The organism is Mesorhizobium sp. M0227, assembly GCF_040321855.1.
Classification (GTDB): Bacteria; Pseudomonadota; Alphaproteobacteria; order Rhizobiales; family Rhizobiaceae; genus Mesorhizobium.
On record NZ_JAMYSJ010000028.1, the window covers coordinates 1 to 55,127 of the forward strand.

The 55,127-nt window shown below is 62.9% G+C and carries 53 protein-coding genes, 2 pseudogenes and 1 riboswitch (1 of these 56 running past the window's edge); of the genes and pseudogenes, 25 read left to right on the plus strand and 30 right to left on the minus strand.

The window, feature by feature from the left end; genetic code table 11:
• Positions 1 to 51: 51 nt before the first annotated feature.
• From NKJ00_RS32255 to NKJ00_RS26595, 4 genes and pseudogenes are all read right to left on the minus strand, one after another.
• A pseudogene (locus NKJ00_RS32255) lies at positions 52 to 177 on the minus strand (hypothetical protein); the annotation flags it as partial.
• A gap of 149 nt (positions 178 to 326) precedes the next feature.
• Positions 327 to 1,868 (minus strand): SpoVR family protein, encoded by a 1,542-nt coding sequence (locus NKJ00_RS26585; protein WP_352631924.1) that lies wholly within the window; start codon positions 1,866 to 1,868, stop codon positions 327 to 329.
• A 9-nt stretch (positions 1,869 to 1,877) separates the two neighbouring features.
• Positions 1,878 to 3,188: a YeaH/YhbH family protein gene (locus NKJ00_RS26590; protein WP_352631926.1), complete on the minus strand. Its 1,311-nt coding sequence runs from the start codon at positions 3,186 to 3,188 to the stop codon at positions 1,878 to 1,880.
• Between the two features lie 17 nt (positions 3,189 to 3,205).
• Positions 3,206 to 5,155 (minus strand): PrkA family serine protein kinase, encoded by a 1,950-nt coding sequence (locus tag NKJ00_RS26595; protein ID WP_352441755.1) that lies wholly within the window; start codon positions 5,153 to 5,155, stop codon positions 3,206 to 3,208.
• A gap of 241 nt (positions 5,156 to 5,396) precedes the next feature.
• On the opposite strand from NKJ00_RS26595, the gene NKJ00_RS26600 reads away from it, so the two are divergent.
• Both NKJ00_RS26600 and NKJ00_RS26605 read left to right on the plus strand, forming a co-directional pair.
• The gene (locus NKJ00_RS26600; protein WP_352554447.1) at positions 5,397 to 6,203 is read left to right on the plus strand and encodes an alpha/beta hydrolase; all 807 of its coding nucleotides are present in this window, start codon (positions 5,397 to 5,399) and stop codon (positions 6,201 to 6,203) included.
• A gap of 100 nt (positions 6,204 to 6,303) precedes the next feature.
• On the plus strand, positions 6,304 to 7,857 hold the full coding sequence (locus tag NKJ00_RS26605) for an acetolactate synthase large subunit (protein ID WP_352554446.1): 1,554 nt from the start codon (positions 6,304 to 6,306) through the stop codon (positions 7,855 to 7,857).
• A 30-nt stretch (positions 7,858 to 7,887) separates the two neighbouring features.
• Here NKJ00_RS26605 and NKJ00_RS26610 read toward each other — a convergent pair whose 3' ends face one another.
• Positions 7,888 to 8,190, minus strand: a complete 303-nt coding sequence (locus NKJ00_RS26610; protein WP_352631929.1) for a BolA family protein — start codon at positions 8,188 to 8,190, stop codon at positions 7,888 to 7,890.
• 181 nt (positions 8,191 to 8,371) lie between these two features.
• On the opposite strand from NKJ00_RS26610, the gene NKJ00_RS26615 reads away from it, so the two are divergent.
• The 4 genes from NKJ00_RS26615 to NKJ00_RS26630 all read left to right on the plus strand — a co-directional run bounded on the left by NKJ00_RS26615 (position 8,372) and on the right by NKJ00_RS26630 (position 13,049).
• Complete coding sequence (locus NKJ00_RS26615; RefSeq protein ID WP_032909134.1) at positions 8,372 to 9,001, plus strand: J domain-containing protein; 630 nt, start codon at positions 8,372 to 8,374, stop codon at positions 8,999 to 9,001.
• 123 nt (positions 9,002 to 9,124) lie between these two features.
• Complete coding sequence (gene cobS, locus NKJ00_RS26620) at positions 9,125 to 10,111, plus strand: cobaltochelatase subunit CobS (RefSeq protein ID WP_023811073.1); 987 nt, start codon at positions 9,125 to 9,127, stop codon at positions 10,109 to 10,111.
• A gap of 11 nt (positions 10,112 to 10,122) precedes the next feature.
• On the plus strand, positions 10,123 to 12,024 hold the full coding sequence (gene cobT / locus NKJ00_RS26625; protein WP_352631931.1) for a cobaltochelatase subunit CobT: 1,902 nt from the start codon (positions 10,123 to 10,125) through the stop codon (positions 12,022 to 12,024).
• Positions 12,021 to 13,049, plus strand: a complete 1,029-nt coding sequence (locus NKJ00_RS26630) for an esterase-like activity of phytase family protein (protein ID WP_352631933.1) — start codon at positions 12,021 to 12,023, stop codon at positions 13,047 to 13,049. The genes cobT and NKJ00_RS26630 overlap by 4 nt, the downstream gene beginning before the upstream one ends.
• A gap of 11 nt (positions 13,050 to 13,060) precedes the next feature.
• Here the strand turns inward: NKJ00_RS26630 and NKJ00_RS26635 are convergent, their stop codons facing one another.
• From NKJ00_RS26635 to rpmB, 3 genes are all read right to left on the minus strand, one after another.
• On the minus strand, positions 13,061 to 13,732 hold the full coding sequence (locus tag NKJ00_RS26635) for a spermidine synthase (protein WP_023811076.1): 672 nt from the start codon (positions 13,730 to 13,732) through the stop codon (positions 13,061 to 13,063).
• Between the two features lie 59 nt (positions 13,733 to 13,791).
• The gene (locus NKJ00_RS26640; protein WP_023811077.1) at positions 13,792 to 14,472 is read right to left on the minus strand and encodes a queuosine precursor transporter; all 681 of its coding nucleotides are present in this window, start codon (positions 14,470 to 14,472) and stop codon (positions 13,792 to 13,794) included.
• Between the two features lie 182 nt (positions 14,473 to 14,654).
• Entirely contained in the window at positions 14,655 to 14,951 is a 297-nt protein-coding gene (gene rpmB, locus NKJ00_RS26645; protein ID WP_013529373.1) for a 50S ribosomal protein L28, read from the minus strand.
• 273 nt (positions 14,952 to 15,224) lie between these two features.
• Between rpmB and NKJ00_RS26650 the strand changes: the two genes are divergently transcribed.
• Genes NKJ00_RS26650 through NKJ00_RS26660 form a run of 3 tightly spaced genes read left to right on the plus strand, consistent with a single transcriptional unit; the run spans position 15,225 to position 17,717 of the window.
• Positions 15,225 to 16,013: a DUF3108 domain-containing protein gene (locus NKJ00_RS26650; protein WP_023811078.1), complete on the plus strand. Its 789-nt coding sequence runs from the start codon at positions 15,225 to 15,227 to the stop codon at positions 16,011 to 16,013.
• Positions 16,014 to 16,047: 34 nt separating this feature from the next.
• Entirely contained in the window at positions 16,048 to 17,046 is a 999-nt protein-coding gene (gene yddG / locus NKJ00_RS26655; protein WP_352631935.1) for an aromatic amino acid exporter YddG, read from the plus strand.
• Complete coding sequence (locus tag NKJ00_RS26660) at positions 17,043 to 17,717, plus strand: lysoplasmalogenase family protein (protein ID WP_128304673.1); 675 nt, start codon at positions 17,043 to 17,045, stop codon at positions 17,715 to 17,717. Before yddG ends, NKJ00_RS26660 begins: the two co-directional genes overlap by 4 nt.
• 13 nt (positions 17,718 to 17,730) lie before the next feature.
• Here the strand turns inward: NKJ00_RS26660 and NKJ00_RS26665 are convergent, their stop codons facing one another.
• Both NKJ00_RS26665 and gloB read right to left on the minus strand, forming a co-directional pair.
• On the minus strand, positions 17,731 to 18,171 hold the full coding sequence (locus NKJ00_RS26665; protein WP_128304672.1) for a cupin domain-containing protein: 441 nt from the start codon (positions 18,169 to 18,171) through the stop codon (positions 17,731 to 17,733).
• A 19-nt stretch (positions 18,172 to 18,190) separates the two neighbouring features.
• Positions 18,191 to 18,958, minus strand: coding sequence for a hydroxyacylglutathione hydrolase (gene gloB / locus NKJ00_RS26670; protein ID WP_128304700.1), 768 nt, complete (start codon positions 18,956 to 18,958; stop codon positions 18,191 to 18,193).
• A 195-nt stretch (positions 18,959 to 19,153) separates the two neighbouring features.
• Between gloB and NKJ00_RS26675 the strand changes: the two genes are divergently transcribed.
• The 3 genes from NKJ00_RS26675 to NKJ00_RS26685 all read left to right on the plus strand — a co-directional run bounded on the left by NKJ00_RS26675 (position 19,154) and on the right by NKJ00_RS26685 (position 22,785).
• A complete protein-coding gene (locus tag NKJ00_RS26675) occupies positions 19,154 to 19,936 on the plus strand; it encodes a class I SAM-dependent methyltransferase (RefSeq protein ID WP_352441747.1) in 783 nt (260 codons plus the stop codon).
• Positions 19,937 to 20,068: 132 nt separating this feature from the next.
• The gene (locus NKJ00_RS26680; protein ID WP_352631937.1) at positions 20,069 to 21,895 is read left to right on the plus strand and encodes an ABC transporter ATP-binding protein/permease; all 1,827 of its coding nucleotides are present in this window, start codon (positions 20,069 to 20,071) and stop codon (positions 21,893 to 21,895) included.
• A gap of 86 nt (positions 21,896 to 21,981) precedes the next feature.
• Entirely contained in the window at positions 21,982 to 22,785 is an 804-nt protein-coding gene (locus tag NKJ00_RS26685; RefSeq protein WP_352631939.1) for a DUF1194 domain-containing protein, read from the plus strand.
• Between the two features lie 70 nt (positions 22,786 to 22,855).
• Here the strand turns inward: NKJ00_RS26685 and NKJ00_RS26690 are convergent, their stop codons facing one another.
• A complete protein-coding gene (locus tag NKJ00_RS26690) occupies positions 22,856 to 23,788 on the minus strand; it encodes a glycosyltransferase family 2 protein (protein WP_352631941.1) in 933 nt (310 codons plus the stop codon).
• Positions 23,789 to 24,195: 407 nt separating this feature from the next.
• On the opposite strand from NKJ00_RS26690, the pseudogene NKJ00_RS26695 reads away from it, so the two are divergent.
• A pseudogene (locus NKJ00_RS26695) lies at positions 24,196 to 24,506 on the plus strand (DUF1330 domain-containing protein).
• Positions 24,507 to 24,536: 30 nt separating this feature from the next.
• Here the strand turns inward: NKJ00_RS26695 and NKJ00_RS26700 are convergent.
• From NKJ00_RS26700 to metX, 4 genes are all read right to left on the minus strand, one after another.
• A complete protein-coding gene (locus tag NKJ00_RS26700) occupies positions 24,537 to 25,544 on the minus strand; it encodes a glycosyltransferase family 2 protein (RefSeq protein WP_245273210.1) in 1,008 nt (335 codons plus the stop codon).
• Positions 25,545 to 25,707: 163 nt separating this feature from the next.
• On the minus strand, positions 25,708 to 26,316 hold the full coding sequence (locus NKJ00_RS26705) for a Stf0 family sulfotransferase (RefSeq protein WP_352631943.1): 609 nt from the start codon (positions 26,314 to 26,316) through the stop codon (positions 25,708 to 25,710).
• A 193-nt stretch (positions 26,317 to 26,509) separates the two neighbouring features.
• Entirely contained in the window at positions 26,510 to 27,124 is a 615-nt protein-coding gene (metW, locus tag NKJ00_RS26710) for a methionine biosynthesis protein MetW (protein ID WP_023811089.1), read from the minus strand.
• A gap of 58 nt (positions 27,125 to 27,182) precedes the next feature.
• The gene (gene metX / locus NKJ00_RS26715) at positions 27,183 to 28,352 is read right to left on the minus strand and encodes a homoserine O-acetyltransferase MetX (RefSeq protein ID WP_023811090.1); all 1,170 of its coding nucleotides are present in this window, start codon (positions 28,350 to 28,352) and stop codon (positions 27,183 to 27,185) included.
• Between the two features lie 114 nt (positions 28,353 to 28,466).
• Positions 28,467 to 28,544: riboswitch (SAM riboswitch) on the minus strand.
• Positions 28,545 to 28,680: 136 nt separating this feature from the next.
• Between metX and hisC the strand changes: the two genes are divergently transcribed.
• Both hisC and NKJ00_RS26725 read left to right on the plus strand, forming a co-directional pair.
• The gene (gene hisC, locus NKJ00_RS26720; protein WP_023811091.1) at positions 28,681 to 29,790 is read left to right on the plus strand and encodes a histidinol-phosphate transaminase; all 1,110 of its coding nucleotides are present in this window, start codon (positions 28,681 to 28,683) and stop codon (positions 29,788 to 29,790) included.
• Between the two features lie 6 nt (positions 29,791 to 29,796).
• Positions 29,797 to 30,732 (plus strand): prephenate/arogenate dehydrogenase family protein, encoded by a 936-nt coding sequence (locus tag NKJ00_RS26725; RefSeq protein ID WP_023811092.1) that lies wholly within the window; start codon positions 29,797 to 29,799, stop codon positions 30,730 to 30,732.
• 7 nt (positions 30,733 to 30,739) lie between these two features.
• Here the strand turns inward: NKJ00_RS26725 and NKJ00_RS26730 are convergent, their stop codons facing one another.
• Both NKJ00_RS26730 and NKJ00_RS26735 read right to left on the minus strand, forming a co-directional pair.
• Entirely contained in the window at positions 30,740 to 31,663 is a 924-nt protein-coding gene (locus NKJ00_RS26730; protein ID WP_023811093.1) for a sugar kinase, read from the minus strand.
• A gap of 7 nt (positions 31,664 to 31,670) precedes the next feature.
• Entirely contained in the window at positions 31,671 to 32,669 is a 999-nt protein-coding gene (locus NKJ00_RS26735) for a DUF2125 domain-containing protein (protein ID WP_352631945.1), read from the minus strand.
• Positions 32,670 to 32,810: 141 nt separating this feature from the next.
• Between NKJ00_RS26735 and NKJ00_RS26740 the strand changes: the two genes are divergently transcribed.
• Together NKJ00_RS26740 and NKJ00_RS26745 are read left to right on the plus strand one after the other, a co-directional pair.
• Complete coding sequence (locus tag NKJ00_RS26740) at positions 32,811 to 33,332, plus strand: gamma-glutamylcyclotransferase (RefSeq protein ID WP_352631947.1); 522 nt, start codon at positions 32,811 to 32,813, stop codon at positions 33,330 to 33,332.
• Between the two features lie 121 nt (positions 33,333 to 33,453).
• Positions 33,454 to 34,401 (plus strand): aldo/keto reductase, encoded by a 948-nt coding sequence (locus tag NKJ00_RS26745; protein WP_352631949.1) that lies wholly within the window; start codon positions 33,454 to 33,456, stop codon positions 34,399 to 34,401.
• A gap of 162 nt (positions 34,402 to 34,563) precedes the next feature.
• On the opposite strand, the gene NKJ00_RS26750 is transcribed toward NKJ00_RS26745, so the two are convergent.
• Entirely contained in the window at positions 34,564 to 35,352 is a 789-nt protein-coding gene (locus NKJ00_RS26750) for a lysophospholipid acyltransferase family protein (RefSeq protein ID WP_352631951.1), read from the minus strand.
• A 121-nt stretch (positions 35,353 to 35,473) separates the two neighbouring features.
• Positions 35,474 to 36,376: a LysR family transcriptional regulator gene (locus tag NKJ00_RS26755; RefSeq protein WP_352631953.1), complete on the minus strand. Its 903-nt coding sequence runs from the start codon at positions 36,374 to 36,376 to the stop codon at positions 35,474 to 35,476.
• A gap of 116 nt (positions 36,377 to 36,492) precedes the next feature.
• Between NKJ00_RS26755 and NKJ00_RS26760 the strand changes: the two genes are divergently transcribed.
• On the plus strand, positions 36,493 to 36,963 hold the full coding sequence (locus NKJ00_RS26760) for a nuclear transport factor 2 family protein (protein ID WP_352631955.1): 471 nt from the start codon (positions 36,493 to 36,495) through the stop codon (positions 36,961 to 36,963).
• Positions 36,964 to 36,984: 21 nt separating this feature from the next.
• Positions 36,985 to 37,617, plus strand: a complete 633-nt coding sequence (locus NKJ00_RS26765) for a pyridoxamine 5'-phosphate oxidase family protein (RefSeq protein ID WP_352612748.1) — start codon at positions 36,985 to 36,987, stop codon at positions 37,615 to 37,617.
• Here NKJ00_RS26765 and NKJ00_RS26770 read toward each other — a convergent pair whose 3' ends face one another.
• From NKJ00_RS26770 to ftsE, 3 genes are all read right to left on the minus strand, one after another.
• Positions 37,618 to 38,343: a YdcF family protein gene (locus tag NKJ00_RS26770; RefSeq protein ID WP_128304658.1), complete on the minus strand. Its 726-nt coding sequence runs from the start codon at positions 38,341 to 38,343 to the stop codon at positions 37,618 to 37,620.
• 133 nt (positions 38,344 to 38,476) lie between these two features.
• Positions 38,477 to 39,472 carry a cell division protein FtsX gene (locus tag NKJ00_RS26775; protein ID WP_352631957.1) on the minus strand — a complete coding sequence of 332 codons (996 nt, stop codon included), beginning with the start codon at positions 39,470 to 39,472 and terminating at the stop codon, positions 38,477 to 38,479.
• A complete protein-coding gene (gene ftsE, locus NKJ00_RS26780) occupies positions 39,465 to 40,124 on the minus strand; it encodes a cell division ATP-binding protein FtsE (RefSeq protein ID WP_010911739.1) in 660 nt (219 codons plus the stop codon). Before ftsE ends, NKJ00_RS26775 begins: the two co-directional genes overlap by 8 nt.
• A 192-nt stretch (positions 40,125 to 40,316) precedes the next feature.
• Between ftsE and NKJ00_RS26785 the strand changes: the two genes are divergently transcribed.
• The 3 genes from NKJ00_RS26785 (at position 40,317) to NKJ00_RS26795 (ending at position 42,097) form a co-directional block, all read left to right on the plus strand.
• Positions 40,317 to 40,961: a hypothetical protein gene (locus tag NKJ00_RS26785; protein WP_352631959.1), complete on the plus strand. Its 645-nt coding sequence runs from the start codon at positions 40,317 to 40,319 to the stop codon at positions 40,959 to 40,961.
• Between the two features lie 23 nt (positions 40,962 to 40,984).
• Complete coding sequence (gene hpt / locus NKJ00_RS26790) at positions 40,985 to 41,527, plus strand: hypoxanthine phosphoribosyltransferase (RefSeq protein ID WP_352441732.1); 543 nt, start codon at positions 40,985 to 40,987, stop codon at positions 41,525 to 41,527.
• 198 nt (positions 41,528 to 41,725) lie between these two features.
• Positions 41,726 to 42,097 carry a response regulator gene (locus NKJ00_RS26795; RefSeq protein ID WP_023811105.1) on the plus strand — a complete coding sequence of 124 codons (372 nt, stop codon included), beginning with the start codon at positions 41,726 to 41,728 and terminating at the stop codon, positions 42,095 to 42,097.
• On the opposite strand, the gene NKJ00_RS26800 is transcribed toward NKJ00_RS26795, so the two are convergent.
• Positions 42,098 to 43,045, minus strand: a complete 948-nt coding sequence (locus NKJ00_RS26800; RefSeq protein ID WP_352612778.1) for a DMT family transporter — start codon at positions 43,043 to 43,045, stop codon at positions 42,098 to 42,100. It abuts the gene before it with no gap.
• Between the two features lie 222 nt (positions 43,046 to 43,267).
• On the opposite strand from NKJ00_RS26800, the gene NKJ00_RS26805 reads away from it, so the two are divergent.
• Positions 43,268 to 44,149, plus strand: a complete 882-nt coding sequence (locus tag NKJ00_RS26805) for a LysR family transcriptional regulator (RefSeq protein ID WP_127269182.1) — start codon at positions 43,268 to 43,270, stop codon at positions 44,147 to 44,149.
• Here NKJ00_RS26805 and NKJ00_RS26810 read toward each other — a convergent pair.
• The 6 genes from NKJ00_RS26810 to argH all read right to left on the minus strand — a co-directional run bounded on the left by NKJ00_RS26810 (position 44,128) and on the right by argH (position 51,476).
• Positions 44,128 to 44,499, minus strand: coding sequence for a glyoxalase superfamily protein (locus NKJ00_RS26810; RefSeq protein WP_023811108.1), 372 nt, complete (start codon positions 44,497 to 44,499; stop codon positions 44,128 to 44,130). The two genes, NKJ00_RS26805 and NKJ00_RS26810, sit on opposite strands and share 22 nt — an antisense overlap.
• Positions 44,500 to 44,611: 112 nt before the next feature.
• Positions 44,612 to 47,200: a TIGR02302 family protein gene (locus NKJ00_RS26815; RefSeq protein WP_352631961.1), complete on the minus strand. Its 2,589-nt coding sequence runs from the start codon at positions 47,198 to 47,200 to the stop codon at positions 44,612 to 44,614.
• A 235-nt stretch (positions 47,201 to 47,435) separates the two neighbouring features.
• A complete protein-coding gene (locus NKJ00_RS26820; protein ID WP_352612758.1) occupies positions 47,436 to 48,377 on the minus strand; it encodes a threonine/serine dehydratase in 942 nt (313 codons plus the stop codon).
• 40 nt (positions 48,378 to 48,417) lie between these two features.
• Positions 48,418 to 49,686, minus strand: a complete 1,269-nt coding sequence (gene lysA, locus NKJ00_RS26825; RefSeq protein ID WP_352612760.1) for a diaminopimelate decarboxylase — start codon at positions 49,684 to 49,686, stop codon at positions 48,418 to 48,420.
• Between the two features lie 64 nt (positions 49,687 to 49,750).
• The gene (lptM, locus tag NKJ00_RS26830) at positions 49,751 to 49,957 is read right to left on the minus strand and encodes an LPS translocon maturation chaperone LptM (protein WP_023811112.1); all 207 of its coding nucleotides are present in this window, start codon (positions 49,955 to 49,957) and stop codon (positions 49,751 to 49,753) included.
• A 118-nt stretch (positions 49,958 to 50,075) separates the two neighbouring features.
• Positions 50,076 to 51,476, minus strand: coding sequence for an argininosuccinate lyase (gene argH, locus NKJ00_RS26835; RefSeq protein WP_023811113.1), 1,401 nt, complete (start codon positions 51,474 to 51,476; stop codon positions 50,076 to 50,078).
• Positions 51,477 to 51,511: 35 nt separating this feature from the next.
• On the opposite strand from argH, the gene tlpA reads away from it, so the two are divergent.
• On the plus strand, positions 51,512 to 52,201 hold the full coding sequence (gene tlpA / locus NKJ00_RS26840) for a thiol:disulfide interchange protein TlpA (RefSeq protein WP_023811114.1): 690 nt from the start codon (positions 51,512 to 51,514) through the stop codon (positions 52,199 to 52,201).
• Here tlpA and NKJ00_RS26845 read toward each other — a convergent pair.
• Positions 52,198 to 54,630 carry a sensor domain-containing diguanylate cyclase gene (locus NKJ00_RS26845; RefSeq protein WP_023811115.1) on the minus strand — a complete coding sequence of 811 codons (2,433 nt, stop codon included), beginning with the start codon at positions 54,628 to 54,630 and terminating at the stop codon, positions 52,198 to 52,200. The two genes, tlpA and NKJ00_RS26845, sit on opposite strands and share 4 nt — an antisense overlap.
• 360 nt (positions 54,631 to 54,990) lie before the next feature.
• Here NKJ00_RS26845 and ugpB point away from each other — a divergent pair, with 360 nt between their 5' ends.
• On the plus strand, positions 54,991 to 55,127 hold the 5' portion of the coding sequence (gene ugpB, locus NKJ00_RS26850; RefSeq protein ID WP_023811116.1) for a sn-glycerol-3-phosphate ABC transporter substrate-binding protein UgpB. It continues 1,174 nt past the right edge of the window; only the first 137 of its 1,311 coding nucleotides appear in the window; it begins with the start codon at positions 54,991 to 54,993; the stop codon falls past the right edge of the window.

Here is a 55,127-nt window from a genome sequence, read left to right on the forward strand (position 1 = left end):
AGGATCAGGCCAGCCGGCGACACCTGATACGCGCAGGGAGGCCGGGGCACGTCATCCGGCGATCTGGCTGGTCGAGCGTTCGTGGATCGTCGCGCCGGTCTCGGCATCTATGGCGGCCAGGCTGACTTCATAGCCCCAAAGCCTGCGAATGTGACGAAGCGTGGCGTCGCGGCTGGCACGAGACGCAATCGATCCCCGAGGAGAAGCAGGCTTTTACGTTCCACGGCAAGCGCTTCGTCGTCATGAAACGCGACAAGAACCGGATCGCAAGGCTGAGGATCAGGCCAGCCGGCGACACCTGATACGCGCAGGGAGGCCGGGGCACGTCATCCGGCGATCTGGCTGGTCGAGCGTTCGTGGGTCGTCGCGCCGGTCTCGGCATCTATGGCCGCCAAGCTGACTTCATAGCCCCAAAGCCTGCGAATGTGACGAAGCGTGGCGTCGCGGCTGGCATCCTCGAGAAGGATGCCGTCATTGACCTTGTGCTGCAGCCGCAAATGGCGGTCGCCGAGCAGATCGACATCCACCACCTGAATGTCCGGCCGGTTCGCGCCGAGATCGTAACTGTTGGCGAGCGCGTCGCGTATCTTGCGGTAGCCGCGCTCGTCGTGGATCGAGGTGACCTGACAATGAGGTTGGTCGGCAGCGTCGCCGAGCACAAAAAACCGCCATTTCCGAATCAAGGCCGGACTGAGGTACTGGCGGATGAAGGATTCGTCGCGATGATCGGCCCAGGCGTCAAGCAGGACCTCGCGCCAGTTGCCCTGGCCGGCGATGTCGGGGAACCAATCGCGGTCCTCGGCCGTGGGTTTGGTCGAGATGCGCTGAATGTCCTGCATCATATCGAGGCCGAGAGCATAGGGGTTGATGCCTGAAAAACGCGGATCGTCGAACGCCGGCTGAAAGACCACGTTGGAATGATTGCGCAGGATTTCGAGCATGGCGCCTTCGCTGATCTGGCCGCGGTCGAACAGCATGTTCATCAGCGTATAGTGCACGAAAGTGGCACAGCCTTCGTTCATCACCTGTGTTTGCCGTTGCGGGTAAAAATATTGCGCGATGACACGAACGATCCTGATGATCTCACGCTGCCAGGGCTCCAGGACCGGGCTGTTCTTTTCCAGGAAATAGAGCAGGTTTTCCTCAGGCAGGTTGAGCGATTTCTTCCGCTCCGGGTCCTTGCTCTTGTCGTTGGTCTCCTGCTGCGAAGGCGGCAGCGTACGCCACAAGTCGTTGTAGGAACGCTCTTCGTATTCGAGACGCTCGCGAATTCCTTCGCGTTGCCGTTCCGACGACAGCCTCGGCGGCCGGTGATAGCGAAACACGCCCTGATCCATCAGCGCGTGAGCGGAATCGAGAACAGCCTCGACGGCGGCGAGGCCGTGCCGCTCCTCGCAACGGACTATGTAGCCCTTGGCGAAGTCCAGGTAGCCGAGGATCGCACCCGCATCCGTCCACTGTTTGAACAGCTGATTGTTCTTGAAGAAATGATTGTGCCCGAGCGCTGCATGGGCCGTCACCAAGGCCTGCAGGGCCATGGTGTTTTCCTCCATCAGATAGACGATGCAGGGATTGGAATTGATGACCAGTTCATAGGCAAGCCCTCGCCCGCCTTTGCGATAGAGCAGATCCTGGTGGAGGAAATGTTTGCCGAAAGACCAGTGACGGTACATCAATGGCATGCCGATGGACGAATAGGCGTCGAGCATTTGTTGCGACGAGATGATCTCCATCTGAACGGGATAGGTGTCCAGATGAAGCTCTTCGACCGCAAGTGCCTCGATCGCGTCATAGGCCCGCGACAATGTTTTGAAATCCCAGTCTGACCCTGAGAAAAGCAGACTGGATTTGCTCGCTTGTCTGGCCATCGGGAACCCTCACGCTCTCTTGAGGGAGGCCGGCTGCCTGCCGAAGAGCTGGCGAAAGACCGGGTAGATATCGGCGGGTGTGGCGATGCGGCTCATCTGGAAGTTCGGCCACTTCTGGTCGATGGCGTTATAGGCACGCCACAGCGACGTCCCGTTTTCGGTCGAGCCGAAAATATGGGCTTCACGCTCGTCGATGATCTCGACATAGGCAAAATATTGGCACAGCCGCATGAGTTCGCCGTTGAGCAGCGAAATGCATCGCTCTGAATCGCCGGCGAAATTGTCGCCGTCCGAGGCCTGGGCGGCATAGATGTTCCAGTCGTGGGCCGGGTAACGGCTGGCGATAATACGGTGCATTTCCTCCAGCGCGGTGGAAACGACGGTGCCGCCGCTTTGGGTGTTGTAGAAAAATGTCTCCTCGTCGACCTCCTGAGCCAGGTGCGTGTGGCGGATGAAGACAATCTCGATGCGGTCGTAGCGTCGTTTCAAGAACAGGTGCAGCAGCACGAAGAAACGCTTGGCCAGATCCTTCTCGCGCTCGCCCATGGACCCGGACACGTCCATCAGACAGAACATGACGGCATTGGCGTTCGGCACCGGCCGGGAATCGAAGCGGTTGAAGCGGATGTCGACCGGATCGACATAGGCAATCCGGCGGCGGCGTCGTTCCAGCCGGTCAAGCTCTTCGCGCAATGCCGCGATACGCTGGCGCGCGTCGACGCTGGATGGCGCCGACTCGAGCGAGGCGATTTCCTCGAGGAGGACATCCAGTTCGACCTGCTTGGGGCGCCTCAGCGCAATGCGGCGGCCGTGGCTGTTGCGCATCGTGCGGCCGACATTGATGTTGGTCGGCGAACCGGTGGCGGCGAAGCCGGCTCTGCGCGGCTTGAAGGCAAGGATCTCCTTGAGGTTGAGCTTGACCATGTCCGGGAGCTCGAGATCCTCGAAGAACAGATCGAGCACTTCCTCGCGCGACAGTACGAAACGAAAGTCGTCCTCTGATGCCTTGTTTCCCGGGGACGATGCTCCCCCGCCGCCTCCGCCGGGCTTGGGGATCAGGTCTCCGGCGGAGAAATGCCTGTTGCCCGGCAAGATGTGCTGACGCCTGCCGGTGTCGCTGGCGTTGTTGAAGCTCGGCTCGCTTGTGCCTCTTTCGGGCATGCGCACGGCGTGCTCGGAATCCGCGTCGGCAATCCTGCCGGTGCGGATCTGGTCGCGTATGCTCCGCTTCAATTCCTCGCGCGCGCGTCGGAGGAAGCGCTGGCGATTGCCGAGACTCTTGTCTTTCGGGTTCAGGCGGCGGTCGATGAAGATCGGCATGGAACCATCCGGGTTCTCTAACCCGCCCTGTTCACCCGCATGTACCAGTCCACAAGGCGACGAACCTGCCGCTCGGTGTAGCCGCGCTCGACCATCCGCTGCACGAATTCATTGTGCCGCTTTTCCGTGACGCTGTCCTGCTTGGAGCCGAAACTGATCACCGGCAGGAGGTCCTCGACCTGGCCGAACATGCGTTTCTCGATGACTTCCCGCAGCTTTTCGTAACTTGTCCACGCCGGGTTGCGGCCATGGTTTCTTGCACGGGCGCGCAGCGTGAATTTCACCACCTCGTTGCGGAAGTCCTTGGGATTGGCGATGCCGGCCGGTTTTTCGACCTGCGAAAGCTCGTTGTCCAAAACCTCGCGGTTGAGGATCTGGCCGGTGTCGGGATCCTTGTAGTCCTGGTCTTCGATCCAGGCGTCGGCATAGGCGATGTAGCGGTCGAAAAGATTCTGGCCGTACTCGCTGTACGATTCCAGATAGGCTTTCTGGATCTCATGGCCGATGAATTCGGCATACCGCGCGGCCAGCTCGGACTTGATGAACTCCAGATAGGCGGCTTCCGTCTCCTTCGGAAACTGTTCGCGCTTGATTGCCTCCTCCAGGATGTACATGAGATGCACGGGGTCGGCGGCCACCTCTTCGGTGTCATAGTTGAAGGTCTGCGACAGGATCTTGAAGGCAAAGCGCGTGCTGACGCCGGCCATGCCCTCGTCGACGCCCGCGGCGTCCCGATATTCCTGAACCGACTTGGCCTTGGGGTCGACTTCCTTGAGGTTCTCGCCATCATAGGCGCGCATCTTGGTGTAGAGCGGCGAATTGTCGTGCTCGGCCAACCGGGTCGAGACGGTAAACCGGCTGAGGATGTCCAGCACCTCTGGAGCGCAGGGACTGGCGGCCAATTCGCTCTCCCGCAGCAGTTTCTCGTAGATCTGCCGCTCTTCGGTTATCCGCAGGCAATACGGCACCTTGACCACGAGGATGCGATCGAGAAAAGCCTCATTGTTCTTGTTGTTCTTGAACTGCAGCCATTCCGACTCGTTGGAATGAGCCACGATGATCCCCTGATAGGGAAAGGCGCCGAAATTTTCGGTGCCGTTGTAGCTGCCTTCCTGGGTGGCGGTCAGCAGCGGATGCAGGACCTTGATAGGCGCCTTGAACATTTCGACGAATTCAAGCAGGCCCTGGGTGGTCCGGTTCAGTCCGCCACTATAGGAATAGGCGTCCGGATCGGATTGGCTGAAATTTTCCAATTGCCGGATATCTACCTTGCCAACCAGGGCCGAAACGTCCTGATTGTTCTCGTCGCCGGGCTCGGTCTTGGCGATGCCGATCTGGCGCAGCCGCGAAGGCATCAGCTTGACGACGCTGAACTTGGAAATGTCGCCGGAGAGTTCATCGAGGCGCTTGGCCGCCCATGGCGAAATGAGCCCATTCAACCGGCGTCGGGCAATGCCGTATTTATCCTCCAGCAGGTCGCCCATGCGATCGGGATGGAAAAGGCCCAGCGGCGATTCGAAAACCGGGCTGACCTGGTTGCCGACCTTCAGCGTGTAGATCGGGCGCTGCTCCATCAACTTCTTCAGCCGCTCGGCAAGGGACGATTTGCCGCCGCCGACCGGGCCGAGCAAATAGAGGATTTGCTTGCGTTCCTCGAGCCCCTGCGACGCATAGCGAAAATAGCCGGCGATGCGCTCGATTGTGTCCTCCATGCCATAGAAATCGGCAAAGGAGGGGTACACTTTCAGGGTCCGGTTGGAGAATATGCGGCCGAGCCGCTCATCCTTGCTGGTGTCGACCAGGTTCGGCTCGCCGATCGCCTCGACCATCCGTTCAGGCGCTGAGGCATACATCGACTTGTCCTCGCGGCAGGCAAGGAGATATTGCTGGATGCTGATCTCTTCCTGCGTCGCGTTGGTGTAAATTTCCGAAAACAGATCGAAGACGTCAGACTGGTTCTCTCGCATGATGCTTTTGCCCTCGGAGCCGCTGTGGCTTCCATTCGGCTCACCTCGCATTCAACTGTCGGGGGGTACCGTTTGTTCCCTTCATGTGAAGAGGTGGCTACGATCATAAGGATTTGAGGCCACTCCGGGATCAAGGCGCTCGGTGCGGAGCGGTATTCAGCGCGGGTAGCGGGTGTGTGGCGAATCCCTGACTGGACGGCTGGGGCCGCCGCGTGCAGTCTTGCCTCGTCAGGAGACAGTGATGATCGATCGACGAAGCCTGATCATGGCCTCGGTGGCGGCGATGCTGCCATTGGAAGCATCGGCCGCGTCGGAAACACGCCGACCCACGCCAAAAACCTTAGACTACGGGCCGGCCAAGCTCGACATCTATGCGCCCGATGGTGCAATGGACCTGCCGGTCGTGTTTTTCGTTCATGGCGGCACCTGGCAGTTTGGCAAACGCAGTCAGGTCGACGCCAAACCGGCCTTCCTGCTCGCCAACGGCTTCTGCTTCGTCTCTATCGATTACCGCATGTTGCCGCAGGCCGATGTCGCCACCCAGGCCGGTGACGTCGAAAAGGCCTACGCCTACATCAGGGCCAACATCGCCCGGCATGGCGGCGATCCCAACCGCATCGTCGGCATGGGCCATTCGGCCGGCTGCCATCTGATTGCGCTGACCGGCATGCGCGGCGGGTTGCCCGGCATAGCTGCGCTCATTCTCGACGATACCAGGGCCTATGATCTTGCAGCACTTGCCAAGAAGGGCGGCATGGTGCGGGCCTATGCCCGCGTCTTTTCCGATCCCGCGCAATGGGCGGCACTGTCGCCGGCCAGCCATGTCGACGGCCGCAGGCACCCGCCGACTTTCATTGCCTATTCGCGCGCCCCTGGCCGCGGCGAGGACTCCAAGGCCTTTGCCGAGCGCCTGCGCGCGACGGGCACCAAGGTTACGCTGTTCGACGGCAGCGCCTACACGCATATGTCGATCAATCGGGATTTCGGCGAGGATGGCGACGCGCTGACCGCGGCCGCGCTGGCATTCCTGAAATCGACGGTTGGCTGATCTTTACGGCACTGGATCAGATCAAAAGTGGCGGCGGGACATTGCTGTGCGGGCGCGCCTGGGTGCAAGTGCTCTTCGATCGTGAGCGGGAGGGAATTGCATGAACGGCGCCGATGTCCTGTGTGACGTGCTTCTGGCCAATGATGTGACAGTCTGCTTCGCCAATCCCGGCACCTCCGAAATGCACTTCGTTGCAGCACTTGACCGCAAGCCGAAAATGCGTTGCGTGCTCGGGCTGTTCGAGGGGGTGGTGACCGGGGCCGCCGATGGCTATGCGCGGATGACCGATCGGCCGGCCGCGACGCTGCTGCATACCGGTCCCGGCCTGGCCAACGGTCTCGCCAACATGCACAATGCCCGGCGTGCCTTCAGCCCGATGATCAACATCGTCGGCGACCACGCCTCTTACCATCTGCCGCTCGATGCCCCGCTCACCAGCGATATTGAAAGCCTTGCGGCGCCGATGTCCAACTGGGTCGGCCGCGTCAAGGGCCCGGCCGATATCGCGCCGGCAGCTGAAGCAGCCTTTCGCGCCTCGCTGACACCACCCGGCGTCGCGACGATGATCCTGCCGGCGGATGCCGCCTGGGGCGAAGTCGACGCGGTTTCGGTCGGCAAGGTGACGCTGGTGCCAGCGCCGGCCGTCGATATGGACGCCGTGCGCAAGGTCGCCGCGGCGATCCGTGCCGCTCCGGGCCGGGCAGGCATGATTGTTCGCGGAAAGGCCGCACGCGCCGATGCGCTCGCCATCGCCGGGCAAATCTCGACGGGCAGCGACGTCCGGCTGTTCGGCGAGGTTCTGATCGCACGGATGCAACGCGGGCGCGGGCGTGTCGCGCCGACCCGCATTCCCTATCCGGTCGACGCGGCGATGGCTGTGCTCAGGGATGTCGATGTTCTGATCCTGGTCGGCGCGAAGGAGCCGGTTGCCTTCTTCGCCTATCCGGGAAAACCGGGACGGCTCGTTCGGGAAGGCTGCGAGGTGCTGACACTGGCCGCCCATGGCGACGATCTGCATGCGGCGCTGGAGGCGCTTCGCGACGAACTTGGCATCAAGCCGCCGCAACGACAGGTGCTCGCGGCCGCTTTTCCCGACGAGGCAACGCCGAGCGGCAAGCTGACGGAAGATGCGATCGCGCTGTCGGTGGCGCGCAAACTGCCGGCCGATGCGATCATTTGCGATGAAGCGGTCACCTCGGCCAGGCGTTTCTTCGCGCTGTCGGCCTTTGCAGCGCCGCACGACTACATGATGGGCACGGGCGGATCGATCGGCGGCGGCATCCCGATGGCGACCGGGGCGGCAATCGCCTGTCCGGACCGCAAGGTGATCAATCTCGAAGCCGACGGCAGCGGCATGTACACGGTGCAGGGATTGTGGACGCAGGCGCGGGAAAAGCTCGACGTGGTGACGATCGTGTTTTCCAACCGAACCTATGCGATCCTGCATGGCGAGATGAAGAATGTCGGCGTCGGCGCCATCGGCGAGAACGCCAGGCGCATGCTCGACCTCGACTATCCCTCGCTCGACTGGGTGTCGCTGGCCAAAGGCATGGGCGTGGAGGCGGCCCGCGCCGATACGTGCGAGCGCTTCGAGGCGCTGCTGGACAGCGCGCTGTCACGGCGCGGGCCGTTCCTCATCGAAGCGGTGCTCTGAGCGCGGCGAAAAACGATAGGCGGAACCGAGCTACCAGGGGGTCTTTTCGCCGGGAGCCGCCGGTTCGATCGCCAGCGCGTGCACGCCGGCCTTCAATTCATCGGCAAGCAATTCATTGACGGCGCGGTGACGGTCGATGCGGCTCATGCCGGCAAAGGCGGAAGCGACGACGCGGACGCGAAAATGCGTCTCGCCGGTGCCGTCGTAAGTGCCGTGGTGGTCGGAGCCGTGATGGTGGTGACCGGCATGGAGATGGCTCTCGTTGATGATAACCAGCCTGTCCGGCGAAAATGCCTTATTGAGCTTGTCTTCCATGGTCGCCTCTATGGACATCGCCATCTCCCTTCACCAAATATCGCTGGCGTCTCGGCCTGGAAACCGAAAATCGGTTTCGCGAGGGGCCGCCGCCGTGCAACAAAATCCGCCATTCGCCTGCTTTATGCCGCGATTCAGCGGTTAGGGCGATGATCGCGAAAATGTCAATTCTTGTTTCGCATCTGCGAACGCCCCATAAATGGGTAAGATGAAGCCGTACCCCAAATATTTCGAGAAGATTCGCGTCCGCCCCGACAAGGACGCGGAGCTGAAGTCGCACTCGCCGATCTGCCAGTGGGACGGCTGCAAGGAAGCGGGCACCCATCGTGCGCCGGTCGGGCGCATGAAGGAGGGCGAGTATTTCCATTTCTGCTTCGATCATGTGCGCGAGTACAACAAGGGCTTCAACTACTTTTCCGGCGTGCCGGACACCGAGGTCGCGCGCTTCCAGAAGGAAGCCATGACCGGGCACCGGCCGACCTGGAAGATGGGCGCCAACGGGGCCTCGACGCGGTCGTCGCCCGATATGGCCCAGATGCGTTCCGGCCGGGCCGGCTACTATAACCGCATGCGCGACCCGTTCGACCTGTTCAAGGGACCGAAGGATCCGCGCGAGGCGCGCGAGCGCAAGGCCAAGCCGCTTGAGGCCAAGGCGCTGGAAACGCTTGGCCTTGATACAAAGGCGACTGGCAAGGAGATCAAGGCGCGCTATAAGGAACTGGTGAAACAGCACCATCCGGATGCGAATGGTGGCGACAGAGGTTCGGAAGACCGGTTCCGCGATGTGCTGCAGGCCTATCGCGTGCTCAAACAGGCGGGCCTGTGCTGAGCGGCCATACGGTTCGTGTCGTTTTCCAACTTTCATAAGGTTGGAAAAGGCTCTAAGACCGCCCCCGGACAAAATCGATTGCCGGCGAAATCAGACGTTTCGCCCGTGGAGACGTTGAGAGATATGAACAAGGTCGATCGTGACATCGCCAACCTGCCCGACACGACGGTGTCGGTGAAGGAGAAATTCGGCTTCGAGTCCAAGATGGTGGTACCGGCCTATTCGGTGACATCGGAGCATGTGCCCGACATCGACCCGGACTATCTCTTTGACAAGAACACGACGATGGCGATCCTTGCGGGCTTTGCCTACAACCGCCGCGTCATGGTGTCGGGCTATCACGGCACCGGCAAGTCGACCCATATCGAACAGGTTGCCGCCCGGCTTAACTGGCCTTGTGTGCGCGTCAACCTCGACAGTCATGTCAGCCGTATCGATCTCGTCGGCAAGGACGCGATCGTCGTCAAGGATGGCCTGCAGATCACCGAATTCCGCGACGGCATCCTGCCCTGGGCCTACCAGCACAATGTCGCTCTGTGCTTCGACGAGTACGATGCCGGCCGTCCGGATGTGATGTTCGTCATCCAGCGCGTGCTGGAATCGTCGGGCCGGCTGACGCTGCTCGACCAGAGCCGGGTCATCCGCCCGCATCCGGCCTTCCGGTTGTTCTCGACCGCCAACACGGTCGGCCTCGGCGACACCACTGGCCTCTATCACGGCACCCAGCAGATCAACCAGGCGCAGATGGACCGCTGGTCGATCGTCACCACGCTGAACTATTTGCCGCACGACAATGAAGTCGCCATCGTGCTGGCCAAGGCCAAGCACTATCGCGACAGCAAGGGCAAGGACATCGTCAACAAGATGGTGCGCGTCGCCGACATGACGCGTTCGGCCTTCATCAACGGCGATCTGTCGACCGTGATGAGCCCGCGCACCGTGATCACCTGGGCCGAGAATGCCGAGATATTCGGCAATATCGGCATGGCGTTCCGGCTGACCTTCCTCAACAAGTGTGATGAACTGGAACGCTCGGTGGTGGCCGAGTTCTACCAGCGCGCCTTTGGCGAGGATCTGCCCGAGAGCGCCGCCAACGTGGTGCTGGGCTAAGCAGAGTCTCGATGGCGGGTCCGGGCGACAACACGCGCAACAAGTCGAAGACGGGTTCTGAAGCCGACAGCTTCAAGCGCGCCGTCACCGTCTGCATGCGCGCCATCGCCGGCGACAAGGAGCTGGAGGTCGGCTTCGCCAAGGACCGGCCGGCGCTCGCCGGCAGCCGTGCGCGTCTGCCAGAATTGCCGAAGAAGGCGTCGAAGACCGATATCGCGATCACCCGCGGCCTCGGCGATTCCATGGCGCTGAAGCGCGCCTGCCACGATGTGCGCATCCACACCAAGCTGGCGCCGGAAGGCAAGGCGGCCCGCGCCATCTATGACGCGGTCGAACAGGCCCGCGTCGAGGCGATAGGCTCACGCGCCATGCAGGGCGTCGCCGACAATATCGGCTCGATGCTGGAGGACAAATACGCCAAGGCCAACCTCGTCGACATCAAGGACAAGGCCGACGCGCCGATCGAGGAAGCTCTTGCCCTGATAGTGCGCGAGAAGCTGACCGGCCGCCCGGTCCCGAAAAGCGGCGAGCGGCTGGTCGAACTCTGGCGCCCCTGGGTCGAGGAGAAGGCCAAGGCCGACCTCGACGGATTGTCGGCCAAGCTCGGCGACCAGCAGGCGTTCGCCCGGGTCGTGCGCGAGATGCTCGCCTCCATGGAGATGGCCGAGGAACTCGGCGACGACCAGGAGACGGAAGATTCCGAGGACAATGACGACAACCAGCCGCAAGGCGAGGAGCAGAGCGAGGAGGGCGGCGAAGAGGATTCCGGCTCCGAGCAGTCGCAGTCCGAGGATGCCGAAGCTTCGGCCGATGACGAACAGTCGGCCGAGACCGAAGCCTCCGACGCCACCGCGGACGACCTGTCCGACGATGACGACGCCGATGCCGAAACGCCCGGCGAGGCGCGCCGCAACGACAATCCCTTCACCAATCTGCCGAAGGAGATCGACTACAAGGTCTTCACCACGGCTTTCGACGAGACGGTCGGCGCCGAGGAGCTGTGCGAAGAAGAAGAGCTCGACCGGCTGCGCGCCTTCCTAGATAAGCAGCTGGCCAATCTGTCCGGCGTCGTCGGGCGGTTGGCCAACCGGCTGCAGCGTCGCCTGATGGCACAACAGAACCGCTCCTGGGATTTCGACCTGGAAGAAGGTTACCTCGACCCGGCAAGGCTGGTGCGGGTCGTCATCGACCCGATGCAGCCGCTGTCGTTCAAGCAGGAGCGCGACACCAAATTTCGCGACACGGTGGTGACGCTGGTGCTCGACAATTCCGGCTCGATGCGCGGCCGGCCGATCACGGTCGCGGCAACCTGCGCCGACATATTGGCCCGCACGCTGGAGCGTTGCGGCGTCTCGGTCGAGATCCTCGGTTTCACCACGCGGGCCTGGAAGGGCGGGCAGGCGCGCGAGAAATGGCTGAAGGACGGCAAGCCGCCGAATCCTGGCCGGCTCAACGATCTGCGCCACATCATCTACAAGTCCGCCGACCATCCGTGGCGGCGGGCACGGCGCAATCTCGGCCTGATGATGCGCGAAGGCCTGCTCAAGGAAAATATCGACGGCGAGGCGCTGCTGTGGGCGCACAACCGGCTGATCGCCCGGCCCGAGCAGCGCAAGATCCTGATGATGATCTCGGACGGGGCGCCGGTCGACGATTCGACGCTGTCGGTCAATCCGGGCAATTATCTCGAGCGCCATCTGCGCGCCGTCATCGAGCTGATCGAGACGCGTTCGCCGGTGGAACTGCTGGCCATCGGCATCGGCCACGACGTCACGCGCTACTACCGCCGGGCTGTCACCATCGTCGATGCCGAGGAACTGGCCGGCGCCATGACCGAGCAGTTGGCTTCGCTGTTCGCCGAGGAAAGCGCGAAGGATACGCGACGCGGCGGTGGTATGCGGCGCGCCGGATGATTTCCAGGCGCGGCGGCTTTCAGCAGACGCTTTTCGCCGCCGTCGCCCTGCTTTCCGGCGTGGCTTCGGCGGCAGCCGGTTCGGCCGACTCTAGTTCTGTCGAACCGGTCGAAATCTCGGCCCGCCCGATCACCGAATTCCACATTGGCCGTGCCGGCAAGCAGTTCGGCCCGTTCGAATTCGTCGGCGGGCTGGAGATGACCTCGCCGACACGCGATTTCGGCGCGCTGTCGGCCTTCCGCTTCCTGAAAGCCGGCGGTGACTTCATCGGCGTTGCCGACACCGGCTTCTGGTTCTTCGGCACGGTGATCCGCGACGCGGAAAAGCGACCCTCCGGCATCCAGAATTTCCGCATGCAGCAGATGGTCGACCAGACCGGCCGGCCGATCGACAGGAAATGGGAGGTCGATGCGGAAGGTCTCGCGGTCAAGGACGGCATCGCCACCGTCGGCTTCGAGCGCAGCCACCGCGTCGCCCAGTTCAAGATCGACTCCAACGACATGAAGGCACCCTTCAAGCCGCTGGATTTCGCCGTTCCGGCCCGCGAGCTGCGTCAGAATCGCGGCTTCGAGACCGTCACCCACGCCAATGCCAACGGCCAGCATGAGGGCGGCCTAGTCGTGGTCTCCGAGAAGAGCCTGGACAAGGCCGGCAACATCTATGCCGCCATCATCGAAGGACCGCACAAGGGCATCTTCACCGTCAAACGCAATGGCGATTTCGACATCACCGACGGGGCCTTCCTGCCGGATGGCGATCTGTTGCTTCTGGAGCGCAGTTTCTCGATGGCCAGCGGCGTCAAGATGCGGCTGCGGCGCATCTATGGCGAAAGCGTCGAGAAGGGCGCGGTCGCCGACGGGCCGGTGCTGCTGGAGGCCGACATGGGCTACCAGATTGACAATATGGAAGGGCTCGACGTCTGGACCCGCGGCGACGGCGCGCTGATGGTGTCGCTGATCTCCGACGACAACCACTCGATCCTGCAGCGCAACCTCTATCTGGAATTCATTCTCCACCAGGATTGAGCCCGCCGGCTTTACGTCCTGGTGGCGATCCAGATGACATGGCGCGCGCCGCGCTTACCGTTGGCGCGCGTACTGACCTCTTCGACCCCGAAGCCTGCCTGCTTCAGGCGCCGCGTGAAGCCGCCGTCCGGGCCTTGCGACCACACCGCCAGCACGCCGCCCGGCTTGAGGGCGCTGCGCGCAGCGCCCAGGCCCTGCAGGCTGTAAAGCGCATCGTTGGATTTGCGGACGATGCCTTCCGGGCCGTTGTCGACATCGAGCAGGATGGCGTCCCAGGCCGCCGGCCGCAACCGGATCAGCTGCCCGACATCGGCTTCCTGGATTGTGACGCGAGGATCGTCGAGACAGCCGCCAAAGATTTCGGCCATCGGACCGCGCGCCCAGGCGACGACGGCCGGCACCAGTTCGGCGACGACGATTCCGGCATCATTGGCCAATTCTGTGAGTGCGGCGCGCAAGGTAAAACCCATGCCAAGCCCACCGATCAGGATTGTGGGCCGGCTCTGGCCGGCAATCCGCTCGCAGGACAGTTTTGCCAGCGCTTCCTCGGAACCGCTGAGGCGGCTATTCATCAGTTCGTTGGTGCCCAGCATGATCGAGAATTCGGTGCCGCGCCGCTTGAGGCGCAGTTCTTGTCCGCCGTCGGGAGTCTTCGCCGAATCGAGCTGGACCCACGGGATCATGATCTTTGTCCGACCATGATCTTTTCCGAAAACCGGGTCCCACTTTTCGGGATCATGGCTTAAGCCGCAACCGCCGGCTGGCTCCAGCGGGCGGCGAGCAGACGGTAGGGGATCAACGCCACGACGGCGATGATCAGTTTCACCGAGAGATCACCAAGCGCCCAGGAAATCCAGCGCATCGCCTCGACATGGAAGACGCCCATCAAAGGTGCGCTTTCCAACGCAAAGCCGTCGTTTGGTCCGGCGAAGGCAAAGGCAGCCGAGAACGCGACGGTGAAGAACACGGCGGTGTCGAACACCGACCCGACCAGCGTGCCGATGATCGGCGCGCGCCACCAGCTCTGCTGGCGCAGCCGGTTGAACACGGTGACATCGAGCAGTTGCGCGCTGAGGAACGCCGCTCCGGACGCGGCCGCGATACGCACCAGCCGGTCGGCGGCGGTCTCGAATTCGATCAGGCCATGGCGGAACAGGAAGGGCGGTACAAGGATCGAGCAGATCACCGCCGTCATGAAGCCGACAAAGACGATCCGGCGCGCCACAGTGGGTCCGTAGCGGCGGTTGGCGAGGTCGGTGACCAGGAACGAGAAAGGATAGGTGAAGGCGCCCCAGGTCAGCACGTCGGCCAGCGAGAGGCCGCCGATCTGGCCCTGCATCGGGAATTGCACGAGAATGTTCGATGCCACGACGACGAGCGCCATGGCGGCCACGAATGGCAAATACCGTGAGAAGGAAGTCATTTTTTTATCCTGGGTAATGGAACCAGCCAAGCACCATGCCCATGCGGGCGATGCTTGCCTTCGTATGTGGGCACCGGATTGCCAAAACCTTGCGGCTTCGATCCGATGCTCAGGCCAACAAGTGTTGGCCAGAGGCCAACAAGAGGTTGGCCAGGGCGGTCGTCCCCCGCCTTTGAACTGTTTTAAGCGGCAGCCTGTTCGGCGGTCTTCTTGGCGATCTGCTTTTTCAGCAAACGGGCGCGCTGCGACAATTCCTTGACGTCTGCCTTGGCCAGGAAGGCGTCGAGGCCGCCGCGATGTTCTACCGAACGCAGCGCGTTGGCCGAAATGCGCAGGCGCACGTTCTGGTTCAGCGCTTCCGAAATCAGCGTCACATTGACGAGGTTCGGCAGGAAGCGACGCTTGGTCTTGTTGTTGGCGTGGCTCACATTGTTGCCGGACATGACTGCCTTGGCAGTGAGTTCGCAGGTGCGGGACATGGTTCTAACCTTCAGTTCTCGGGGTCTGCCAAACACTCAAGTCCACGCCGGGTGGCGCGCGGTTCTGGTCAGGCGGCCTTATGGAAAAAGTTGGCGTTCCATAGTTGCATTTCGCCGAGGCGTCAAGCTCCGGCTTGCCCAGCCCCTGCATTGCCCACGGCGCGCCCGGCATTTTCATATTAAGGCCGGAATTCATCCTATAAGCGGTTCCATAGGGACATGCCAGACCGGAGTTGCCCGCCTCCGGCCGAAAATCAAGGACCCGATCCCGCCATGCTTCGTTCGCCACATGCCCTTGTTGCCATGCTTGCCATAGCTTTGCCGTCCGCCGCGTCTGCTGCCTCGCCGCAGTCGTTCAAGGGCGAGTACACGGTGTCGTTTCTTGGTCTTTCGATAGCGAAATCAACGTTTTCCAGCCGCTATGAGAACGGCGCCTACGCGATCCAAGGCAGTGTCACCGCGGCCGGTCTCGCCAAGCTGTTCGACGACACGCGCGGCACGATCTCGTCCAAAGGCACGATTGCGGGCAAAAAGATGGTGCCGCAGGCATTCCGCGCCGACTACACCTCCGGCAAGAAGGCATCGGTGGTCGATATCCGCTTTGCCAATGGCAGGGTCACTTCGACGAAGGTCGTACCGGCACCAGGCAAACGCGACCCCAAGAACTGGGTACCGCTCGGTGCCGGCGACCTGGCATCGGTGCTCGATCCTATGGCCGCCACCGTCATTCATGCCGACAGTCTCGACCAGGTCTGCGGCCGCACGGTGAAGTTCTATGACGGCGAGATGCGTGCCGACCTGACGTTGACCTACGCGTCGAAAGGCACGATCTCGGTCCCGGGCTACAAGGGCGACACCGTCACCTGCCAGATGGGCTTCGAGCCGGTGGCGGGTTATCGCAAGGGCCGCAAGGCGCTCAACTATCTCAAGAACAAAAGCCGCATGATGGTGACGTTTGCACCGCTCGGCCAAACCGGCGTATATGCGCCGATCCGTGCCACGGTTGGCACGCAGATCGGCACCTTGACCATCAGCGCCGGGCGTTTCGAAGCCGTACAATAGCCAGGCGCGGAATTGGCGCGCCACTGGAGACAGAATGGGGCGCGCAACACTGATCGGCTTTTCGGCGGTCGCCATGTGGGCGTTGCTCGCACTGCTCACCGATGCGTCGGGCCAGGTGCCGCCGTTCTTGCTGTCGGCGATCACCTTCTCGATCGGCACCGGCGTCGGGCTGGTCGCGCGGCTGTTCATGCCGGCACCCGACAAGAGCCAGAAGATACCGCCGCAGGTGTGGCTGATCGGCATTGCCGGCCTGTTCGGCTATCACTTTTTCTATTTCACCGCGCTGCGCAATGCGCCGGCGGTGGAGGCGAGCCTGATCGCCTATCTGTGGCCGCTGCTGATCGTGCTCGGCTCGGCGCTGATGCCGGGCGAAAAACTGGCCTGGAACCATGTCGTCGGTGCGCTGCTCGGCCTTGCCGGCACCGTGCTGATCGTCACCAAGGGCGGTGGGCTGGCCTTCGACGCCCGCTATTCCTTCGGCTATGCCATGGCTGCCGTCTGCGCCGTCCTGTGGTCGGCCTACTCGTTGTTGTCGCGGCGTTTCCCGTCGGTGCCGACCAGCATCGTCACCTGGTTCTGCGCGGCGACCGCGGTGCTGTCGCTCGCCTGCCACCTGGCGCTGGAACAGACGATTCTGCCTGACGGTGTCGGCCAGTGGCTGGCCGTGCTCGGCCTTGGCCTGATGCCGGTGGGTGCCGCCTTCTATGCCTGGGACATCGGCGTCAAGCGCGGCAACATCCAGGTGCTGGGTGCTGCAAGCTATGCGGCGCCGCTGTTGTCGACGCTGGTGCTGATCGCGGCCGGCGTCGCCGAGCCGTCGCTGCGCATCCTCGCCGCCTGCGTGCTCATCACCAGCGGTGCGGTGCTCGCCGCAAAATCCCTGTTCCTGCGCAAGCCGGCTGCGGTCGAGAGCGGAGCCGAGGCATCCGAAAGCGGAGCCGGGGCATCCGAAGACGGAGCCCGGGCATCCGAAGACGGAGCCCGGGCATCCGAAGACGGAGCCCGGGCATCCGAAGGCGGAGCCAAGGCATGACGATGCCGTTTGCGGGCGGCATCGACGCCAATGCCAATGCGACACTGATTTTTTCGCTGGCGGCGGCGGTCATCTACGCCTTCACGCTTGGCATGCCGCCGACGCTGGCCCGCTCGGCCGCAAAGACGCTTGCCGTAGCGATGCTTGCCGTGCTGGCGGGGCTGCAAGGCGGCCCGCTGCTGCTGGTCGCCGCGCTCGCACTCAGCGCCGTTGGCGACGCCTTCCTGTCACGCGACGGCGAAAAGGCCTTTCTCGGCGGGCTGGCCAGTTTTCTTGTCGCTCACATCGTCTATGTCGCGCTGTTCCTGCGCAGCGGTGGCGGGTTGGGAGTGCTTGGCGCCGAGCCGTGGCGCGGAGCGATCGCGCTCGCCATGGCGGTGTTCGTGGTCATCGTGCTGGCGGCGCTGTGGCGTCGTGTCGGTCCCAGCCTGCGTATCCCGATCACCGTCTATATCGCCGCGATCCTGGCAATGGGCATCTCGGCGCTGACAACAAGCAATATGTGGGTGATCGGTGGCGCCGTGCTGTTCATGGCATCGGACGGGCTGCTCGCCACGGAGAAATTCCTGGTCGCCGCCATCTCGCCCCACCGCGCCTGGATGCGCTTCGCCGTCTGGGCGCTGTACTACGCCGCCCAGCTCGCGACCACGCTAGGCTTCCTGCTAAATTAGGGTTCTTGCCAAGTTAGGATTGTCCAGGCTGCCAGCCGGGTGCCGCCAGTTCAAAGGCCGCAAACTCGAAGCCCGGCGCGACGGTGCAGCCGACCAGCGTCCATTCGCCCAGGCTGCGCGCCGATTGCCACCAGCCTGCGGGCACGACGATCTGCGGCCGCTCACCGGCTGCGAGATCGATACCGAGGACTTGTTCTATGACCTGATCAACCTTCGGGCTGCCTTCTTCCCACATCGACAGCGCCAGCGGGGCGCCGGCATGGAAATGCCAGACCTCGGCGGCATCCTTGACCCGGTGCCAGGCCGAAACCTGATGCTCCTCAAGCAGGAAATAGATGGCAGTCGAATGGCCGCGCGCGCCGCCGGTGCCATCGCGAAAGGTCTCGGCATACCAGCCGCCTTCCGGATGCGGCTTCAGCCCGAGCGTCGCGATAATTTCTGCGGAGCTGGTCATGGCGACGATACCACCGGGCCTAGAAATTGTCCTTGCGCTTGCGGATTTCGGCAAAGACCTCGGCGTCCGAAGCTTTCTCCAGCCCCAGATGCTTGCGGATCGCCGGATCGTGCCAGCGCAGGAAGGGATTGGTCGACAGCTCCTCGCCGATCGTCGTCGGCAGCGTCGGCTTATTGTCGGCGCGCAGCTTTTCGATCTTGGCGGCGCGTTCCTTCAATGCCGAATTCGTCGGGTCGACGGTCAGCGCGAAACGGGCGTTGGCGAGCGTGTATTCATGACCGCAATAAATAATCGTTTCGGCCGGAAGCGCGGCCAGCTTCTTCAGCGAATCGTACATCACCGGCGGCTTGCATTCGAACAGCCGTCCGCAACCCAGCGCAAACAGCGTGTCGGCGGTGAACGCCACACCCGAAGCCGGCAAATAGTAGGAAACGTGGCCGGCGGTGTGGCCGGGCGTGGCGATGACTTCGATCTTTTCATCGCCAAGATGGAGGACCGAGCCGTCTTCGACGGTTTCGTCGATGCCGGGGATATTGGCCTTTTCCGCTTCCGGGCCGACGATGCGCAGCTTGAAGCGCTCCTTCAACGCAAGATTGGCCTCGACGTGATCCATGTGATGATGCGTGGTCAGGATCATCGTCGGCGTCCAGCCGGTGCGCTTTATCGCGGCCAGGATAGGCGCTTCCTCGGGCGCGTCGATGATCGCGGTCTGGCCGCTTTTGGGATCATGCACCAGCACGCCGAAATTGTCGCTGCGGCACATGAACTGTTCGATTTCGACCGGCATCGCATCTCTCCGTTTATGGCCGCAGACATAGGGCGCCGGCGCGTGGATGTCATCCTGGATGTTGAAGACATCCTGGATGTGAGCAACATTCCGGGACGTTGAACAACATCCCGCAATGTCTAGTGACATTCCCGGAATGCCAGGTCGTCGCGGCCTGTTGTTGAAACCCGCCGATATCGCGGCTACATCCCTGCCATGCATTCCGACATCGTCGATCTTCGCTCCTTCTATTCGACAACACTCGGCCGTTTCGCCGAGCGTTCGATCACCATGGCGTTGTCGTCGATATGGGCGGTCGTGCCCAACGAGCGGCTGGTTGGTCTGGGCTACACCTTGCCGTGGTTGGAGCGGTTCGGCACCGACGCCGAGCGGGTCTTCGCCTTCATGCCGGCGACGCAGGGCGCGGTGGTGTGGCCGGCGACAGGGCCGACGGCGACGGCACTGGTCTTCGACGAGGAACTGCCGCTGGTCGATTCCTGCATCGACCGCATGCTGCTCGTCCATTCGCTCGAACATGTCGAGAACCCACGTGAGACGCTGAACGAGATCTGGCGCGTGCTGTCGCCGGCTGGCCGGGTCGTCATCGTCGTGCCCAACCGGCGCGGTGTCTGGGCGCGCTTCGAGCACACCCCATTCGGCAATGGCCGGCCCTTTTCGCGCGGCCAGCTAACCGAATTGCTGCGCGAGGCGAATTTTACGCCCGCCGCCTGGTCCGATGCGCTGTTCTTTCCGCCGTCGAGGCGCCGTTTCATGATGCGCTTCCACAATGTGCTGGAGCGCGCCGGCCGGCGGCTGTGGCCGATCTTTTCCGGCGTCATCGTCGTCGAGGCGCAGAAACGGCTCTATCAAGGCGTGCCCGTCGTCCAGCGCGCCTCGCGCCGCGTCTTCGTGCCGGTGCTGTCGCCGCATGGCGCCACCCGGCTTGGCCGTCACAAAGCCGGTGCCGAGCCCTCGGCTGCGCGGGTGACGGCTTCGTGATCACGGCAAGCGTGCCTGACGTCGTTTCCCTGCCTATCTGTCGCAAGCGGGCCGACAGTTTATCCGGCAGCCCATACGAACGCCTGTCAAGTTTCTCCATCCGGTTTCAGCACTGACGCAAGGACCTCGGCCATGGCTGATCAACCGGACAATGCCGCCGCCGTTCAGCCGGTTGCCGTGGCGGTCGAAGCCAGCAGCCTGCGCGATCAGCTGATGACGATCCGGCGGGCGCTGGCGGGATCGCCGGTTCGCAAATGGTTGCAGTGGACATCGGTCGGCATCATGGCCGTGATCATCGCAACGTCGATCGGCCAGGTTCTGCTCAACCGCTGGAACCAGCCTTTCTACGATGCGCTTGCGCGCCGCGACATGGCGGCCTTCCTGCACCAGCTCCTCGTCTTCGCGATGATCGCCGGCGGGCTGCTGGTGCTCAATATCGGCCAGACCTGGCTCAACCAGATGATCAGGCTCAAACTGCGCGAGGCGCTGACGCTGGATCTGATCGATCAGTGGATGCGGCCGGCGCGCGCCTTCCGGTTGGCCAATGCCGGCGCCATCGGCGTCAATCCCGACCAGCGCATGCAGCAGGACGCCGCGCATCTGTCCGACCTGTCAACCGATCTCGGCGTCGGCCTGCTGCAGTCGTGCATCCTGCTGGTGTCCTTCGTCGGGGTGCTGTGGGAGCTGTCCTCGGGCTTCGTGTTCCACATCGGCGGGACCTCGCTGGCCATACCGGGCTACATGGTCTGGGCCGCCATCCTTTACGCCGGCATCGCCTCCTGGCTGAGCTGGCTGGTCGGGCGCCCGCTCATCCGCCTGAACAGCGACCGCTATACACGCGAAGCCGAGCTGCGCTCCTCGATGGTGCGCGTCAACGAGAATGTCGATGCCATTGCGTTGTATCATGGCGAGGCCGACGCCAGGCGGCGGCTCGAACTCGATCTCGGCACGGTGCTGGGCGCCATGCGGCGCATCTACGCCGCCCAGATCAACCTGTCCTGGGTGACCGACACCTATGGCTGGATCACCGTCGTGGCGCCCATACTGGTCGCTTCGCCGGTCTATTTCTCAGGTGATATCAGCTTTGGCGGGCTGATGATGGCGGTCGGCGCCTTCAACCAGGTCCACTCCTCCTTGCGCTGGTTCATCAACAACATCGGCAGTATCGCCGATTGGCGCGCCACGCTGATGCGCGTGGCCGATTTCCGCATCGCGCTCGATGAAACCGATGCGCTGCACGACACGGAAAAGCGCATCGCCTTCGGCCAAAACGTCAATGGCAGCCTGACTTTCGAGAAGCTCGAAGTGACCTCGCCGGAGGGTTGCACCAGACTCGCCGACTCGCATGTCGAAATCCGCCCCGGCGAGCGCGTCATGATCACCGGCGACCCCGGTGCGGGCAAGACGCTGTTCTTTCGTGCCATTGCCGGCCTGTGGCCATGGGGAAGCGGCCGGATCGGCCTGCCGGCGGGAGAAACCCCCATATTCGTGCCGCGCGTGCCTTATTTTCCGGTCGGCACGTTGCGCGAAGTCCTCGATCACCCGAACGGGCCCGCGCCGGCGAACGATGCCGACATTTCGGCGGTGCTGGCCGAGGTCGGTCTGGGACGGCTATCCTCGTCGCTCGACCGCGCCGGGCGTTGGGACCATGAGTTGGGCGATGACGAACAACGCTCGCTGGCCTTCGCCAGGCTCGCGTTGCGGCAGCCGAAATGGGTGATCATCGATGAGGCGCTGGATGCGTTCGACGGCCCATCGCTAAGACGCGTGCTGTCGATGCTCGATAAGCGTTTGCCGGGGACAGCGATCCTCAACATCGGGCGCGGCCAGCACAACAACCACTTCTTCCCGCGCGCGTTGACGATCATCAAGGATTCCGGTGCGCCAGCCCTGAAGCCCGCCCGCGTCAGAGCCGGCGCGATCGAACCGCCGCCAGCCGCCGCTCGTCGCAAGAAATGAGCTGATTTCCGGGCGAGGGAAGCAGAGCTTTATTTTGCCGCGATCGCGAGGGAAGCTCCTCGGGAGAAACAATCTTGGCGACGGCCATGCTTGATGCTCTGCGCCTGCTTGCCTGTCTTGCCTGCGCCCAGGCTGCCCCGGCCGCCTCGCCGCCGGATGCGCTCGCCGTCGACGTCGAGCTGGTGCTGGCGGTCGACATCTCGCTGTCGATGGACGAGAAGGAGTTCGCCCTGCAGCGGGCCGGTTATGTCGAGGCGCTGCGGCATCCCGACTTCATCAAGGCTGTCCGCGCCGGCGCCAAGGGCCGCATAGCGCTGACCTATTTCGAATGGGCCGGCACGGTGCGCGACGACGCGGTCATCGGCTGGCAGATTATCGATAGTGCCGAGAGCGCGAACAGCTTTGCCGACAAGGTCGCGGCTCGTCCGTTCCGCAGCTTTCGCGGCACTTCGATTTCCGGCGCGCTGGCCTTCGGCACCGAGCTTTTCGACCGCACGTCTTTCCAGGGCGAACGCAGCGTCATCGACATTTCGGGCGACGGACCGAACAATATCGGGCCGCCGGTCACCGCGACGCGTGATGCGGCGACTGCCAAAGGCATCATCGTCAACGGCCTGCCGATCCTGATCAGCCCGTCGCCCACCTTCAGCCATCTCGACCAGTATTATGCGCAGTGCGTGATCGGCGGACCCGGTTCCTTCGTGCTGCCTATCTATGCCGCCGCCGAGTTTTCGACAGCCATCCGGCGCAAGCTGCTCCTGGAAGTGAGCGGCATTCAGGACGAGGTGAGAAGTGTCCGCGTCGACGCGGCGACGCCGATAGACTGCCTGCAAGGCGAACGGGACAGGCGGTTTCTATCGGATCCGTATTTTCCCGAACTTGACCGTTGAGCTCTCGACAGAGGGGTTAACGCGATCCGGAGGAAAAACCATTCCACAATTTCCCGGAATCCCTATCGGTTTAAGCGGGCCGGGCACCAAATTGATTGCGAAACTCGTTGGAGAGATCGCGGCGCCAGCGCCGGCCATGGACATAGCCTTGCATCAATTCCGGCAGCGAATAGCCAAGCGTTTTGGATGAACGGTTGGCCATGTAGCCCTGAAATGCCTCCGGTATCCTGCCTCGCAGGATGTCGGCGATGAGCTGCCGCGAGATCATGTAAGGCGGAATGTGCGGGTAGGCATGGGCAATATGCGGATGTTTGCCCATCAGGTTCGCATAGGCCTCGACATAGCCGTCACGGCGGCCGGAAATCGAGTTCTCCGAATTGTATTTCGTCCAGTCCAGATCCCTGGACAACTGCGCACCGAAGCGCCGGGCAAGGCGCAGCAGCAATTCGCGATCCTGCATGCGGGTGATGTCGCTGTCGTAGCCGCCGATGGCCAGCATGGCCTCGCGGCGAGCGGTGATCGCGGAGCCGGCAATGAAGATGGTCTGCCCAACCAGCGTCCGCTCCAGCATTGCGGGGCTCACGAACGCCTCGGGGTTGACGCAGTTTGTGATGCGATTGCCTTTCAGGGACACGAACGAACTGATCAGCACTTGCAGCGCAGGATTCTCATCGAACCAGGTCAGGGTTCGTTCAAGCCGGTGCGGCATGTAGATGTCGTCGGAATCGAGGAACGTCACCAACGGTGCCCGCGCGCGCTCGATGCCGGCATTCCTGGCTGCGTTGGCGCCTCGCCATTTCGCCCCGACATAGATCAGCCGCGGGTCCTGGATACGGGCCAGCGCCGCTTCGGTTCCATCGGTCGAACCATCGTCGACGACAATGTGCTCAAGCCTCGACATGCTCTGGGAGAGTACGCTTTCCACGGCGCGCAACACCGTTTCGCGTCGGTTGTGGGTCGGCGTAATGACCGTGATGAGAGGTGTCGGTTGGATCCCGGCCATGTCTGTCAGCTGTTTCCTGCGCAGGGTTGCGCGTCTGTCCAGGACTTTTCGATTTTCAGAACGGTCGAATGGATTGGACTTCCCTTCCTCTACACCGCATCACAGTCGGCGCGACGCTACAAAAAACGACTGCCCCTGTCACCCACCGTGCCGGTACTCAATCCGCGCGAGACAACGAATCCCCGCTGCTAGCGTTCCAATTGCAACAGCACCGCCGCACATAGCATTGCGAATCACCATGGAAGCAACCCATCATGACAGGTAGCATACATCTCATTACCTCAGACGTAATCGCTTAGCGCTCGGCGTTTGGTCAGATTGCCCATGCGAGGCCGGCAACTCGGCTTCGATGACAAGGGAGTCCAGTCATGGCCGCTTACGCCGTCGCCCATATGCGCCAAGCCGCAATGGGTCCGCAGATCGTCGAATATCTGCACAAGATCGATGCCACGCTGGAACCTTTCGGCGGCCGTTTTCTGGTTCATGGCGGCGATGTGGAGGTGATCGAGAACGACTGGCCTGGCCATCTGATCATCATAGAATTCCCGACAGGCAGCATGTGCGTGGCTGGTACAATTCGCCCGCCTACCGGGCGATACTGGCGCTGCGCACGGACAATTCGGAGGCGGATGTCGTGTTCGTCGACGGCGTCGAACATCCGCACAAGGCCACGGATGTTCTGGAACAATCGACGGGTCAAGGATCAATTGGACGCTGAACCGCGGTTCAAGGAATGGCGGTAAAGCGTCTAGCTGTGCCCAACATAGTCGGGCACAGTTTCAATTTTGTCACGAACCATGCCAGTCGCAAAACTGAACTGGCCCCAAAACGCCAAACCATAAAATGCCTGACCGACAATCAGAGAAAAGGGAACCTGCCAAAGCGGCATCCCCGTTTCCCGGGCATGGCCTACGATCCGTCGTGTCGTGCGCCATGACATGGTGAGCCACCGGCTGAAAGACTTGACTATCCGTCGCGCGCGGCTCGGCGAATTGAGCGCAACGAACTTCCGGTCGGCGTCGCGACCTGTAACCAGGGCGCGCCAGTAAAAGAACCGCCAGCCCCGCGGCGAATAGTGATAAACGCGTGCGTCGACATTATGAATTTTGTGGCCCTCCCGCAGCAGTTCGCGCATCAGCAAAGTGCAGGAAACCTTGAAGCCGTTATGTTTTGGAAAAGGATGGCTGACGATCCACTCGCGTCGAAACGCTACATTGTTAGCGTTGATCGCTCGCTTCGAGGCAAATCGCCCGTCTCCACGGGCCATCGGGAAAAACCAGATCAACGCAAACGTTCTTGAAAAGAAATCGTCGTATGAGAGGTATGTATATCCGTTTGCGCAGATAACTTCAGAGTTTTCAAAGGGCTCAAGCAGTCCTGGTAGCCATCCTGGTTCCGCGACCACGTCGGAATCCATAAAGATGACGATATCTCCGTCCGATGCCAGCATGCCGTTGTTCTTCAGGTCGTAATATCGGCCGCCAGGGAAAGCCGTGAAGACGAGTTCGGCAACCTGACCGAGCTGCGGGGCCTCATTCGAAATCTCACGACGCAACGCATCCTCGTCCGACTCTGCTCCCCCGTGAGAAATAACGATCCTTGGTCGCACTAAACCGGTTGCTGAAACCGATGTGATTTCCCGAGCCAAGGCCTTCATCCCAACGCCGATCTCGTCCCAGTCGATCGATTTTGCATTCTCCATTTCGACGACGAGTGAATACGTTGGACGCTCTTGAGCCATATCTGAACCGATCAAGTTATTAGTGCCGATGTGGCTATAACGCTCTCGGCGGGCTGTCAAACCAGCGTGCAATAAGAATTTGTGCTCGTGATCGCCATGGACGGCGATGCGCTTTGATCAATAACATCGCATCTCTGGCGCCCCTGGATGCTTCGTGTTCTCGTACAATGCCGTTCGATCAGATCGAGAACCTTGAGCTCCTCTTTTTAAGAAAACCGCGACGGCAATTGTTGGCATGGAAGTTCGACGTGTCAGAATATTCCGCCAAGAACCGCTCTCTCCACTCCTCATTGATGGTGTCTCGTTGAATATCGAGGCCCGAATCGAGATCAGACCCGGGTTTCAAGACAAGCTTGGCGTCGACCAGAGATGCAGCCCTTTCAAGGCAGGTCCGTGGATGTTCAAGGAGTTCTTCGTATGTCAGTGATAGGAAGGACAATCCGTTTTTTGCAAACCAGACATCCCAGGCCAGATTTTCCAGGATGATTTTTTCAAGCGAGTCCGCGATTGCTTTGCCGTCGTAGCATGGTCTCTTCTGATCGGCCTCGGTAGAGCGGAACCGACCACTCTGACGAGCGCGGGTCCACGAAACTGCTTGACCAACGAGGTCCCCACGCGTCAACCGCATATAGCGCAGCTTTGGAAGGCTTGCGGGGAGATCCACGGTTTTGGCAACCTGTGAAAACTGGCTGGCAAACAGTTTGACCGCGTAAATCCCGGAGGGAGACCGCCCGTCCTTCAGTGCATGCAAAACCTGGGCACGGGGGTCGCGGGGATAGTTCGGCATTTCTAGAACACGACGGCCCCCGAACAATCGAGTGGGTTGCCAAGCCCGGTGGCTGCCATCAATCCGGCTAGGTGGTTGCTGCCACTGCGCGGTGAGGTGCAGATGAGAATTCCGGCTTTCAACCCAGCCCGCATGTCCGGTGGGATTTCAACTGGCAGAGGGCGCCTACGAAAGAGATACATGGCGATCAATATTACCGTTTCAGCAAGAACACTGCCTGCTGGCCGAAGAAGTTCCAGAACCACCACGGCATCGACAGGCCGATCTTCTGGCCGGCGGCGTCGAGAGCGGTTGCCTTCTCGACGGTCGCGCCGAGCTCGTCGCACAGATTGACGAAGTCGCGGATGGTGCAGAAATGGATGTTGGGCGTGTCGTACCAGGAATAGGGCAGGTCCTTGGTCACCGGCATGCGGCCCTGGATGAACAGCGACAGGCGCACCCGCCAGTGGCCGAAATTGGGGAAGGACACGATGGCGCGGTTGCCGATCCTGAGCAGTTCGTCGAGCACCAGCTTCGGGTTGCGGGTGGCCTGCAGGGTCTGCGACAGGACGACGAAGTCAAAGCCCTTGTCGGGATAGAATTCGAGATCCTTGTCGGCATCGCCCTGGATGACCGAGAGGCCTCGCGCCACGCATTCATTGACGCCGCGCTGCGACAGCTCAAGTCCACGGCCGTCGACCTGCTTGGTGTCCTGCAGCAATTCGAGCAGCGAGCCGTCGCCCGAACCGACATCGAGCACGCGCGACTGTGGCGGGATGAGGTTGGCGACGACTTCTAGGTCGACGCGCTGGTCGCGGTTGACGCTCATGGCTTCGCCTCCTGCCTGGCGCATGATCTCGATCCGAAAAGCCTGCAATTTTTCGGGGTCATGCGCTGAGCCCTCTCGCCCGGGCCGCCGAGCCGATGAAGCCGTTTATGGCGGCAAACAGTTCCGGCTCGTCGAGCAGGAATGCGTCGTGGCCGCGGTCGGTTTCGATCTCGACGAAGGATACCGATGCGCCGGCGGCGTTGAGCGCATGCACGATCGAGCGGCTCTCCTCGGTCGGAAACAGCCAGTCCGAGGTGAAAGACACCAGGCAGAAGCGGGTTTTCGTTCCGGCGAAGGCATCGGCCAACCGGCCGCCATGGTCGGCGGCAAGGTCGAAATAGTCCATCGACCGCGTCATGTAGAGGTAGGAGTTGGCGTCGAAGCGATCGACGAAGGTCATGCCCTGATGGCGCAGATAGCTTTCGATCTGGAAGTCGGCGTCGAAGCCGAAGGTCAGCGCTTCGCGATCCTGCAAATTGCGGCCGAATTTCCGGTGCAGCGCGGCTTCCGACAGATAGGTGATGTGGGCGGCCATGCGTGCCACCGCCAAGCCCTTTTCCGGGCGTTTGCCGTGCTCGAAATATTTGCCGCCATGCCAGTCCGGATCGGCCATGACAGCCTGCCGGCCGACCTCATGAAAGGCGATGTTCTGCGAGGAATGGCGCGCGCCGGTGGCGATCGGCAGCGCCGAGAAGACGCGCTCCGGATAGCTCGATGCCCATTCCAGCACCTGCATGCCGCCCATAGAGCCGCCGAGCACGCAGAACAGCTTTTCGATGCCGAAATGGTCAATCAGCATCTGCTGCGCCCGCACCATGTCGCGGATGGTGATAATGGGCAGGTCAAGCCCATAGGGCTTGTCGGTGGCGGGATTGGTCGAGGCCGGACCGGTGGACCCAAGGCAACCACCGATGACGTTGGAGCAGATGACGAAGAAGCGATTGGTGTCGATGATCTTGCCGGGGCCGATCAACACTTCCCACCAGCCAGGCTTGCCGGTCACCGGATTGGTGCTGGCGACGTGCTGGTCTCCGGTCAGTGCATGGCAGACGAGGATGGCGTTGGAGCGGGCATCGTTCAGCGTGCCGTAGGTCTGGTAGGCGATCTGGAACGGTGACAGCAGCGTGCCGGCGTCCAGCTTGAGCGGCTTGTCGGATCCAAAACGCAAAACCGGGCTCGACGGTTGGTCGACCTCGTTGTTGGTTTTGCGGGCACGCAGAACGGCCATGACATCCATCTCACACTTTGAGCCCACGCATCGCGCTTGTCGAAAGTCGATGCCGATCCGGGTGTCCGGCCGGCGCGGACAACAAAAAACCGGCATTGCGGTTGCAAAGCCGGTTACAGGATGCAAACGGCCCTTTAGCAAGTTGTTTAACGTGGCTGCAAGCCGACCGGCCAAATCACCACGGAAGTCCGCTCCCCTTCTAGGGCTGTGGCGCGCCGGCGTCAACGGCCAGCCTTGGGCGGTGGCTGTCGCCTCTCGACATTGCAGGCCACGGCTTGTATTTCCGCTGCGGCTTCCCTCAGGAAGCGTTCTCGACGGATTTTGCGACATGAGCCAGACACCGGACCAGGCACGTCCAACCCCGCGCGCGGGCATCATGGACATAGACGCCTATGTGCCGGGCAAGAGCACGGCGCCCGCGGGCGTCGCCAAGGTTCACAAGCTGTCCTCGAACGAGAATCCGCTAGGGCCCTCGCCGAAAGCGATCGAAGCCGCGCGCGAGATTGCCGGAAAGCTCGACGTCTATCCAGATGGCACCGCCAGGCGGCTGCGCGAAGCGATCGCCGAGGTGCATGGTCTCAACCCGCAGAACATCATTTGCTCCAACGGCTCCGACGAGATCCTCGGCCTGCTGGCGCAGACTTATCTGGCGCCCGGCGACGAGGCTGTCATCACCGAACACGCCTTCATGGTCTACAAGATCTACATCCAGTCGGCAGGTGCCGTTCCGGTGACGATCAAGGAAAGAGACGAGCGCGCCGATATCGACGCCATCCTCGCAGCCGTCACGCCGCGCACCAAGATCGTGTTCCTGGCCAATCCCAACAATCCGACCGGCACCTATGTGCCTTTCCAGGAGGTGCGCCGCCTGCATGCCGGCCTGCCCAGGCACGTGCTTCTGGTGCTAGACGCGGCCTATGCCGAATATGTCCGCCGCAACGACTATGAGGCCGGCATCGAGCTGGTCGGTGCTGCCCAGAACGTGGTGATGACCCGTACCTTCTCCAAGATCGGCCTCGGCGGAGCGCGGATCGGCTGGATGTATGCGCCGATGCATATCGTCGACGCCATCAACCGCGTGCGGGGTCCCTTCAACGTCAATGCGACGGCGATCGAGGCCGGTATCGCAGCCATCCGCGACCGCGCCCATGTCGAGCGCAGCGTGGCGCACAACGAGACCTGGCTGGCCTGGCTGAGCGAGGAATTCACAAAGCTCGGGCTGCGGGTAACGCCGAGCGTCGGCAATTTCGTCCTCGTTCATTTTCCTGACGATCAGAAGCATTCGGCGGCGGCGGCGGACGACTATCTGACGGCGCGCGGCTATATATTGCGGCGCGTTTCGGGCTATGGCTTTCCCAACGCGTTGCGCATGACCGTCGGCACCGAAGAAGCCAATCGCGGCGTTGTCGCCGCTCTCACGACATTTCTGAAAAGCTAGAACGCCATGACATCACCGATGTTTGAAAAGATCGCGCTGGTCGGCATCGGCCTGATCGGCTCGTCGCTGGCCCGCGTCATCCGCCGCGAGGGGCTGGCCCGTCACGTGGCCATATCAACGCGCAGTGCGGCGACGCTGGCGCGAGCCGAGGAACTCGGGCTCGGCGATAGCTATACCACCGATGCGAAAGAGGCGGTCCGCGATGCCGACCTAGTCGTCATTTCGGTGCCGGTCGGCTCATCCGGCGCGGTGGCCGAGGAAATCGCGCCGGCGCTGAAGAAGGGCGCGATCCTCACCGATGTCGGCTCGACCAAGGCGTCTGTCATCGCGCAGATGCAGCCTTATGTCCCTGAAGGCGTCCATTTCATTCCCGGCCACCCGCTGGCGGGCACGGAAAAATCCGGCCCCGACGCCGGCTTCGCCGACCTGTTCGACAATCGCTGGTGCATCTTCACGCCGCTGCCCGATACCGACGCGGACGCGCTGGAGCGGCTGTCGGAGTTCTGGCGCCGCTGCGGCGCCAACATCGATACCATGGACCCGCAGCATCACGACATGACGCTGGCCATCGTCTCGCATTTGCCGCACATCATCGCCTACAACATCGTCGGCACCGCCGACGATCTGCAGTCGGTGACCAAGTCCGAAGTGATCAAATATTCGGCTTCCGGCTTCCGCGACTTCACGCGTCTTGCCGCTTCCGATCCGACCATGTGGCGGGATGTGTGCCTGCACAACAAGGACGCCATCCTCGAAATGCTGGCGCGGTTCTCGGAAGATCTGGCGTCCCTGCAACGCGCGATCCGCTGGGGGGACGGCGAAAAACTCTTCGACCTGTTCACCCGCACCCGCGCTGTGCGCCGCTCGATCATCGAGGCCGGCCAGGACATCGACGTGCCCGATTTCGGTCGCCAGGCCGTCGAGCATCCCGCGAAGGGCTAAGTCAGTTTCAGGCTGGCCAGGTCTGCGCAACCATGGCCAGCGTCTCGGCCCGGTTCGGCGCACCAAGCCTGCCGCCGAAGCGCAGGCATTTGAGCGCGGCGGCCGCACTGGCAAAGCGCAAAGCCTGCTCGACCGGCATGGCTTCCGCCAGCCCGACGGCGAAGGCGCCGTGAAAGACATCGCCGGCGGCCAATGTGTCGATCGCCTTGATCTTCGGTGCCGCGACATGGCGCACGCAGCCTGCGCGACGGTCGTGCCACCAACTGCCCGCCGCGCCGCCTGTCACTGCGACAAAAGCGTCGGTGCGGCTGGCGAGATCGGCGCAAGCCGTTTCTGGATCGAGCGCCTGGCCGCAGACAATGCGCGCCGCCGTTTCCGAAGCGACGATGTGCGTGGCGAGCGGCAACAGCTGTTCCAGGATCTGCAACGGTGCGGTATCGGCATCGAGGATTGCCGGCCGGCCGAGGGCGCGCGCCGCTCTCAGGGCAAGGGCTGCCGCACCTGGCCAGCGGACATCGACCAGTACGGCGTCGAATGCCGTGAGGTCGGCGACCGGCAAGGCTTCGGGATCGGCCTGGGCAAGCCCGTCATAGAACGGCACGATGATGCGCTCGCCATACGCGTCGACCAGGATCGAGGCCAGCGCCGAGCGGGCGCCTCTGACGCGGCGCACAAAGGTGCAATCGACGCCTTCGGCCTCGATGCCGGCGATGAGCTGGTCGGCGACGGCATCGTCACCCGCGCTCGCCCACAGCGATACCTCGGCCCCCAGGCGATGCGCGGCGCAGGCAGCACTCGTGGCCATGCCCGAGGCGATCTGGACGCCGTCGGAGGCAATGAACTTGCCTTGATGCACGGGCAGCGTCTCGACGCGCAGGATGGTGTCCAGCGTCAAAGCGCCAACGCTCAGCAGCTTCACGGGTCTTGCCATCGCAGCGCTATTCCACCGGCTTGATCTTGCCCAGCGGAACGAAGCCGAGCGAGGCCTTGCCCCTGAACACCTTCAGCGGCATCGACGGTTCGTTGCCGAGCACCGCCAGGGCAGCAAAGCCCTGCTCGATCTGGCTTTTCTGCTCGGGTATGGCGGCGCCGAGAATGGCCGCCACCGCCTTCGGGTCCTTCAGCCTGATCATCAGATCGGCGTTGATCAGGCCCTCGGCATCGACCGAGAGCGGTCCCGAAACGGTGACGCGCGCCGTCCCCGACGACAGGTCGAGGTTGCGGATTTCGATCGCCTGGCCACGAAGGCTCTTCACCTGCGTGCCGATCAACGCGACACCGTTCTTCAGCGTGACGTCGCCACTGGCATCGAGCGCCGGAAGCACGCGCCCGCCAATTGCGTCGGGGTCGATCTCGAGATCGCCGAAACTGCCGAGATAGTCGATATCCTCACCGTTGGGCTGCAACTGACCCGATGCCTTGCCGGCGCTGAACAGTTGCACCGGATCGGTGTCGTCGGCCGGGTCGGTCTGGCCGGAAAGGCCCTCTGCCTCCAGCGAAATCCGCTGCGGCAGCGGCCACCACAATTTGAAATTGGCCTGCAGATTGTCCCAGTCTATCCACAGCGGCACCATGTCCGGAACGGAGGTCCTGAGCGGGCCGCGCAGATTGGCAACCGGCGACAGAGGCTGGATGATCTGGGCGGCTGCGTTGAAACTGCCGGCTGAAGCCGCAATGTTCTTGGCATCGTCCTCATAGGCGAGGTTGTCGCAGGAGACGGTAAAGCTCAAGGGATAGCCGCTGACCTGGAGATTGCCGCAGCCGGCCTCGACGCCATTCTTGTTGAGCGTGGCAACCGCCTTGTCGGCTTCGCTCCTGACGCGGTCAGCCAGATAGAACCAGCCGCCGCTGTAGAGGGCGAACAGCACGACGATGAATGCTGCAAGCCAGACCACACGGCGACGTTTGTTCGGCTGGCGTTCGTCACTTGACGTCATGCTTTGGCTCTCGTTAACGCATGGGTGTTGCGGACGGGTAGGCGATTCCGCCAGGTAGACAGACGAATAGTTAGACGGGACGGGCGGAAAAAACACCGGTCCGGTTCGGTGTTGGCATCTTTTGCAATCAGGCGCGGCGATATGGGCGATTTTTGGGTGTTTGGCTATGGCTCGCTGATCTGGCGGCCGGGATTCGCGCATGTCGAAACACAGCGTGCCCGCCTGCATGGCTACCGGCGCTCGCTCTGCGTCTATTCCTTCGTGCATCGCGGAACGCGCGAGCGGCCGGGGCTGGTGCTCGGCCTCGACCGTGGCGGGTCCTGCGTCGGCCTCGCATTCCGCGTTCCCGGCGACTTGCACGACGAGGTCATGGCCTATCTTCGCGAGCGCGAACTGGTCACCAATGTCTATCTGGAGCGCATGCTCAAGATTCGCCTCGACGGGGGCGGTACGGTCGACGCGGTGGTCTACATTGTCGACCGCCACCACGAGCAATATGCCGGAGCGCTCGACGCGGCGGATGCGGCGGCCGTGGTGCGCGGCGCGGTCGGCCAGTCCGGCAACAACGAGGACTATGTGCTGAGCACGCTTGAGCATCTCGAGGCGTTGGGCATAAGCGACCACTGGCTGGAGGATGTCGCCAGGCAGGTCGCGCCTTTGTGAAGCTGGCTCTGCGGAAAAAGGCGGCCAGGCCTTTGACCTCGTTCAGGCAAGACCTAGGTTAGGCTCCGACTCTCAGCCCGCGGGCGCCATTTGCCCGCCCCAATCATCCCGGAGATACGCCTTGCAGAAACGTCGTCTCGGTCGCACCGACCTTTCCATCGCACCGCTGGTTCTGGGCGGCAACGTCTTCGGCTGGACCGCCGACGAAAAAACCTCTTTCGACCTGCTCGACCGTTTTGTCGGCGCCGGTCTCAACGCCATCGACACGGCGGACGTCTATTCGAGTTGGGTGCCCGGCCACAAGGGCGGCGAATCGGAGACCATCATCGGCAAGTGGATGAAAGAGCGTGGCAATCGCGACAAGGTCGTGGTGATCACCAAGGTCGGTTCGGATATGGGGCAGGGGCACAAGGACCTGTCCGCCGCATACATCGAAAAGGCCGTCGATGCATCGCTGAAGCGGCTGCAGACCGAGTTTATCGATCTCTATCTGTCGCATTGGCCGGACCCTGCAACGCCCTATGAAGAAACGCTTGGCGCCTACGAGAAGCTGCTCGCCAAGGGCAAAATCCGCTATGCCGGCTGTTCGAATCTCGACGCCGGCCAGTTGCGTGCCGCACTCGATGTGGCGAGCTTGCGCAGCCTGCCGCGCTACGAGGTGCTGCAGCCGGAGTACAATCTCTACGATCGTTCCTCCTTCGATGGGCCGTTGCGCGATCTGTGCGTGGCCGAGGATATCGGCGTCATCACTTATTTCAGCTTGGCCAAGGGTTTTCTCAGCGGCAAATACCGCAGCGAGGCCGATCTCGGCCAAAGCCCACGCGGCGGCGGGGTGAAGGATTACCTCAACGCGCGCGGCACGCGCATCCTTGCGGCGCTCGATGCGGTGTCGGCCAGGCATTCGGCCAAGCAGGCGGAGGTGGCGCTTGCCTGGGTGATCGCGCGGCCAGGCGTCACGGCGCCGATCGCCAGCGCCACCAAGCCTGGGCAGATGGACAGCCTGATCAAGGCGGCGTCGCTGAAATTGACCGCCAACGACATCGCCGAACTCGACAGAGCGAGCGGCTGAAGCTTCCGGCGGCGCGCACGCACGAACGTCCAGGACCACGCTTCTGTCTTGCCGACCACGCTTTGAGCTTGTCGCGGGAGCGCCATGACATTGCTGTAGACCGCGGCTGTTGACCATGGCGCTGGCCGTGTTCGGCTGAGTGTTGCCCCGAAGGGCGTCGCTTCAGGCTCTCTCGTCGAGTTCCTGCAACCGCTTCACCGCTGTCGGCGGCAAGGCCGGCGGGTTGGGCGCACGCGATGCCTCAATAAGAAGCTGATCGCAGGCCGCCTCTGTCTCGCCGATCAGCCGTTCCATGAATTCGTCCTTGCTCAAGCCGGGCGGGATCGCCGGCAGGAAGCGCGCCTTGATGGTGCCGGGATAGCGCAGGAATTTCCGGCGCGGCCAATAGAGACCGGCGACATGGGCGACGGGCACCACCGGAACGCCAAGCTGCGCATAGATTTCGACGATGCCGTATTTGTAGGCCGGCTCGTCGCCCGGCGCGCGGCGCGTCCCCTCGGGGTAGATGATGAGCTGACGGGGGTTGCGCGCCATCTCCTGCCTGGTCGCGGCGACCACGGCCTTCAGCGCCTTCGAGCGGCTGCCGCGATGAACCGGGATCATGCGCATCTTCATGATGTACCAGCCGAAGAACGGGATCCAGGTCAGCTCGCGCTTGAGGATGTAGAGCGGATCCCTAAGGAAGGGGAAGAAGGCGATCGCGTCCCAGAACGACTGGTGCTTGGGCGCCAGGATGAAGGAACCTTCGGGCAGGTTTTCCTGGCCGGTGATGTCGCTCCTGGTGCCGGCGATCCTGTCGTAGAGCCACATCGAGGTGCGCGACCAGAATTTTGGCACGAACCAGGCGCGATGCCGCGGCGACAGGAAATAGTACGGGGTCCAGAGGATCATCTGGACGATCAGATTGACATAGAAGACGAAATTGAACGCCAGCGACCTGATATAGAGCATGGGGAGACCCGGTGAGGAGATGTGCGTTGGTTACACCAAGCACGCAGAAAAAGGAAATGGCCGCAGGGCGCTCCGGTCGGTGAAAAAACGGCCTGTCGGTCAGTGGGGCGGCTCGGTTCCGCTACGTCAATCGTGCCAGCCGCTCCTTCAGGCGCGGCGCCGCAAAATCGAGGAATGCTCGCAGCTTCACCGGCAGCAGGCCATGGCCCGCATGCACCAGGCTTACCGGCCATGGATTTGGCTCGAACTCCTCCAGCAGGACGCGCAGCATGCCGGACCGCAGCGCGGCCTCGATCTGGTAGGAGAGCACTTTTGTGAGCCCGACGCCGGCAATCGCCGCATCGATGGCCGCTTCGGCGGTGTTGACCTGAAGCCGTGAATGGACCTGAACCGGGATTTCTGCCTTGCCCTTGATGAAGCTCCAGGTGGCGGCGGAAGCAAGTCCCTCAAAGGTGATGCAATCGTGTGTTTCCAGATCTTCCGGGGTGATCGGCGTGCCGTGTTCAGCCAGATAGGCGGGGCTGGCGCAAACGACGCGGCGGATCGCGCCGACGCCCATGGCGACCAGGCTCGAATCGGGCAACCGGCCGATGCGGATGGCGAGGTCGAAATGGTCCTCGACCAGCTGGGTTATGCGGTCTGCCAATATCAGGCGGATGTCCACGTCGGGATAGGCTGCGAGAAAGCCGGTGACGACCGGCAGCACGTGCAGGCGGCCAAAGACGACCGGCGCGGTGATGGCCAGTTCGCCGGTCGGAGCACTGTATTCGCCGGCTGCCGTGCGTTCGGCCTCGCCGACGTCGTCGAGGATGCGGCGGCAGGCGGCAAGGTAGGCCTGGCCGGCGTCGGTCGGTGTCAGCCGGCGCGTCGAGCGGTTGAGCAGACGTGTGTTCAGATGGCGCTCGAGATCGGAAATCTTGCGGCTGACCGTCGCCAGCGGAATGCCGAAACGGCGGCTGGCCGCGGAAAGGCTGCCGGCCTCCACCGCGGCGACAAAGAGCGACATGGCTTCGAGACGATCCATAACTTCTTCCGGAAAATGGAAGGATGAGTTGCAAATATGCCATCTGCATTGGAAGGATGGAAGGCTTTATATTGGGTATCGGCCTGCCTGCAGCATGGCCTCGCAAAGGAGTTGCCATGTCCGAAGCCCGGCCGCCACTGCCGCCCTTCACCGCAGAGACATCAGCGCAAAAGGCGCGCATGGCCGAGGACGCCTGGAACTCCCGTGATCCGGCACGGGTCGCGCTTGCCTACACAATGGACAGTCGCTGGCGCAACCGGGCCGAATTCCTGCAAGGGCGCGATGCCATCCAGGCGTTCCTGACACGCAAATGGAGCCGCGAGCTTGACTATCGTCTGATCAAGGAGGTCTGGGCCTTCCACGGCAACCGCATCGCCGTGCGCTTCGCCTATGAATGGCACGACGACAGCGGTTCATGGTTCCGCAGCTACGGCAACGAGAACTGGGAATTCGACGAACATGGACTGATGCGCCTGCGCATCGCCAGCATCAACGACCTGCCGATCGGCGAGGCTGACCGCAAATATCACTGGCCGCTCGGCCGGCGGCCGGACGATCACCCAACACTGTCGGAACTCGGGCTTTAGAGCAATTCCAGGAGGCTTTCGATGAACGCGCATGCTTTCACCAGCGACGTCGCCTTCACGCCGACCGTCAAGGCGATCCAGGCACGCAAGGGCTCGCGTCAGTCCTATGCCCGCGTCGAGGAGCGTGGCGGCTGGCAAGCTGTCATCACCCCTGACCTTGCCGCCTTCATCGAGATGCAGACCAGCGTTTTCCTGTCGACGGCCAATGGCGATGGCCAGCCCTACATCCAGCATCGCGGCGGACCCGCCGGCTTCCTCAAGGTGCTGGATGAACACACGATCGGCTTCGCGGATTTTGCCGGCAACCGGCAGTTCATCACGCAGGGCAATCTGGCCGACAATCCAAGGGCGTTCCTGTTCCTGATCGACTATATGCACCGCCAGCGCATCAAGATCTGGGGCACGGCGCGGGTCGTCGAGAGTGACGCCGAGTTGATGGCGAAACTGATGCCGCAAGACTACAAGGCGCGCCCCGAGCAGGTCATCCTGTTCACGGTCTCGGCCTGGGATGCCAATTGCCCGCAGCATATCCCGCAACGGTTCGAGGCGGCCGACGTGGCGGCGGCACTCGAAGAGCGGGACAAGCGTATCGAACGCCTTGAGCAGGAGATCGCACGGCTCAGGGGAAATTCGGGCGCGGCCGCAGGGGAATAATCAGCCGCCGGCCGCGGTTTCGGCCAGTGCGATGCCGTTAGGCGTCGGCTTGACCGGCACGATGCCGCGCGCCAGCGCCAGCAGATATTTGTTGTATTCGGTGAACAGCACGCGCAATGCCCGCGGCTTGGTCAGCCAGCCGCCATTGTCGAGGTTGGAATTGACCACCGGATAGGGCTCGAGCTTGGCGCCATGCAGCAGCCTGCCCATTTCCAGCAGGCTGCGGGGCATGTGATAATTGTTGGTGACGAGGATCACCGTGCCATAGGCGTGGCTCTCGACCCATTTGGCGCTTTCCTCCGCATTGCCGATCGTATCGAGCGCGGCGCGGTCGATGTCGACGCAACAGGAAAACAGCTTCTTGTCGCCGCCGGTCGCTGCCTGCAGCTGGCGACGGCTGGCCGAAGGGTGCACGCCGCTGATCAGCAGCCGTTCGCCCTTGCCGGACGCCAGCAGATCCATCGCCGCATCGAGGCGGGACTGGCCGCCGGTCAAGACAATGATCGCGTCCGCCCTGGCCGGATTGGCGGGCGTCGTCAGATGGCTTACCTTGTTGGCGAACCAGCCGAAACCGCCGGCAAACAACGTAGCGAGGATGAGCAGAGACAGAGCCGAGAGGCGCAACGCGGCTCTTAGACGGCTCACAGCGCGGCGGTCATGCGAACGGGCAACCACCACTGGCATCTGCCCAGCCGTACCGGTCGAATCCCGCGCGTCCATCGCCATATGGTTAATCCTGAAATGCGGCTTTGGGTAGGTAAAAGACGCACTTTGCGTTACGTGAATTCTCCATCCGTGATCACCCTGTTTTATCCATGGCGTTGTCCCAAAACCGGTTCCCACTTTTGGGCGACATGAATTAGCCTGCATCCGGTTGGCGGACATCGATGTCGCTGAGATAGGCAACCACGGTGGCGTGGGACGTGGCAGCCGTCAGTCCGCCGATCACCAGCACCATCAACACGACACCGAGATAGCCTGCCGAACCGATGGCGAAATTGCCGAACAGGGCGGTCGCCTGGTCGGCCTGCGGCGTCGCCATATTGCGCGACGACCACCAGGAAAAGACGATGAACACGAGCACTGCGGCGGCACCGCCAGCCGCTGCTCCCTTCATGCCGGTGACCAGGAAATGCCGGCGGAATTCGCGCGCGATGAAGCGTGCCTCGGCGCCGACGAAATGCAGCACCTCGATGATGTGACCGTTGCCGGCCATGGCTCCGCGCGTCGCGAACACCACGGTCAGCACGGTCGCCGACAGCATCAGCGCCAGCACGGCAATGCCGATGGTCACCGTCGTGCGGGCCATCGCCACCAGCCGGTCGACCCAGGTGCGGTGATCGTCGAGCGATGCGCTCGGCAGTTTCGGCGTGATCGCGGCGCGCATGGCGGCGAAATCGGGCGGGCTGTTCTCGTCGATGGTGACGATAATCAGGCGCGGCACGGGTAATTCGTCGATGTTGAGACCGGAGCCCAGCCACGGCTCCAGCAGCCGCGCGGTCGCCTCGCGATCGATGATCCGGGTCGCCTTCACGCCGGGAAATTCGCTGGCCATCCGCGAGGCCTGGGCAAGGGCTGCTTCCATGTCGAGGCCGTCGGCCGGCTTGATCTGGATCGTCGCCTCGCGCGAGATCTGGTTCTCCCAGACCGAGGCGGTGTCGCGCACCAGCGTTACCGCGCCGAAGGTCAGGCAGGACAGGAAGGTCATGATGGCGATGACCAGCACCAGCGCCCGGCCGGCGATGTTCTGCGCCGGCACGATCGGCGCCATCCTGCGCTGGGCGCGTGGTTTTGCCTCGGCCGCCTCGGCCTCCTGCTCCTGTTGTTCAAGATGTTCGGCCGACAGCTCAGTCATAGATGTCCAGCCTTCCGCCGGCCAGGATCATGCGGCGCGCGTCGACCTGTTCCATCAGGCCAAGATCATGGGTGGCGATCACCACGGCGGTGCCGAGACGGTTGAGCTCGATGAACAGCCGCAGCAGGCGGCGCGCCAGCGGCGGATCGACATTGCCGGTCGGCTCGTCGGCCAGCAGGATCTCCGGCTGCTCGATCAGGGCTCGCGCGATCGCCGCGCGCTGCTTCTCGCCGCCGGACAGAACCGGCGGCAGCACGTGCATGCGCTCGCCCAGCCCGACCCACTTCAACAACTCGGTGACATCGGTGCGGTAGCTCGCCTCCTCGCGCCCGCGCACGCGCAGCGGCAGCGCGACGTTCTCGTAGGTGGTCATGTGGTCGAGCAGGCGAAAATCCTGGAACACCACGCCGATGCGGCGGCGCAGATGCGGCAATTCGGTGCGCGAGATGCGCGAACGGTCCTTGCCAAAGATGGTGATCAGCCCGCGCGTCGGCTTCAGCGACATGAACAGCAGGCGCAGCAAGGTCGTCTTGCCGGCGCCCGAAGGCCCGCTCAGGAACTGGAAGGAGCGCTCCGGTATGTGCAGGGAGATGTCGCGGAGGATTTCCGGACCCATGCCATAGCGGAGGCCGACATTTTCGAAACGAATCAATTTCGACGACCTGAATTTCGGCACGGCGGCGAGCCGGCCTGTTCTAGATAAAGACCATCGGCCGGCATGGTTAACCGGCGGTTAATTTCTGGGCTGTTTCGGCTCGTCACGAGGGCTCCGGTGGGGAAGCGTTAACCATTTGTGTTTACGCAAAAGAAACGAAAAGCGAACACGTGCTGCAATGCTGGGGCCATGATGGCTGACGATCGAACCGCGCGCCCGGTTTCCGGCGAAATCATGACCGATCCGGCGGCAATTGCCGCAGCGGACAGGTTCATGCGTGGTTCGGCCGCCGACATCGTCGATGCCGACTACGTGGTGATGCCGCGCCTTGCGCCTGCGGTGGAAAGCGTTTCGCCGCTGCCGCGCGCGATCGTCACGCCGCCCATCGAAGGCATGGACATGCTGCGCAAGCCCGAAGCCTCACCGGAGCGGCTACCGGCCTCGCGCGGCGGACCGATCTTCTGGGTCGCTGGTATCGGCGCTGCCTTGGCCGCGTTCTGGGTCTCCGGCGGGTACGCGCTGGTGCGCCAGGCGCCGTTCCTGTCCAGCGCGCAGGCGTCGGCGCTCAGCATTTCGGGCGTCACGTCACGCGTCGACGCTACCGGGCCGAACGCCGCACTGTTCGTCGATGGCGAGGCCGTCAATGACGGTGCGAAACCGACGCAGTTGCCGCCGCTTGAAATCCGGGTGACTGGCAATGACGGGCAGACCACCCGCTATACGTTGGGGACATCCGGCCGCTCGCTGGCCTCTGGCGAAAGATTCGGCTTTGCCAGCCGGCTCGACGTGCCTAGAAACGGTGTGAAGACCGTGTCGGTCACTTTCGCCGAATAGGCGATCACCGGGGAAGACCATCAATGCCCATCGTACGCGGCAAGGACATCGAGGTTCTGTTTTCAGCATCGGCGATCGCGCGGCGCAATCTGGAACTCGCCAAGGAGATTGCCGGCCACGACTATCACGATCTGCTGGTGATCTCGGTCCTGAAGGGCTCGTTCATCTTCGCCGCAGATCTCATCCGCGCCATGCATGATGTCGGCCTGTCGCCGGAGGTCGAATTCATCTTCATCTCCAGCTATGGCGCCGGCACCAGCAGCGGCGAGGTGAGGGTGCTGCGCGAAATCGACAATGAGGTCGCCGGCCGCGACGTGCTGCTGATCGACGACATTCTCGAATCGGGGAAGACGCTGAGCTTTACCCGCGAGCTGATGTTGTCGCGGGGCGCCAAGAGCTGTTCGATCGCCGTGCTGCTCGACAAGCGCATGCGCCGCCAGACCGAGCTCAATGCCGACTATGTCGGCTTCGACTGCCCCGACTATTTCGTTGTCGGCTACGGCATGGATGTCGCGCATGCTTTTCGCGAGTTGCCGTTTGTCGGTGTCGTCAAAGGGGATGTCTGAGCGGCATCAAAAAGGTTTGCTGATGCTTAGAGCGGTTCGCCGCTTCACGAAAACGCCGAACCGCTCTAGTTTTTTGTTTTGACGCAATTCCCAAGGGAAAGCGCTATGCGCTTTTCCCGGAAAACCGTCTCACACTTTTCCTGAATTGCTCGGGGGCTTTCAGGAAAAGTCAACTTTTCGCGGCCAAATATGCCGGCCATGGCAAAGCTTCTGATCGTCGAGGACGATGAGTCCGTCCGCACCCTGGCCGCCCGCGCGCTTGAACGCGCCGGGCACACAATCGATATCGCGGCGGACGGCGCGCAGGGGCTTTCGCTGATCCAGGCGGCGCGTGGCGGCTATGATCTCGTCGTCTCCGATATCCGCATGCCGGAGATGGACGGCATCGAGATGGCGATCGCAGCTGCAGCATTGTTTCCGGCGATCAAGATCGTGCTGATGACCGGCTATGCCGACCAGCGCGAGCGCGCCGAGGAATTGAACGGCATCATCCTCGATGTCGTGCAGAAGCCCTTCACGCTGGCCGAAATCCGCTCGCGCGTCGAACGGGCGCTGATCTGCTTCGCCTGATCAGGCTGGATCGGTGGCAGCGAGCACGGGTGGGGGGCTTTTACGCCGTTCGGTGTTGAGCGCCAGCAGGCCGGCGCCGATGATCAAGGCGGCCCCGATGACGGTCGTCGACCGCGGTACTTCGGCGAAGAACAGGAAACCCCACAGCGGCGACCACAGGATGCCGGTGTATTCGAAGGTGGCAACGCGGTTGGCCGGCGCCATCCGGTAGGCCTGCGACAGCAGGATCATGCCGGCGGAGGCAACGAAACCGCAGGCGGCCATCTTGAGAAAATCCGGCAGCGTCGGCCAAAGCCATGGCCTTACCAGGAATTCCAGACTCGGGTGGACGGCGTGGGTGATGCCGGCCAGGTGAAATGCCCCGGCAACCACGGCGGCGCCAACCAGATAGGCGCCGTTCTGATAGAAGGCCATGACGGTGGAGGATTCGGTATCGCCGATCTTGCGGGCCATCAGCTGCGAAAAACCATAGAGCGCCGCCGAGCCCAGCGACAGCAGCGCAGCCCAGTCGAACAGCCCCGCGCCGGGGCGCAGCATCACGAGGACGCCGAACAAGCCGATCAGCACGGTTGCCAGTGTCTGCCAGGAGACGCGCTCGCCAAGGTACGGCCCGGCCAGCACCATGATGAACAGCGGCGCCATGAAATAAAGCGCCACCGCATCGGCGAGCGGCAAGGCAGCGATGGCCAGGTAGTACATCGTATAGGAGGTGAACTGGATGAAGGCGCGCACCGTCAGCATGCCGAATCGCTTCGACAGGATCGCCCGCAAGCCGACATCGGCATGGACCAGAACGATCAGGATCGGCAGGGCGACGATCGAGCGGATCGCCATCACCTCGGTCACTGGATAGCCGCTCGACACGGCTTTGACGAGCGGATCCTGCAGCGAAAAGATCAGCACGCCGAGGCACAGGCTCAGGATGCCGCCCACCATCCGATTCTGCATCTGCATCCAGGCTCCTGCGCGTACGGTCCGAAGCTGTCGCCTGCGGGGTAAAAAGAACCCGCCACCGTTTCGGGCAGCGGGCATGAGTGAGGACTCTTGATTGGTCCGCGGCTGATTTCGCAGCCGCATATCCAATGGGTGAGGCGACTATCGTCCGCCGTTTGACATGTTGCAAACGAATTGGAATGATGCCAGCAATCAAATTCCCTTATGGCGGATTTCATGCGGCCGACCCTCGACAGCGACCTCCTGCGCACCTTCGTGGCGATTGCCGAGACCGGCAATTTTACCAAGGCGGCGGAGCAGGCCGGCCGCACCCAATCCGCGGTGTCGATGCAGATGAAGAAGCTCGAAGAGCTGATCGGCGCCAGCCTGTTCGAGCGCGGTTCCCGCGGCGTCGCGTTGACGCGGCGCGGCGGCGAACTCATCGTCAACGCCCGCCGCATTGTCTCGCTGCTCGACGAGACGTCGGCATCGATGGCGGCAGCGCCGCTTGGCGGGCCGGTGCGCATCGGCATTCCGGAGGAATATGGCCACGCCATCCTGTCGCGCGCGCTCGGCGCCTTCTCGAAGCGTCATACGCAGGTCGAGGTCACCGTGCGCTATGCCCATTCCGGGGCACAGATGGCGGCGCTCGCCGCCGGCGAGCTCGATCTGTGCGTGGTGTTCGAATGGCAGGATCCTGCCGGCGGCGAAGTGCTGATGCACGACCCGACCGTGTGGGTGACGTCGACCCTGCATCACATGCATGAGGAACAGCCAGTGCCGATCGCGCTCTACAACCGGGCCGGCTGGTGCAAGGACTTTGCCATCAAATCACTGGAGCAGCGCGATCTTGCCTATCGTGTCGCCTATACCAGCGACACCACCGGCGGCCTCAAGCTCGCCGTCACCTCCGGACTGGCGATCGCGCCGATTTCGCGCAGCAACATTCCGGACGGCTGTCGTGAACTGACCACGGCAGACGGATTCGGCGCCATCGATTCCTCGAACGTGGTGATGCACCGCAACCCGAATGCGTCAGGCGAGGCGATCGACGGCATGCAGGATGCTATCCGCGAAGCCTTCGTCAACAGGCTCAGTCAGCCGGCGGCATCCTCGTAGAAATGCAGCCTGTTGCCGAACGGATCGGCGACCGATATCTCGCGGGTCTTCCAAGGCGTCTCTTCCACGCCTGGCCGGGCGAAGCGGTAGTTTTTGCCGATCAGTTCGCCATGAAGAGCCGTGATGTCCTCGACCTCGATGCGCAGGGCGATGCCGGGTGCACCGTCGCCATGATGTTCGCTGAGATGCAGAACGCAGCCGTCGCGGCCGACCGCCATGTAAAGCGGCGCGTCGTCCGCGAAGCGATGTTCCCACTGCACCTCGAAGCCGAGGAAGCCGACATAGAATTCACGCGCCTTGGCAATGTCGAAGATGCGCAGGATGGGTGTGACGGCGCCAAGTCTGGGCATGGTGGTGCAACCGTGCGAGAGGATTTTTCAGGTGGGACGGACGCGGGCGGCAATCCTATGTTTTTTCGCAATTCCGGACGGAAAACCGCTTCACACTTTTCCTGGAATTGCTCTATTTCAGCTCGAGCAGCCGTTCCAGATAGCTGCGTTCGATATCAGGGCTGAGCGCATTGCCGAGCCGCTTGCGGATCGCTTCCAGTATCTGGCGGGCACGCTGCACGTCGATCTCGTCGGGCACCTTCACCGAATCGCCGAAGTCGGGACCCGTGCTGGCGCGTGGCCGGCCGAGCGGATCACGATCGGCGTTCTGCTGGCGGCCGCCTTCCTCGCCGCCGCCCTGGTCGCCTTGCATGGCCTGCATCTGCTTCATCATGTCCTTGGCGCCCTTGCGCAGCGCTTCCAGCGCCCGGCCCTGATGACCGACGGCCGCATCGCCTTCGCCCTCGCCGAGTGCCTGTTCGGCATTGCCCATGGACTTGCCGGCCTCGCCAAATCCTTCATTGGGCTCCATACCCATGCCTTCGAGGCCCTTCTTCAGCTGCTCGAGGTCGCTTTGCAACTGGCCCTGGCCCTGCTGCAGCTGTTTCAGCGCATCGGCGAATTCCTGGGGCGTCATCGGCTTTTGCCGGGCGAGCGGATCGCGGTCTTCGCCGACGCCGGGTCTGTCCTCATCCTGGCCGCCTTCGCCGAGCTGCTCGTCACGGTTCTGCCCGCGCTGGCGCTCGCCGCGCTGCATCTGATCCATGCGGAAGGTGTCGTTCATCATCTCCTGCTGACGTCGCAGGATCTCGCCCAGCTTGTCCATCTGTTGGCGCATCTCGCTGTCCTGCTGGCCGCCTTGCTGCTGACGGCCGGCTTGCAGATTGTTCATCATGTCCTGCAGTTGCGACAGCAGTTGCTGGGCCTTGTCGCGATCACCGGACTTGGCCAGGTTTTCGATCTGGTCCATCATGCGATCGATGTCGCTCTGGCGAAGTTCTTGGCCGTTCTGCTGCATCTGCGGGGCGTTGGGATTCTGCTTGGCGCGCTCCGCGAATTCCTGCAGGAACTGGTTCATCGCCTCGCGCAGTTCCTTCATCGCCTTTTCGATTTCAGCGTCGCTTGCGCCATTCTTGATGGCGTCCTGCAGCGCCTGTTGCGCCTGACGCAGCCGTTTTTCGGCGGCCGAAAGATTGCCTTCCTCGATGCCAAGCGCGATTTCCCAGAGATAGGAGACTTCGCTGCGCAATTGATCGTCGCTCTCGGCCATCTTCAGCCGGGTGCGGGCGCTCATGATGGCAAGGTAGTGGGACATGTTGTCGAACGTGTCTTCCGGCCGCAGCGTGATGGCGTCCATCAGGTCGAGCACGCGCGGCTTGGCGTTGGCGTCGAGCGCCAGCAGGCGGCGCTGTTCGATCACGGCGCGTGCCAGCGGATTGGCGAAAGGCCGCTCCGGCATCAGCAGCGTCTTGGTTTGGCTCGATGCGGTGTGCCCGCCATCGTCGGTGGCGACCAGCGTCAGCTTGATGCTGCTGCCGGCCCAGACATGCTCGGTCAGGTCCTTGGAGGTCCTGGCGGCGTTCGACTTGCCGCCGCGGCGCGGCAGCGTCAGCGGCATTTCAGGTGCACCGTACAGCGGACGCGCATTCGGCGCCTGCGGATCGGCGAGCGCGAACACCGCCCTGGCGGTGGCGGCGCCATAGTCGTCGTCGATCTGGTAGTTTAGCTCGAAGGCGCCGTTGGCGGCGCGCTTGGGCTCGCCGACGAAGCGGATCTGCGGCGGCTTGTCCGATACGACCGCGAAGGCCCAGCGGCCGAGCTGGTCCTCGCCCGACGTCAGCGTCAGCGTGCCGTCGCCGGTCAGCTTGCTGGTGAACTGGCGCACCTTGGACGGCGGCGCCGGGCTTGCAGCCGGCTTGGCGGCGGCCTGCGGCGCAGCGGGGTCGATGACGCGGGCGTTGCCATTCTTGTCGGCATAGCCGAGCGTTTCCTCACCCGAGCCGCCCGTCACGCGCAGCGAAACGTCACTGCCTTCGGGAACCGTAAAGGTCGGGATCGCCTGGTTTGCATCGGCGGTCAGGAAGATCGGCGGCTTGCCGGTATAGGCCGGTGGCGTCACCCATGCATCGATGCGCGGAGGCACGATATCGCGCGTCCCATGGGCATTGAAGCCGTCGCTGATCCTGCCGCCCGTCGGTCCGAAGGAGAAGGCGAAGGCGGTAACGAGCAAAAGGGCCGCCACCGCGCGCAGCCCCCAGGGGTCGCGCTCCGGCACGCGCGTGCGCGGCAGGTCGGCGCCAAGGTTGTCGAGCTTTCCGGCCATGCGCTTCTGGTGTTCGCGCCACAGCGCCTGCGAGAAGCTGCTTTCCCTGCCGCTGGGCCGGTCGGTCTGCACCAGCACCGGGCTGTGCAACAGTTGATTGGCGGCCTCGATGCGGCGGTCGATTTCGGCGGCGCCCGGCAGGCGGAAGAAGCGCAGCGGATAGAGCGCGGCCAGTGCCGCTATGGCAAAAGCAGCGATCAGGCCGATGCGCGCCATATCCGGCAGCCGGGAGAACAGCCCGAGCCAGGAGATGCTGAGGAACAGGCTGGCGACTATGACGAGCGGAAGCAGCAACGGCCAGCCGCGCTCGACCATTATCGAGACCCGCGTCGCCAACCGGCTCAAGGCCAGGCGCCCGGCCAGGCCGCGATCGCTGCTGAAGGTGGGTCGTTGCGTCATCGGCCCTTCCTTGAGCCTATCCCGAAAACCGGGATGCGGCCCCTATCCCTTTGAGCATGATCTGTTCCGAAAGGGATTTCACTTTTCGGGATCATGCTGTGGAGCGGGCAGGATAGCCCGACGCCTCACGACTCAAAGAATACCAGCAAACACGGCAAAGGCGAGGCAGTTCGGAAAAACGTGAAGTGGGCCGTTATAGTTCCATCCTGCATACCCTTTAGAAGGCAGCAGGCCCTTAGAAGGTAGCGGGGTCCGCATTCGCCCCGCAGACCAGCACGGCGACCCGTTCGCCCGCCGCCGGCGCATAGCGGCCCGAAAGGACCGCGGCAAAGGCGGCCGCACCTCCCGGCTCGGAGATGATGCGGGCCCGGTTCCACAGCGCCTTCTGCGCGGCGATGATGTCGTCGTCGCTGACCAGGATCGAGCGTTCGACAAAGGCTTCGGCGATCGGGAACATCATTTCGCCGACGCGCTTTGGCGCCAGCGAATCGGCGGCGATGCCCTCGGCCGGTGCGTCGACGGGGTGTCCGGCCTCGAAGGCGCGATGAAGCGTCGGTGCTCCTTCCGGCTCGACGGCGATAATGCTGATCCGGCCGGCAAACCAGGCAGCGATGCCGCCGATCAGGCCGCCGCCGCCGACAGCGACCAGCAGCGTGTCAATCCGAGGCAAATCGCTCTCGATTTCGAGCCCGAGCGTGCCTTGGCCGAGGAGCGTTTCCTCCTGGTTGAAGGCATGGATCTGCAAGGCGCCGGTCTCCTCGGCGAAACGTTCGCTGGCCGCCAACGCCTCGGCATAGCGGGCGCCGCCGACGATCAGCTCGGCGCCGTAGCTGCGGATCCGTTCCAGCTTGGCCGCCGGGCTCACCTCGGGAACGAAGATGGTCGCCTTATGGCCCAGCCGCATGGCGGCATAGGCGACGGCCGCGCCATGGTTGCCGCCCGATGCCGCGACGACACCGGCGTCGGGAACCGGCCGCTCCAGGAGATTGGTGAAAGCGCCGCGCGCCTTGAACGAGCCGGAATGCTGCAGGCATTCGAGCTTCAGGTCGACGGCCAGCGGCGGCCGGTCGAAGTCGGCCATGTCGACGCGCAGCACCGACGTGTGCCTGATATAGGGGCGGATGCGCGGTTCCATCGCGGCAATGCGCTCGCGTGTGACGGTGATGCCGTTCGTCATGATTCGCTCCCTGTGACGGGTAGGTGTGTTTCCGGCGCTTCTATGCAAGCCAGTCGGGCATGGAATCCAACCCAATCAGGTCGTCATAGGTCGGGCGTGGGCGCACGACGTGGAACCGGTCGCCGTCGACCAGCACCTCCGGCACCAGCAGGCGGGTGTTGTAGGTGCCGGCCTGCACCGCGCCATAGGCGCCCGCGGTGGAGACGGCAATCAGATCGCCGGCCTTCAGCCTGGGCAGATCGCGGTCCAGGCCGATATAGTCGCCGGTCTCGCAGACCGGGCCGACCACGTCGACCATCATGCGCGGCGTATCGGCCGGCGGCTGCACGACCGGACGAATGTCGTGGAAGGCGTCGTAGAGCGTCGGCCGAATGAGATCGTTCATTGCGGCGTCGACGACGAGGAAGTTCTTGGCGTCGCCTTCCTTCACGAAGATCACTTCCGAGACGAGGATGCCGGCATTGCCTGATATCAGCCGGCCAGGCTCGAACATCACCTTCAGCCCGAGCTTGGTGACATGCTTCCTGACGATCTGGGCATAGGCGTCGGGCAGCGGCGGCGGGTTGTTGTCGATGCGGTAGGGAATGCCGAGCCCGCCGCCGACATCGATATGCTCGATGGCATGGCCGTCCGCCCGTAGCGCGCCGACGAGATCGACAAGCAGGGCGAAGGCATCGTCGAAGGGCTGCAGCTCGGTGATCTGGCTGCCGATATGGGTATCGATGCCGGTGATCCTGATGCCGGGAAGCTTTGCCGCGCGGGCATAAACCTGCCGCGCCCGCTGCCACGGGATGCCGAACTTGTTCTCGGCCTTGCCGGTGGAGATCTTCTTGTGGGTCTTGGCGTCGACGTCGGGATTGATGCGCAGCGAGATCGGCGCCACCTTGCCAAGGGCAGTGGCCCGCGCCGACAACAGCTCGAGTTCAGGCTCGGACTCGACGTTGAAGCAAAGGATGCCGGCGGCAAGGGCAAAGTCCATTTCGCGCGCGGTCTTGCCGACGCCCGAAAACAGGATCTTGCCGGCCGGAATGCCGGCGGCCAGCGCCCGGCGCAATTCACCTTCCGAAACCACGTCGGCGCCGGCGCCGAGCTTGGCCAGCGTCCGCAGGACGGCCTGGTTGGAATTGGCCTTCATGGCGTAGCAGACCAGCGCGTCGAGCCCGGCAAAGGACTGGGCAAACACCCGGTAGTGCCTGGTCAGGGTGGCCGTCGAATAGCAGTAGAATGGCGTGCCGATCTGTGCGGCGATATCTGGTATCGCCACGTCCTCCGCATGGAGCACGCCGTCGCGGTAGTCGAAATGGTTCACGAGAGTGGTTCCGGAAAGTTGGGGCTCGATGAGATCGGGTTGGAAGGCCCCGCTCTCGTCGGCTCTAGATCAGCGGGTCGAGGATGAATTTCTTGTCCTTGACCGGTTTTTCCGGCTCCGGCGGCACGGGCTGGTGGGCCTTCGAGGCATCCTTGCGCGCCTGCACGGCCGCCTCATAGGGCGTGTCGAGAGCGCCCCTCCTGCCGCAGGCCGAAACGGCCGCGATCGCAACCAGCAGCGTCAGCGTTACCAAAATCCTGCTTCCGGTCATCGATCCATCCGTCCGAAACGTTTGTCAGCCGCCGCTTTTAGCCGAGTTCTCGGCGCATTGCACCCCGAGATATTGCTCGTCGAAATATCCGGGATATTACTGCTCGCAATATCCGGCATTACGCCTTCGCCAGCCGCTTTTTCCAGGCGCGGATCTGCTTCCTCACTTCCGACGGCGCGGTGCCGCCGAAACTGGTGCGGCTCTTGACCGAGTTCTGCACCGCCAGCACCGAAAATATGTCGGCCCTGATGCCGGAATTGATCGACTGCAAATCCTCCAGTGAAAGCTTCTCCAGCCCCACCTTCTTGTCTTCGGCCAGCGCCACCGCCCGGCCGGTGACATGATGCGCCTCGCGGAACGGCAGGCCGAGCGTGCGTACCAGCCAGTCGGCAAGGTCGGTTGCTGTGGCGTGGCCGGAGCCGGCGGCCTTCTTCATCGCAACAGCGTTGACCGTCATGTCCGAGACCATGCCGGTCATCGCCGCCAGCATCAGATCGAGCGTCTCGGCGGCGTCGAACACCGATTCCTTGTCTTCCTGCATGTCCTTGCCATAGGTCAAAGGCATGCCCTTCATCACCGTCAGCAGGCCGACCAGATGACCGGTGACGCGGCCGGTCTTGCCGCGCACCAGTTCGGCTGCATCGGGGTTCTTCTTCTGCGGCATGATCGATGAGCCGGTGGAAAACGAGTCCGACAGCCTGACAAAGCCGAATTGCGGCGTCGACCAGATGATGATCTCTTCAGCCAGCCGTGACAGATGCGTGGCGCAGATCGCGGCAAGAGCGAGGAACTCGAGCGCGAAATCGCGATCCGAGACGCTGTCCAGCGAATTGCGCATCGGCTCGCGGAAGCCGAGCGCCTTGGCGGTCCGGTGACGGTCGATCGGGAAGCTGGTGCCGGCGAGGGCTGCGGCACCGAGCGGGCTTTCGTCCATCCGTTCGATCGCATCGCGCGCGCGCGACAGGTCGCGAGAAAACATCTCGACATAGGCCATGCAATGATGGCCGAAGGTCACCGGCTGGGCCGCCTGCATATGGGTGAAGCCCGGCATCACGGTCGCCGCATGCTCCTCGGCCCGCTCCAGCAGCGCCTCGATCAACCCCTTCAACGCCCCGGCGACGCGAAAGCACTCCTCCTTGACCCACAGCCTCAGATCGACCGCGACCTGGTCGTTGCGCGAGCGTGCGGTGTGCAGGCGGCCGGCCGCCGGGCCAATCAGATCGGCAAGGCGCGCTTCGATGTTCATGTGGATGTCTTCGAGCCGTGGCGAGAACTCGAAGCTGCCGGCCTCGATCTCTTTCAGGATCGTGTTCAGCCCGTCTGCGATTTTTTCTTGGTCGGCCGCCGAAATAATGCCCGTTTGCGCCAGCATCTCGCTATGGGCGATCGAGCCTTTGATGTCCTGCGCATAAAGCTTGCGGTCGAAGGAGATAGACGCGTTGATCGCTTCCATGATCGCGGCCGGACCCGAGGCAAAACGTCCGCCCCACATCTGGTTGCTGGTTTTCTTGTCGCTCATGGCTATAACCCGTGCTTCGGAGCAGTTTTGAGAAAATGGCAGACGGTAGTAGATTCTTCCCGGCCCCGCGCCTGATCCTCGCCGCCTTGGTGGCGGGCGCGCTGGCGGGCGCGGTCGCGGTATATGTCAGCGAGAGCCGGTCTGGCAACAATGCACCGGCACAAGCTGCCGTGGATGAGAGCAAGGACGATGTCGCCTGCGCGGCCAAGAGCGACCGCGCCAAGAAAATCGCGGCGTCGGCCACCGGTGAGGTTGCGGCACTTTTGCCGGCCGATCCGCCACAATCCCTGAAGAGCCTTGCCTTCAATGGCCCGGACGGCAAGCCGATGACGCTTGCCGATCATGCCGGCAAGACGGTGCTGCTCAATCTGTGGGCGACATGGTGCGCGCCGTGCCGTGCCGAAATGCCGGCGCTCGATGCGCTGGAGAAGGAAAAGGGCAGCGACTCCTTTGAAGTGGTCGCCGTCAATGTCGATGCCGGCGACGATGTGAAGCCGAAGAAGTTCCTCAGCGATACCGGCGTCGCGACGCTCGATTATTACCGGGATTCGACGATGGCGCTGTTCAACGACCTCAAGAAGCGCGGCCTGGCGCTAGGCCTTCCCGTTACCATGCTGATCGACGGCGAAGGCTGCCTGATCGCCCATATGAACGGCCCGGCCGAATGGTCGGGGCCGGACGCCAGGCGGCTGATCGAGACGGCACTCAAGCCCGAGAGTTTTTAAGCCCTATTGAGGACAGGCGCGGGTGCGAAGGCCAGAACGCTTCTGTCGCGCAAGGTGGCGGGTTTGCTGCCGACAGCGGGTGCGACTACACCGGTCAGCTCGCCGAATTCCTCGATGAGAGCTGGCCTGCCGATGTAATAGCCCTGGCCGATCTCGCAGGCTTCGGCGTCCAGGAATTTCAGTTCGCCGAGCGTCTCGACACCTTCCGCCAGAACCGGCAGGCCGAGACCGCGTCCAAGTCCCAGGACGGCGCGCACGATCGCCGCGACCTGGCCGTTCTTGTCGACGGACTTGATGAAGGAGCCATCGATCTTGATCTTGTCGAAGGGGAAGGCGCGAAGGTTGGAGAGCGAGGAATAGCCTGTACCAAAATCGTCCATGGCGACGCGCACGCCCAGCGCCTTGACCTGCCGCAAGGTGGCCAGTGCCCGCGGCATGTCCTTAACAAGCGCCGTCTCGGTGATCTCAAGCTCGAGCCTGCCGGGCGCCAGGCCGGAATTCAGCAAGGTTTCGTGGACCTTGCGGCTGAAATTCGTGTTGTGGAGCTGCACCGCCGAAACGTTGACGGCCACCGTCAGCGGATTTTCCCAGCGGGCGGCTTCCTCGCAGGCAGCCGTCAGCACCCATTCGCCAATCTGGCCAATGGCTCCGCTGTCTTCGGCCACCGGGATGAATATGCTCGGCGACACGTCGCCGCGCGTCGGATGCCGCCACCGGACCAGCGCTTCGAAACCGACCATCTTTCCGCTGCTGATCTCCTTCTGCGGCTGATAGACGAGGTAGAACTCCTGGCGCGCAACCGCCTGGCGCAGTTCGTGCTCCATCACGCGCTTGTCGCGCGCCTCGGCCCCCATCGAAGCTTCGAAATAGCGATAGGTGTCCTTGCCTTCGGTCTTGGCCCGGTAGAGTGCCGTATCGGCGTGGCTTATCAAGCTGGCCTGGTTCTCGGCATCCGATGGATAAAGCGCAATGCCGATGCTGGCCGACACCAGGCCGCCGCCGACAGAAAGCCGGTTTTCCTCGCGCATGGCGGTCAGCACCGCGTCGGCGATACGGCCGGCCTCCAACGGGTCGGTCAGGTTCGGCGCGATGATGGCGAATTCGTCGCCGCCCAGCCGCGCCACCATCTGTCCCTGGCGAAGGATGCCGGTAATGCAATGCGCAACCTTCTGCAGCATGGCGTCCCCGGCGCCATGCCCATACAGGTCGTTGACCTCCTTGAACCGGTCGAGATCGAGCAGCAGAAGCGCAAGCTGGCCGCCTTTTCTGGTGCGGCCCATCGCAGCAATTTCCGTCTCCAGCCGGCCGGAAAAGCTGCGGCGATTGGCCAGTCCGGTCAATGGATCGAAATGGGCAAGCCGCAGGATCTCCTGTTCCGCCTTCTTGCGCTCGCGAATGTCGCGGACCGCGACCACGTTGTGCGGCTTGCCACAGTAGTCGATGCTCCTGGCGATCAACTCGACAGGAATGCTCGTGCCATCGCGGCCGCTCAATTCGGCCTCCTGCGGCTGTTCGCCGAAGCCTGACATGTCGGATCCGAAGAGATCGCCAAGCTGCATTCCGTTCAGCGTCGCTGTTGCGATGCCCGTCAATGTCGCCATGCTGTCATTGGCACTGATGATGCGGTTGCCGTCGCAGACGATCAGCCCCTCCACGGCGGCATTGGCCAGGCCGTGCATGCGGTCGACCTCGAGCTTCTGGCGACGGAAGCGCAAATCGATCCACAGCGCCGATGCCGACAGGACCAGGATCACCAATGTGGCGGCGGCGGCGGCGAAAGCCTGCGAGGTCGGCTCGATCGTGTATTCGGATATGACGATCGAGGGATCGGGGAAGATCGAGACGGCACCCATGCCGATGAAATGCAGGGTGCAGATTGCCAGCGTCAGCAGCACCGCGCCGCCGGATGTCGCCTTCATGGAGGGGCGGCGCTGCACGACACGCAGCGCCAGCGCCGCGAGCGTTACGCCGGCCAGAAGGGAAACGGCGACAAGCAACAGGTTCCACTCGATGCGGCCCTGAACCTCGAACGCCGCCATACCAATGTAGTGCATGGCCGCGATACCGCCGCCCAGCACGGCGCCGCCGACGAGATGATAATCGAACTCATTCCGCAAGGTGGCGATCCACATGCCGGCTGCCGTCAGAGTGACCGAAGCAGCGAGCGAAAGCACGGAGAGTGCGGGATCGTAAGCACTGGGTATGCCCGGTGTGAATGCGAGCATGGCGATGAAGTGCGTTGCCCAGATGCCGAAGCCGGTCGAAGTGGCCGCGATCATCAGCCAGGCAAGCCGGTTCCGATCGGTGGAGCGGCTTATGTGATGAAGCAGGTTGACGGCAGAGAAACAGGAAATTCCGCAGATCAGCGCGGCAAGTGCGACCAGTCTCAGATCGTGTTCGTTGACGATACAATTGTAGACCGTCAGCATTTTATTTCACCTGATCTTTGGAAATAAACAGGGCAGCAGGATTGAGTAGCGCGTTGCCGTTGAGGGATCGATAAAGTCGCCTGCAACCTTGGCGTGTCTCTTCGGGTTGCGGCGGCTGCAATCAGGGCTGACACGCCGAAGCCAGCTTGGCAGTTCCGATGGTAGTTCCTGGCGCGCTTGTCGTCGCGCTAAGCCGGCTAACCGTGTGGCTTTCCATGTCTCCAAGCGGAGGCGAGGGTGGCGTGAGGTAAAGGGTGAAGTTCGTCGATCTGCAACAAAACCGTTGTCTGATTGTCACGAGCGACACATATTGCCTTTGCGGGAGTGCCCCTTTCGCCAATGACAAACGGGAGATGAAACATGAAGTCCTTCGGCTTCGCGGCCGGTGTTGCCGCCACCTTTATGCTGCTTTCCTCAACCTCCGCTTTTGCTGTCACGCAGATCAGTTGGTGGCACGCCATGACTGGCGCCAATGCCGAAGTTGTCGACAAGATCTC

What these genes read in the sequence shown, in the direction of transcription:
- NKJ00_RS26815 (WP_352631961.1), bottom strand. Translation starts at nt 47,200, where the DNA reads ATGACGCAACGACCCACCTTCAGCAGCGATCGCGGCCTGGCCGGGCGC.
- NKJ00_RS26740 (WP_352631947.1), top strand. Translation starts at nt 32,811, where the DNA reads ATGGGCGATTTTTGGGTGTTTGGCTATGGCTCGCTGATCTGGCGGCCG.
- NKJ00_RS26635 (WP_023811076.1), bottom strand. Translation starts at nt 13,732, where the DNA reads ATGATCCCGTGGGTCCAGCTCGATTCGGCGAAGACTCCCGACGGCGGA.
- NKJ00_RS26665 (WP_128304672.1), bottom strand. Translation starts at nt 18,171, where the DNA reads ATGACCAGCTCCGCAGAAATTATCGCGACGCTCGGGCTGAAGCCGCAT.
- argH (WP_023811113.1), bottom strand. Translation starts at nt 51,476, where the DNA reads ATGAGCGACAAGAAAACCAGCAACCAGATGTGGGGCGGACGTTTTGCC.
- tlpA (WP_023811114.1), top strand. Translation starts at nt 51,512, where the DNA reads ATGGCAGACGGTAGTAGATTCTTCCCGGCCCCGCGCCTGATCCTCGCC.
- metX (WP_023811090.1), bottom strand. Translation starts at nt 28,352, where the DNA reads ATGGCCGTTCTGCGTGCCCGCAAAACCAACAACGAGGTCGACCAACCG.
- NKJ00_RS26660 (WP_128304673.1), top strand. Translation starts at nt 17,043, where the DNA reads ATGACGATGCCGTTTGCGGGCGGCATCGACGCCAATGCCAATGCGACA.
- metW (WP_023811089.1), bottom strand. Translation starts at nt 27,124, where the DNA reads ATGAGCGTCAACCGCGACCAGCGCGTCGACCTAGAAGTCGTCGCCAAC.
- NKJ00_RS26640 (WP_023811077.1), bottom strand. Translation starts at nt 14,472, where the DNA reads ATGACTTCCTTCTCACGGTATTTGCCATTCGTGGCCGCCATGGCGCTC.
- NKJ00_RS26650 (WP_023811078.1), top strand. Translation starts at nt 15,225, where the DNA reads ATGCTTCGTTCGCCACATGCCCTTGTTGCCATGCTTGCCATAGCTTTG.
- NKJ00_RS26675 (WP_352441747.1), top strand. Translation starts at nt 19,154, where the DNA reads ATGCATTCCGACATCGTCGATCTTCGCTCCTTCTATTCGACAACACTC.
- NKJ00_RS26770 (WP_128304658.1), bottom strand. Translation starts at nt 38,343, where the DNA reads ATGGCGATGGACGCGCGGGATTCGACCGGTACGGCTGGGCAGATGCCA.
- NKJ00_RS26805 (WP_127269182.1), top strand. Translation starts at nt 43,268, where the DNA reads ATGCGGCCGACCCTCGACAGCGACCTCCTGCGCACCTTCGTGGCGATT.
- NKJ00_RS26810 (WP_023811108.1), bottom strand. Translation starts at nt 44,499, where the DNA reads ATGCCCAGACTTGGCGCCGTCACACCCATCCTGCGCATCTTCGACATT.
- yddG (WP_352631935.1), top strand. Translation starts at nt 16,048, where the DNA reads ATGGGGCGCGCAACACTGATCGGCTTTTCGGCGGTCGCCATGTGGGCG.
- NKJ00_RS26760 (WP_352631955.1), top strand. Translation starts at nt 36,493, where the DNA reads ATGTCCGAAGCCCGGCCGCCACTGCCGCCCTTCACCGCAGAGACATCA.
- NKJ00_RS26775 (WP_352631957.1), bottom strand. Translation starts at nt 39,472, where the DNA reads ATGACTGAGCTGTCGGCCGAACATCTTGAACAACAGGAGCAGGAGGCC.
- NKJ00_RS26605 (WP_352554446.1), top strand. Translation starts at nt 6,304, where the DNA reads ATGAACGGCGCCGATGTCCTGTGTGACGTGCTTCTGGCCAATGATGTG.
- NKJ00_RS26680 (WP_352631937.1), top strand. Translation starts at nt 20,069, where the DNA reads ATGGCTGATCAACCGGACAATGCCGCCGCCGTTCAGCCGGTTGCCGTG.
- NKJ00_RS26590 (WP_352631926.1), bottom strand. Translation starts at nt 3,188, where the DNA reads ATGCCGATCTTCATCGACCGCCGCCTGAACCCGAAAGACAAGAGTCTC.
- NKJ00_RS26725 (WP_023811092.1), top strand. Translation starts at nt 29,797, where the DNA reads ATGACATCACCGATGTTTGAAAAGATCGCGCTGGTCGGCATCGGCCTG.
- NKJ00_RS26845 (WP_023811115.1), bottom strand. Translation starts at nt 54,630, where the DNA reads ATGCTGACGGTCTACAATTGTATCGTCAACGAACACGATCTGAGACTG.
- NKJ00_RS26730 (WP_023811093.1), bottom strand. Translation starts at nt 31,663, where the DNA reads ATGGCAAGACCCGTGAAGCTGCTGAGCGTTGGCGCTTTGACGCTGGAC.
- NKJ00_RS26735 (WP_352631945.1), bottom strand. Translation starts at nt 32,669, where the DNA reads ATGACGTCAAGTGACGAACGCCAGCCGAACAAACGTCGCCGTGTGGTC.
- NKJ00_RS26750 (WP_352631951.1), bottom strand. Translation starts at nt 35,352, where the DNA reads ATGCTCTATATCAGGTCGCTGGCGTTCAATTTCGTCTTCTATGTCAAT.
- NKJ00_RS26685 (WP_352631939.1), top strand. Translation starts at nt 21,982, where the DNA reads ATGCTTGATGCTCTGCGCCTGCTTGCCTGTCTTGCCTGCGCCCAGGCT.
- NKJ00_RS26690 (WP_352631941.1), bottom strand. Translation starts at nt 23,788, where the DNA reads ATGGCCGGGATCCAACCGACACCTCTCATCACGGTCATTACGCCGACC.
- NKJ00_RS26705 (WP_352631943.1), bottom strand. Translation starts at nt 26,316, where the DNA reads ATGCCGAACTATCCCCGCGACCCCCGTGCCCAGGTTTTGCATGCACTG.
- NKJ00_RS26765 (WP_352612748.1), top strand. Translation starts at nt 36,985, where the DNA reads ATGAACGCGCATGCTTTCACCAGCGACGTCGCCTTCACGCCGACCGTC.
- cobT (WP_352631931.1), top strand. Translation starts at nt 10,123, where the DNA reads ATGGCGGGTCCGGGCGACAACACGCGCAACAAGTCGAAGACGGGTTCT.
- NKJ00_RS26820 (WP_352612758.1), bottom strand. Translation starts at nt 48,377, where the DNA reads ATGACGAACGGCATCACCGTCACACGCGAGCGCATTGCCGCGATGGAA.
- NKJ00_RS26630 (WP_352631933.1), top strand. Translation starts at nt 12,021, where the DNA reads ATGATTTCCAGGCGCGGCGGCTTTCAGCAGACGCTTTTCGCCGCCGTC.
- NKJ00_RS26800 (WP_352612778.1), bottom strand. Translation starts at nt 43,045, where the DNA reads ATGCAGAATCGGATGGTGGGCGGCATCCTGAGCCTGTGCCTCGGCGTG.
- NKJ00_RS26615 (WP_032909134.1), top strand. Translation starts at nt 8,372, where the DNA reads ATGGGTAAGATGAAGCCGTACCCCAAATATTTCGAGAAGATTCGCGTC.
- NKJ00_RS26755 (WP_352631953.1), bottom strand. Translation starts at nt 36,376, where the DNA reads ATGGATCGTCTCGAAGCCATGTCGCTCTTTGTCGCCGCGGTGGAGGCC.
- NKJ00_RS26585 (WP_352631924.1), bottom strand. Translation starts at nt 1,868, where the DNA reads ATGGCCAGACAAGCGAGCAAATCCAGTCTGCTTTTCTCAGGGTCAGAC.
- cobS (WP_023811073.1), top strand. Translation starts at nt 9,125, where the DNA reads ATGAACAAGGTCGATCGTGACATCGCCAACCTGCCCGACACGACGGTG.
- NKJ00_RS26600 (WP_352554447.1), top strand. Translation starts at nt 5,397, where the DNA reads ATGATCGATCGACGAAGCCTGATCATGGCCTCGGTGGCGGCGATGCTG.
- rpmB (WP_013529373.1), bottom strand. Translation starts at nt 14,951, where the DNA reads ATGTCCCGCACCTGCGAACTCACTGCCAAGGCAGTCATGTCCGGCAAC.
- gloB (WP_128304700.1), bottom strand. Translation starts at nt 18,958, where the DNA reads ATGCCGGTCGAAATCGAACAGTTCATGTGCCGCAGCGACAATTTCGGC.
- hisC (WP_023811091.1), top strand. Translation starts at nt 28,681, where the DNA reads ATGAGCCAGACACCGGACCAGGCACGTCCAACCCCGCGCGCGGGCATC.
- NKJ00_RS26785 (WP_352631959.1), top strand. Translation starts at nt 40,317, where the DNA reads ATGATGGCTGACGATCGAACCGCGCGCCCGGTTTCCGGCGAAATCATG.
- NKJ00_RS26610 (WP_352631929.1), bottom strand. Translation starts at nt 8,190, where the DNA reads ATGTCCATAGAGGCGACCATGGAAGACAAGCTCAATAAGGCATTTTCG.
- NKJ00_RS26795 (WP_023811105.1), top strand. Translation starts at nt 41,726, where the DNA reads ATGGCAAAGCTTCTGATCGTCGAGGACGATGAGTCCGTCCGCACCCTG.
- lptM (WP_023811112.1), bottom strand. Translation starts at nt 49,957, where the DNA reads ATGACCGGAAGCAGGATTTTGGTAACGCTGACGCTGCTGGTTGCGATC.
- hpt (WP_352441732.1), top strand. Translation starts at nt 40,985, where the DNA reads ATGCCCATCGTACGCGGCAAGGACATCGAGGTTCTGTTTTCAGCATCG.
- NKJ00_RS26595 (WP_352441755.1), bottom strand. Translation starts at nt 5,155, where the DNA reads ATGCGAGAGAACCAGTCTGACGTCTTCGATCTGTTTTCGGAAATTTAC.